Source organism: [Clostridium] citroniae WAL-17108, from assembly GCF_000233455.1.
Taxonomy (GTDB): domain Bacteria; phylum Bacillota; class Clostridia; order Lachnospirales; family Lachnospiraceae; genus Enterocloster; species Enterocloster citroniae.
In genome coordinates this window covers 1,119,878-1,177,548 of record NZ_JH376420.1, presented here as the reverse complement: position 1 = coordinate 1,177,548, position 57,671 = coordinate 1,119,878, and the positions used below count along the sequence as shown (strand labels likewise).

Sequence of the window (57,671 nt, the reverse complement as noted above, 5' to 3'; positions counted from 1 at the left end):
AGCTGCGTCCCCTTGTCATAACCGCGGACAAGATCCCCCAGATCCTGGTGGCAGAGGCTGTGGGAGTGCTTTTAAACCCCATGGGAGTGCGGATGCCGCTGCAGATCAAGAAACAGGCTGAATAAAGATAAGAAAACAGGCAGACCCCCCTGCCTGTTTTTTGTATTTTCAGGTATTAGGAGCCCTTGGGACGCCCATTTTTCTTGCTATTTGAGTTCAAATATATTATGATTAAACCAATTTAGAAATCAGGACAACACCGGATGGGAGCACTCCCGACCAGGGGGTTCTGAAGAAAAAGGCCGGGGTATATGAGATGAGTACGACAGATGGAAAAACGCACAGGCTAATGGACACGGTCCTTCCCTTACTGCTGTGCCTGTGTTTTATTGCCAGCAGCTTATTGTTCCTGGTGCAGATGATCATAAAGAACCAGGTGGAGAATATTGAGTATCTGTACAATGCATCTGACCAGAAAAAGACTACGATTGTAAAGCAGGTCCAGGGCGATCTTCAGACATTGGAGGGGCTTGGGATTATGCTGGGAGGGATGGACGAGAGTGAGCGTGAACGTCTCCTGCCCATTCTCCGTGATATTAATAATGAAAATGCATTCATACGCATGGGGTTTGCCAGGCTGGATGGAGACGCGTGGTTTGTGGATTTAAACGGTAAGGTCTATGAACGCAATCTGAAGGACATGGAGTTTTTCCAAAAAGCCCTGCAGGGGAAGAATAATATATCGGACGTGTTTTCGGATGACCTTCAGGAGGGACAGTACATCAATTATTACGGCGTGGGGATCAAGACGCCGGCAGGAGAGACCATAGGCGTTCTCTGCGCGGTGCACACAGCCGATGTTTTAAGGAGCATCCTGGACGCTCCGGTACTCAGCGGTCAGGGATTTTCCAATATAATCAGCAGCAGCGGGGATTACATCATGCGCTCCATTCATGCGTTCCCCGGGGATATATTGCCGGAGAACAAGGAGGCGCTGCGAAAGGCCATAGAGGAGGGCGGTACCGGGTCCTTTGAAATGACCGACAAGTATGGAAGAGAACAGGTGTCTGTTATCGTGCCCCTCTTAGAAGGCAGATGGTACCTTCACAGCATGGTGCCCCAGAACGTGCTGCGGGCCAGATATATAGAGACCACCATGGGGATCATGGCCATTATCGTGGTGGCATGCTGCCTGTTTGCCCTGTTTATCAGCAGGCAGAGGAGCATGGCGGCCCGGGCCCAGAAGATGCTCATGGATCTGGCCTACAATGATAGGCTTACAGGCCTGCGCAATTATGACGGATTTAAGGTGGATGCCAGGCAATTCCTTGGAAGGGATGACCTGCCCTCCTGTATTTTGTGGTACGGAGACTTAAAGAAGTTCAAATTCATCAATGATATTCTGGGGTATGAGGAAGGGGATAAGATCCTGAGGATCATATCTGAGTACCTGGTGGACAAGGAGTCAAAGGACTGCATCTCCTGCCGTGTGTCGGCTGATAATTTTGCGGGGATCTGCAGGTGCGAAAGCCAGGAACTTTTTATGGAGCAGGTCTTGTCCCTGAATCAGTACATAAAGGATTCCGGTGTTGAGGGGCAGGATTTTATCGAACTGTCCATCGGCGTTTACCGGCTTGCTCCCGGTGACAGTGAGACATCCATTGACGTGCTGGTGAATTACGCCAACATGGCTCATAAGATTGCAAAGGAGAGGTCCGGAAGCAGCTGCGCGCTGTATGATGACGAGATCAGACAGCAGCAGATCGAGGATTCCTTAATGGAGGCGGAAGCTGAAAAAGCCTTAAGGGCAGGGGAATTCAAGGTCTACATGCAGCCCAAGGTGAACATTCAGAACCACAACCGGATCGCGGGGGCGGAAGCCCTGGTGCGCTGGCTCAGTCCATCCAAGGGCCTGATCCCGCCTGCCAGTTTTATCCCTCTGTTTGAAAAGAGCGACCGGATCGTCCTGCTGGACCGGTACATGTTTGAACAGACATGCGGATGGTTCAGGCGCTACCTGGATGAGGGCGGCAGTCCCATCAGCCTGGCTGTCAATGTGTCAAAGGTGGGGCTGCTCCAGAAGGATTTTATAGAGTATTATGCAAAGACCAAACAGAAGTACCGGCTGCCGGACGGCTATCTGGAGCTGGAGTTTACCGAGGGAGTCCTGTTAAATGATACGGATCTGTTCTCCGACATTGTGAGGAAGCTTCAGTCCAAGGGTTTTATCTGTTCCCTGGATGATTTCGGTTCCGGCTACAGTTCCCTTAACCTGCTGAAAAACCTGCCCATTGACGTGCTGAAGCTGGACATCATGTTCTTTCACAAGAGTGAGGACAGTGAAAAGGAACGGATCGTGGTCTCCAATTTCATACACATGGCCAAGGAGCTGAGGATCAAGACCATTGCAGAGGGTGTGGAGTCTGTGGAAAATGTGGATTTCCTCAGAAGCTGCGGCTGTGACGTGGTCCAGGGATATGCCTTTTTCAAACCCATGCCCCTGGAAGACTTTGAACATTTGGTGAACGAGCTGGGAGACCGGCAGCTGGAACCGGAGAACGTGTGACATGGTTGGAAAAGGTGTGACACGGATAAAAGGGGGAATAGGCAGTGAATCAGGAGATGGTCGAACGCCTGAGTGTGATCACCCGGGAGGAGCAGGACATCCTTAGGGGGAACCGCGAGATAGACAGGACCCTTTATATGGACCGTGGTGATATGGTCATAGACAGCAGGAAGCTGCTTCACGCAGGTAAGATGATAACGATCCGGCCCCATACGCGGTTTGTCCATTTCCCTGCCCATACCCACAACTATGTGGAGGTCATCTACATGTGCCAGGGGCATACCACCCATATAGTGGATGGCAACCGGGTGGAATTAAAGGCCGGGGAGCTGTTGTTTTTAAACCAGCACGCCACCCAGGAAATACTTCCGGCAGGACGGGATGACATAGGGGTGAATTTTATTATCCTGCCTGAGTTTTTTGACACTGCCTTCCGGATGATGGGGGAGGAAGAGAATCTGCTGCGGGAATTTCTGGTGGGCTGTCTCTGTGATGATACCAGGTATGACAGATATCTGCATTTCCAGGTGTCGGATGTACTGCCCATTCAGAACCTGATGGAAAATATGGTGTGGTCCCTGCTCAATGAACAGCCGGGCAAGCGCAGCATCAACCAGGCCACCATGGGCCTTGTGCTCCTCCATCTCATGCACTATACAGGCAGATTGAGGATGAGCCCTGATTCAGGACAATCCCTGGAACAGAAACTGACCTTCCAGGTGCTCCGGTATATTGAAGAGCATTACCGCGAGGGCACCCTGGCGGAGCTGGCCGGCATCATGGGATATGACGTATACTGTTTGAGCCGCATGATCAAGCAGGTCCTGGGGCGCAACTATAAGGAACTGCTCCAGGTAAAGCGCTTAAACCAGGCCGCATTCCTGCTGCAGAATACAGGGATGAACATTGTGGATATCAGCGTGGCTGTGGGGTATGACAATACCAGCTACTTCCACCGCATATTCAAGGGATATTACGGTCAGTCCCCCAGGGAATACCGGTTGAGCCAAACGCTTTCCGATTGAGGGATACACTGCAAATAAGGACGCAAAATCTCCACAAGTTGCGTTCTTATTTTTTTGCCCTTTTTGCGGTATGATTTTTATATGGTTTCCGGGGCAGAGACCGCGGGAGGGCATGCAATATACAAGGAGGGGTGACGGGAATGTGCAATTATTATCTGGCAGTGGATATCGGAGCGTCCAGCGGGCGCCACATCATTGGCTGGGTTCAGGATCATGTGATGAAGATCCGGGAAATATACCGTTTTTCCAATGGGATGGAGTCTGTAAACGGCCGGCTTTGCTGGAATACGGACAGGTTGTTTGAGGAAATCACAGCCGGAATGAGGGAGTGCAAAAAGCAGGGGATCATTCCCCGCACCATGGGCATCGACACCTGGGCCGTGGACTATGTGCTTTTGGACAAACAGGGACGCAGGCTGGGAGAAAGCGTGGGGTATAGGGACGGACGCACCAAGGGGATGGACACCAGGGTGTACGGGATTATTTCTCCGGAAGACCTGTATGCCCGTACCGGCATCCAAAGGCAGACATTCAACACAATTTACCAGCTGATGGCCGACCGGTGCCAACAGGGGAAGCGGCTGGAACAGGCGGACGGTCTGCTGATGATCCCGGATTATTTTCACTATCTGCTCACCGGAAAGAAGCGGCAGGAGTATACCAATGCCACAACCACCCAGTTGGTGGATGCCCGTACCGGAACATGGGATGAGGAGCTGATCGGGATGCTGGGATATCCGAAGCATTTGTTTGGCGCCCTCTCCATGCCGGGAACCGTGGTGGGCAGCCTCAGGGGGGAGATACGCCGGCAGGTGGGATTTGACTGCAAGGTGGTGCTTCCGGCAACCCACGATACCGCCTCCGCCGTGATGGCTGTGCCGTCCAATCAGGAACATGTGCTCTATATCAGTTCCGGGACATGGTCCTTGATGGGCACTGAGCGGCCATATGCCGACTGCAGGCCAGAAAGCCGCGGGGCCAATTTCACAAATGAGGGCGGATATGAACACAGATACCGTTACCTGAAAAATATCATGGGCCTTTGGATGATCCAGTCCGTGAAAAAGGAGTGGGAAGCGGAGGGGGAGTGTTATTCCTTTGGGGAAATATGCGAACGAGCGTCCAGGGAAAGGATTGCCTCCATTGTGGACTGCAATGACAGCTGTTTCCTGGCGCCGGACAGCATGTGCAGGGCTGTGGCGGACTTCTGCAATGCCGGCGGACAGCAGGTCCCAAGGACCAGGTGGGAGATGGCTGCCGTGATCTATAACAGCCTGGCAGCCTGCTATGGGGCGTGTGTAAAGGAACTGGAGCAGCTGACAGGGATTTCCTATGACAGGATCCATATTGTGGGGGGCGGGGCCAATGCCGATTATCTCAACCGCCTGACGGCAAATGCAACCGGCAGGACCGTGTACGCAGGACCCGCGGAGGCCACGGCCATCGGCAACCTGGCGGCGCAGATGATAAAGGGCGGTGAATACGCAAGCCTTGCGGACGCAAGGGAGAGTATTTTCAGGTCCTTTGAAATAAAGACATATCACAGCAAAAACAACCATTGAAAGGGGTAAAGTCAGGATGAATGCAAAGGAAAGATATGAATCAGCAAGAGAAATATATGGAGCCATTGGCGTGGATACCGAGGCGGCCATGGAGCAGTTAAGGAACATTCCCATCTCAATGCATTGCTGGCAGGGCGATGACGTTATGGGATTTGAGGGCGCGAAGGCCCTGTCGGGGGGGATCCAGGCAACCGGCAATTATCCGGGCCGTGCAAGAGATCCCCGGGAACTTATGAGCGACATCAAAAAGGCGTTGAGCCTGATCCCGGGAAAGCACAGGCTGAATCTTCATGCAAGCTATGCCATATTTGAAGAGGGAGAGAAGGTGGACAGGGACCGGCTGGAGCCCAAGCATTTTGCCAAATGGGTGGAATTTGCCAAGGAAATGGGACTGGGGCTGGATTTTAACCCCACCATGTTCTCCCATCCCAAGGCGGAGAATGCAACCTTATCCAGCGAGGATCCCAAAATCCGGAAATTCTGGATCGACCACTGCAGGGCCTGCATCCGCATCGGCCAGTATTTTGCGGAGGAGCTGGGCACTCCCTGTTCCCTTAACATATGGATACCCGATGGATTTAAGGATATTCCGGCTGACCGCACCTCGCCCAGGGCAAGGCTTAAGGATTCCCTGGACCGGATCCTGGATATGGATTACCGTAAGGAAAAGGTCCTGGTGGCCGTGGAGTCAAAGGTATTCGGCATTGGAATGGAGAGCTGTACGGTGGGCTCCCATGAGTTTTACATGAACTATGCTGCCTCCAGGGGAATCATGTGTCTTCTGGACAGCGGACATTTTCACCCCACAGAGGTGATCTCTGACAAGATATCTTCCATGCTCCTGTTCTCACCCCAGGTGGCGCTTCACGTAAGCCGCCCGGTGCGCTGGGACAGCGACCACGTGGTGCTGTTTGATGATGAGACAAGGGAAATCGCCAAGGAGATCGTGCGCAATGATCCAAAAAGGGTACTGCTGGCCCTGGATTTCTTTGACGCCAGCATCAACCGAATTGCCGCCTGGGTGGTGGGCATGAGAAACATGCAGAAAGCCTTGTTATATGCCCTTCTGATGCCCGGAAAGTCCCTTGCGGCACTCCAGGAAGAGCGCAGGTTTACGGAGCTGATGATGCTCCAGGAGGAACTTAAAACATATCCATTTGGCGATGTGTGGGATCATTTCTGCGAAGAGAACCAGGTTCCGGTAAAGGAGCAGTGGTTTGAGGATGTAAAGGCCTATGAGCAGGAAGTGCTGTCAAGGCGGAGCTGACAGGGTGTTGTGGAACTGGCAGGGATTTATATACATAGTTACGAAAAAATAAAAAGTGAGGAACATGGAAATGAACGTATTAGATGCATCTTTTGTACAGGGATTTATCCGTATGTGTGACGATGGCTTTAAGCAGAACTGGCACGAGCGAAACGGCGGGAATTTAAGCTACCGCATCACCCCCGGGGAAGTTGAGGAGATCAGGGAATGCCTGAGCGCAGCGCAGCCGTGGCAGCCCATAGGGACCAGCGTGCCCGGGCTGGCCGGCGAATATTTTATGGTGTCGGGAAGCGGAAAATATATGCGCAATATGATCCTTGAACCTGAGGCAAATGCCTGTATCATAGAGCTGGATGGGACCGGGGAAAATTACCGCATCTGCTGGGGGCTGGTAAAGGGCGGCAGGCCCACCAGTGAACTGCCGTCCCATCTCATGAACCATGAGGTAAAAAAGCAGGCCACGGGCGGAAAGCACAGGGTGATCTACCATGCCCATCCCGCCAATGTGATCGCCCTTACCTTTGTGCTTCCTTTAAAGGACGAGGTGTTTACAAGGGAGCTGTGGGAGATGGCCACCGAGTGCCCGGTTGTTTTTCCTGACGGTATCGGGGTTGTGGAGTGGATGGTTCCCGGCGGAAGGGACATTGCAGTGTCGACCAGCGAGCTGATGAAGCAGTATGACGTGGCGATCTGGGCTCATCACGGCATGTTCTGCTCCGGAGAGGATTTTGACCTGACCTTTGGGCTTATGCACACGGTGGAGAAGTCCGCGCAGATCCTGGTAAAAATGCTGTCCATGCGCCCTGATAAGCTTCAGACCATTACGGCTCAGAATTTCCGGGATCTGGCCAGGGATTTTAAGGTGACCCTTCCCGAAAAATTTTTATATGAGAAATAGGAGGATCGGTATGGCGGGGAAAAGGGCGGTTTGAAACAGTATCATAAAGATAGTTACATACGTTTAGGTGCCTATCTTCCCGCCGGGTGCCTATCCCTCCGCCGGGTGCCTATCCCTCCGCCGGGGGCCTATCCCACTTTAAAGTGCGTACTTACCGGATGAATACTGATTAAGCTATAATCATGAATGTAACCAGTACAGATATACTCTGTAACGAATGCTTAGAAGAAAAGGAGACATTTTCATGAAAAAAGTAGTGGAATTTTTACAGGCTAATCCGGTACAGTACCTGGCAACCGTGGGCAGGGACCACAAGGCCAAATGCCGCCCCTTTATGTTTTGCTTTGAAAAGGATGGGAAGCTGTGGTTCTGCACCAATAACCGGAAGGATGTCTATAAGGACATGCAGGCGAATCCGGAGATTGAGGTGAGTGTTTCTGATCCCGGTTATGCATGGATCCGCCTTCATGGCCGGGTGGTGTTTGAGAACAATATGGAGGTGAAGGAAGGGTGTATGGCCAATCCCATTGTAAAGGGCCAGTATAACAGGGCCGACAACCCGATCTTTGAGGTGTTTTATCTGGATGAGCCCCATGGGGTTATTGCCGACTTTTCCGGCAATCCGCCCTATGAATTCTGATGCAGGTCTGCATGGTGAACATAGATCCTTGTTTTGAGATTGCTCCCGGGTCCTGCAGCTAAATCCTGCTTTTGTACTCGCTGCCCCAGGCGAACATGGAATCCAATATAGGTTTCAGGCTGTATCCTGTTTCTGTGAGCGTGTACTCCACTTTGGGAGGCACTTCGGGATAAACGGTCCGTGTCAAGAGCCCATCCTGTTCCATGGCGCGCAGATGGCTTGTGAGGACCTTTTGTGTGATGCCGCCCACGGAGCGCATCAGTTCATTGAACCGTTTGGTCCCGGTGAGCAGGTCCCGCAGGATCAGGACTTTCCATTTGTCGCCAATGAGCTGCAGGGTCATTTCCACAGGACAATCAGGTATGTTTTTTGTATGTTCCATAAGGGTACCTCCAGGTATATTTTAGATGATACAGTCATATTTGGCTGTATCATATTTATCAGCTGTACAGCCATGCCGGACCGCCTGGGCTTATTATAAACCGCGGCCGTTATTTTTTCAATATGGGCCAGGAAATTTCTGCAGGCAGCCGGAAGGTCTTGGTAAGGTTTCATGGGAGAGACAGCTTGGAAAGAGGGATGAAAATGGATTGGCTTAGGTTTTTAAGCGGCACTTCTGCCGGAGATTACGTGTACCAGGATCTGCCCTATGATCAACTGATCCAAAGGGCGGCATCCATGATCAGCAAGGCGGATGCCGTGTTGGTCGGGGCAGGAGCCGGTCTGTCGGCCGCAGCGGGACTGACCTACACGGGCCGGCGGTTTAAGGAAAATTTCAGTGAGTTTATCGGGAGATACGGGCCTGCTGCCATGAGGGATATGTATGCGGCTGGCTTTTATCCCTTTCCCACGGAGGAGGAGCGGTGGGGCTACTGGTCCAAACACGTCTGGGTGAACAGGATTGAACCGGGGGCTTTGCCTCTGTACAGGAAACTGTGTGATATGGTGACCACACGGAAGCATTTTGTGTTGACCACCAATGTGGACCACCAATTCTGGAAAGCAGGCTTTGAAGATAAAAATATATTCGCCACCCAGGGGGATTATGGGAAGATCCAGTGTGCCGGGGCATGCCATGACGTGACCTATGATGCCACGGATCTGTTTGCGCGCATGAATGAGGCCCGCAAAGGCTGCGTTATCCCCTCTTGCATGGTTCCCGTGTGCCCTGTGTGCGGCGGTCCCATGGCCATGAATTTACGGTGCGACCAATATTTTGTGGAGGATGACCATTGGCATCAGGCAGCAAAACGTTACAGCGCGTTCCTGGAGCAGGCGGCTTTGAAGGAGACGGTGGTACTGGAGCTGGGTGTCGGCTTTAACACCCCGGCCATCATACGGTTCCCCTTTGAAAAAATGGTGCGGCAGAATGGGCGGTGGTCCTTTATACGCCTGAATACGGATGGGGCCGCGGTTCCTGCAGATGTGGAAAAACGGGCCGCCGGTATCAATGGCGACATGACTGAAAGTTTGGAGGGCATATGCAGGGCCCTTGAAGGTAAAACTTTGGAAGGCAGGGCTTCAGATAACGGAACGGACAGGGAGAGGAGGCATGACACATGACGCCGGAAGAACAGCGGATCTATCTGATCCGGACATTGGCAGGGGAGATGCCTCAATACAGGAAGGTTGAGATCCCTGAGGATGAGGCGGGGCAAAAACAACTGATCCGGGCACTGATGAACGTGCGTCCGCCCCTTCCGCCGGGCCGTGAGTTCTTAGAGATCCAGGATACATATCTGCGGGACGAGATAATGAAACGCGGAATTGTGGATGCCTCCTCCCTGGCCCCGGTAAAGGAGGGGAGCCGCATCTTTCTTTGGCAGGGGGATATAACCAGGCTGAGGGCGGATGCCATTGTAAATGCAGCCAACAGCGCGCTTTTGGGATGCTTTCATCCGCTGCACTCATGCATTGATAATGCGATCCATTCATTTTCCGGGATCCAGCTGCGCCTTGCGTGCAATGAGATCATGAGAGCCCAGGGGCATGAGGAACCCACCGGCACCGCGAAGATCACTCCCGGATATAATCTGCCCAGCCGGTATGTGCTGCACACGGTGGGGCCGGTTATTTCCGGCCCCCTGCGGGAGAAGGACTGTTGTCTCCTGGCGGATTGTTACCGGTCCTGCCTGGAGCTGGCGGTAAAAAGCGGGATCAGGTCCATTGCCTTTTGCTGCATTTCCACCGGAGTATTTCAATTTCCGCGTGAACGGGCGGCTGAGACGGCCATAGAAACAGTGGCCGGTTTTCTGGAAGGGGATAAGTCCTTAAAACAGGTGATATTTAATGTGTTTGCAGATTTGGACCTGGCTGTTTACAGACGGCTTTTGGAACTGTCCGGAAGGGCCGTATAGAACAAGACGATATAAAATCCAGAGAATATAAAAATCGGAAAAACGTTTCCGGCCCCCATTGATCAGGAGCCGGGGACGTTTTTTTGATTCATGGATCCCGGCATGCACGATCCGGGCATAGATCCGGGAATAAAACCAAAAATCAGGATTGACAGAGCGGACCGTCACCATTATAATAGTTAGATATCTAATAATTAGAATACTAATATATATAAAAGGGGGAGGTGCACATGACATTTCACTATCTGCTGATGGCAAGCCATGCGATCTACAACAAAAAACTGATGGAAATGCTTAGTGATACCGGACTTACCGCTGGCCAGCCCAAGGTTCTTGATTATCTGGGGGACTATGACGGGGCCAGTCAGAAGGAGATTGCGGCCCACTGTTATATTGAGGCCGCAACTCTTACCTCGGTGCTGAACGGTATGGAGACAAAGGGGCTGATCCAGCGCAGGCGGATGAACGGGAACAGACGTACCTTCCATATTTTCCTCACGGACAAGGGATGGGAACAGCAAAAACGGGTCCAGGAGGCTTTCCTGAAAATTGAAGCCGAAACCTTTGAACAGATGGAGCGGGAGGAATGGGAGAAATTTATCCATCAGTTTGCCAGGATACACGAACATTTTGAAAAATAGACGAAAAGAGGAGAAGATATCATGCCGTACGGAGTTATCATCAATTGCATTGCAGTGTTTATAGGAGGGCTGCTGGGAGCTGTTTTAAAAGATTATTTCCCGGACAAATTAAAAGAGGCCCTTCCGGGGATCTTTGGCCTCTCTGCCATTACCATGGGTGTCACATTGATCATCAAGCTGGAAAGCCTTTCCGCAGTCATCCTTGCCGTGATCCTGGGAACTGTGATCGGGGAACTGATGAACCTGGAGACAAGTCTGATGCGGGGGCTTCACAGCCTGGAATCCAGGCTCCCCCTGAGCCTGGACGACAAACAGCTGGACGTGCTGATCAGTATGATCATCCTGTTCTGCTTTAGCGGCACCGGTATTTTCGGGGCCATGAACTCCGCAATGACCGGCGACCATTCCATTCTGATCGCCAAAGCCATTATGGATTTTTTTACTGCTGTGATATTCGGCACCACGGCAGGGTATCTGGTTGGGTTTGTGGCAATTCCCCAGTTTGTGGTCGGGGTCCTGCTGTTTGGGTGCGCCGGATGCGTACTCCCCTACATAACAGGGACCATGCTTGCCAACTTCAAGGCCTGCGGCGGCATCATAACCCTGGCGGTGGGACTTAAGATCGCGGATATTAAGAAATCCAGGGTGTTAAACATACTGCCGGCCATTGTGCTGGTGTTCCCTTTTTCCACGTTCCTCTAAGGAATTTTAAACATGCTCCGGGTCTTCCATGTCAGGCAGCTCATGTCCCTCCGTGATATGGGCTTTGATGGCTTTAAAACTTTTGGCGCTGACCACATGCTCGATTCGGCAGGCATCCTCCACGGCTGTCTGTTCATCCACCCCGAGATAGATCAGCCACTGGGACAGCATGGCGTGGCGTTCGTACATGGTCTCGGCAATCTCCCTCCCCGGTCCGGTGAGGGAGATATGCCCTTCGGAATTGATCTCAATGTATCCGTTCTCCCGAAGGTTTTTCATGGCAACGCTGACGCTTGGCTTGGAAAAGGACAGCTCGTTTGCAATGTCGATGGAGCGGACATAAGGGTTGCGGTGGCCTAACATCAGAATGGTTTCCAGATAATTCTCAGCAGATTCCTGTATTTTCATATAAATCAATCCTTTCAAAACGGTGATATGTTTCCCCCTGCGATCCTGTGTTTTTTGTGCACTGAGGTATGGTTTGATTTTAGCATATTTCAATATTCTGTGCAAAGATTGAATTTCTCATCAAGGTTTTTGAAAAAAATTATTGACATTTGAGTTAATTGGTGCTAACTTAGACTTGCAGTTAGGATACCATAACTTTCCAGGACTGCATCTGTACCTATTACTGTGATCACATCAAAAAGAAGAGGAGTGATTGTATGCCTTTAACAATGGCAAAAGAGGGTGAAGTAGCATCCATTAAGCGTGTAGGCGGTAAAGATGAAGTGCGCCGGCACCTGGAGAATATGGGATTTGTACCTGGAACGGATGTAACGGTCGTGTCCATTAACAATGGCAATGTGATTGTTAATGTAAAGGACGCCCGCGTTGCGATCAGCAGGGAAATGGCCAACAAGATCATGATCTAACTGGGAATCAGGGCATGAGGAAGAAAGGAGCGTTTGATTATGCACACATTAAAAGAGGTTAAATGCGGAGATACGGTTTCAGTGGTAAAGCTTCACGGTGAGGGAGCGGTAAAGCGCCGTATCATGGATATGGGAATCACAAAGGGGACTGAAGTATATGTCCGCAAGGTTGCTCCCCTGGGAGATCCGGTGGAAGTCAATGTAAGAGGTTATGAGCTGTCTCTGAGAAAAGCGGATGCAGAGATGATCGAAGTGCAGTAGGGGCTGCTTTTTTTTAGATAATGAGTTAGCTTGAACTAATTTATTGATAAATTTTCTCAATAAGAGGAATAGGAGGATATGAAAATGTCAATCAAAATTGCTTTGGCCGGTAATCCAAACTGTGGTAAAACTACCCTGTTTAACGGACTCACCGGATCCAACCAGTTTGTAGGAAACTGGCCGGGTGTAACGGTGGAAAAAAAGGAAGGTAAGCTAAAGGGGAACAAGGATGTGATCATCATGGACCTTCCCGGGATCTATTCCCTGTCACCCTATACGCTGGAGGAAGTGGTTGCAAGGAATTATCTGATCACGGAACGCCCTGATGCGATCCTTAACATTGTGGACGGAACCAATCTGGAGCGCAACCTGTATCTGACCACCCAGCTGATGGAACTGGGGATCCCGGTTCTCATGGCTGTGAACATGATGGATATTGTGCAGAAAAACGGAGACCAGATCAATATAAATGCCCTGAGCAAAAAGCTGGGCTGCCCGGTTGTTGAGATTTCGGCCCTTAAAGGCAGCGGCATCATGGAAGCGGCCAACAAGGCGGTGGAACTGGCCAGGGGAGGACAGAAAGTATCCTCCGTGCACCGGTTTGGGTCTGATGTGGAGTCTGTGCTGGAAGAGATCGCAGGCTGCCTCGGCAATGAGATCCCGGAGGAGCAGAAGCGTTTTTATGCCATCAAGCTGTTTGAGCGGGATGATAAGATTGCTGCCCGGATGTCCACGGTGCCCAATGTTGAGAGCCTGATCAAGCGCACAGAGGATGCCATGGATGACGATGCGGAAAGCATTATCACAAATGAACGCTATACATACATTACCTCCATCATCAGCGGCTGCTATGTGAAAAAGAATAAGCAGAAGCTGAGCACCTCGGACAGGATCGACCATATTGTGACAAACCGCTGGCTGGCCCTTCCTATCTTTGCGGTTGTTATGTGGGTAGTGTATTATGTGTCGGTTACCACAGTGGGTACCTGGGCAACGGACTGGGCCAATGACGGCGTGTTTGGAGACGGATGGAGCCTGTTTGGCATGGAAGTTCCCGGTATTCCGGTCCTGGTGGAAGGCTTCCTGACTTCCGTGGGCTGCGCTGACTGGCTGTCCAGCCTGATCCTGGATGGTATTGTTGCCGGTGTGGGCGCCGTGCTGGGATTTGTTCCCCAGATGCTGGTGCTGTTCATCTTCCTGGCATTCCTGGAGGCCTGCGGATACATGGCCAGGGTTGCGTTTATCATGGATAGGATCTTCCGTAAATTCGGTCTGTCCGGCAAGTCCTTTATCCCCATGCTGATCGGCACGGGCTGCGGCGTTCCCGGAATCATGGCATCACGTACCATTGAAAATGACAGGGACCGCAAGATGACCATTATGACCACCACCTTTATTCCCTGCGGTGCGAAACTCCCCATCATTGCCCTGTTTGCAGGCGCACTGTTCGGAGGCGCTTCCTGGGTTGCACCCAGCGCTTACTTTGTGGGTATTGCAGCCATTATCTGCTCTGGTATTATTTTGAAAAAAACAAAGATGTTTGCAGGCGACCCGGCGCCCTTTGTTATGGAGCTTCCTGCTTACCATATGCCCACTGTGATCAATGTACTGCGCAGCATGTGGGAGAGGGGATGGTCCTTTATCAAGAAGGCCGGAACCGTGATCCTGTTATCCACCATCTTTGTATGGTTTACATCCAGCTTTGGGTTTGTGGACGGTCACTTCGGAATGGTGGAGGACCTGTCTGACGGCCTTCTGGCCAGCATTGGCCAGGCGATTGCCTGGATCTTTGCTCCTCTTGGATGGGGCAACTGGCAGGCGGCTGTTGCAGCCATCACAGGACTGGTTGCAAAGGAGAACGTGGTTGGTACCTTTGGTATCCTTTACGGCTTTGCGGAAGTGGCAGAGGACGGCGAGGAGATCTGGGGAACCCTTGCACAGAGCTTTACCACTGTGAGCGCATATTCCTTCCTTGTATTTAACCTGCTTTGCGCTCCCTGCTTTGCAGCCATCGGAGCGATCAAGCGTGAGATGAACAATGCAAAATGGACCTGGTTTGCAATCGGTTACCAGACACTCCTGGCCTACGGCGTATCACTCTGCATCTACCAGCTGGGAACATGGTTCACTTCCGGAAGCTTTGGCATCGGAGCAATTGTTGCGCTCCTTCTGGTAGCGCTGTTCATTTACCTGATGGTAAGACCGTACAAGGAAAGCAAGTCCCTGAAGGTTGGCGCAAAAGCCGGCGCAGCATCCTGATAACAGATGAACGTGCACGCGAGCGTGGAAAGACAATCCCCGCTCCGTGCGCGTTCTGACGTACCTGCGGCCATTAAGTGCCTGAAATCACGTAAGGAGGAGAACTGATATGTGGCAAAAAGAGCAGGTGATCGAAGAATTTCAAAAAAGAGGAAAACGGATGACCCAGCAGAGACGGATGCTTTTGGAAGTGATCCTGGAAAGCGACTGGACAAACTGCAAGGATATCTACTATGAAGCACGCAAGCGCGATCCCAACCTGGGGATGGCCACTGTGTACAGGACGGTCAGTGCACTGGAAGAGATGGGGGTGCTGGCGCGCACGTACCAGTACTCCTCACCGGATTCGCCAAAGGAGGAAGAGGATTGTCAACAGCAATCATTTGTGTCTTATTGATCATTATTTCCGTGTTTGGCATCAGAAGCTATATGAAGCGTCTGGCTTCCGGCTGCTGCGGATCGTCCGGGGAAAAGTCCCCCAAACGGATTAAGGTAAAGGATAAGGACCTGTCCCATTACCCGCACCAGTGCACCGTGAAGGTGGACGGAATGTCCTGCGGCAACTGCGCGGTCCGTGTGGAGAATGCCCTGAACGCCATGGAGGGCGTGTGGGCAAGGGTGGATCTGGAAGCAGGAGAAGCGCAGGTTTATATGAAACAGAAGTATGAAGACAAGGCCCTGAAGGATGCGGTGAAGGCAGCCGGATACACGATTTTTAAAATCAATCACACTAAATGACTTTATTTCTCAATAAGAAGCGTTGGAATTGACTAACCAGCATTTTCCAGTTTAGGATAAATGTGTAAACGATATGTAAAGTTCCCGCAAAGGAAGTGACACAAGATGAAATATCACAAATTCTGGGCTTGGGCCATGGTGTTTTGTTTCGCGATGACCCTATACACCGGGTACAAGCATAAGTAGGAGGATAAAGAGATGATTGATTGTTTTAAGTGTAAGAGGATTGGTTTGTTTTTGGGCGGCGTCCTGTTTGGTACGGCAGGCGTTAAGGTGCTGGCAAGCACGGACGCAAAGAAGTTTTATATCAACTGCCTGGCAGCCGGTTTACGGGCTAAGGACTGTGTGATGACCACGGCCACCAACATCCAGGAAAATGCGGAGGATATCCTGGCAGAAGCCAAGGAGATCAATGTAAAGCGCAAACAGGAAGAAGTGTTTGAGGATGAGAGCGGAGCAGAAGACCAGGCTGTTTCTGAGGAGATGGCTGAGGAGCCGGTAAACGTGGTTACAGAGTAATGTGGATTCCGCCCGGGGATAGATGGTTCCCTGGGCGGTACTTTTTTCGTCACAGTAAGTCAGATAGGAGCTGCAGGCAGATGAAATTTGTTATAAGACATGAGATACGGGGCAGGGTGAGGATCCACCTTTACCAGAAGGAGATGAGCATCCGCCAGGCGGACCTGCTGCAGTATTATCTCTGCGCCTTGCCGGGTGTGAAGGATGCAAAGGTGTATGAGAGGACTGCGGACGCGGTTGTGGTCTTCGAGGGCGACCGGGGAGAGATCCTTAACGGTGTGCGGAAATTTTCTTATGAAAATGAACGGCTTCAGGAACTGGTTCCCAAGAACAGCGGAAGGGCCCTGAACAGGGAGTATAAGGAAAAGCTGATCCAAAAGGTGGCGGTACGGGCGGTGACAAAGGCATTGTTTCCCCTGCCCTTCCGGGCAGTCTACACCGTGTACCACGGGATCCGGTATCTGATCAAGGGGATCCGCTGCCTGTTAAAGGGCGCTTTGGAGGTGGAGGTCCTGGATGCCACGGCAATTATGGTTTCCATTGTAAGGAGGGATTTTGACACGGCCGGTTCCGTGATGTTCCTTTTGGGGATCGGCGAGCTTTTGGAGGAGTGGACCCACAAGAAATCAGTGGGCGACCTTGCCAGGAGTATGTCCCTTAATATCACTAAGGTATGGCAGAGCGTGGAAGGGACCGAGGTGCTGGTGCCCCTTTCCAAGATCCGGGAAAATGATATGGTTACCGTACATATGGGAAATGTGATCCCGCTGGACGGCGTGGTGGTGTCCGGGGAAGCCATGGTGAACCAGGCAAGCCTTACAGGGGAGTCCGTGCCCGTGAAAAAGGAAGAGGGCATGTATGTGTATGCCGGAACCGCCATAGAGGAAGGGGAGATCACGCTGTGCGTGAAAAAGGCAGCGGGAGCCACCCGGTTTGAGCGGATCGTGACTATGATCGAGGAGTCGGAGCAGCTTAAGTCCACGGCAGAGGGAAAGGCGGCCACCCTGGCCGATGCCCTGGTCCCCTGGAGCCTGGGAGGCACGGTCCTGACATGGCTGCTCACCCGCAATCCCACCAAGGCCCTGTCCATCCTGATGGTAGACTTCTCCTGCGCCCTGAAGCTGGCCATGCCGTTATCCGTGCTGTCGGCCATGCGCGAGGCCAGCAGCTACCACATCACGGTAAAGGGCGGCAAGTATATGGAGGCGGTGGCGGCAGCGGACACCATTGTATTTGACAAGACAGGCACCCTGACAAAGGCAAGGCCCCAGGTGGCTGATGTGGTGGCGTTTAACGGGCAGGATAAGAATGAACTGCTGCGGATCGCCGCCTGCCTGGAAGAACATTTCCCCCACTCCATGGCCAATGCCGTGGTCCAGGAGGCGGTTAAACGAGGCCTGGTGCACCAGGAGATGCACTCCAGGGTGGATTACATCGTAGCCCATGGAATCGCCACCTATGTGGGGGAGGAGCGGGTGGTGATCGGAAGCTATCACTTTGTGTTTGAGGATGAGGGCTGCAAGGTGCCGGAAGACGGCAGGGATGCATTTGACAGCCTTCCTTCGGAATACTCCCATCTGTTTTTGGCCATTGGAGGAAGGCTGGCAGCCGTCATCTGCATCGAGGACCCCCTGCGGGAGGAGGCGGATGCGGTGATCAGCGCCCTTCACAGACAGGGGATCAAAAAGATCGTGATGATGACAGGGGACAGCGAGCGCACGGCCCGGGCCATTGCGGCCAGGATAGGCGTGGATGAGTATTATTCCGAGGTTCTGCCCGAAGATAAGGCGGGATTTGTGGAGCGGGAAAAGAAGCTGGGCCACAAGGTGATCATGATCGGAGACGGAATCAATGACTCGCCGGCCCTTTCCGCTGCGGATGCAGGCATTGCCATCAGCGAGGGAGCGGAGATCGCCAGGGAGATTGCGGATATCACCATATCCGAGGACAACCTGTTCCAGCTTGTGACCCTGAGGGCGATCAGCAGAGGGCTGATGGACCGGATTGACCGGAATTACCGGTGCGTGATCGGGTTTAACCTGGGACTGATCCTGTTGGGCGTAGGGGGCGTGATCGCGCCTGCCACCTCAGCCCTGCTCCATAATACATCCACTCTGGCAATCAGCATTAAGAGCATGACCAACCTCCTTGACTGAATGGGAGGATATGAGAAAAAGATTATCAGTTGGCACACTTGCCTTTTTCAAGGAACTTTGGTATACTGAGGATGGTTAGCTAAAGCTAACTATGTGGATCAATCATGTGATACCATCCTGCCCCGGATCAAGTGATCAGGTGCCCATTTTCAGCTGTTTTCCATTATCCCGGGGCAGGGGATATCCATGGGAAAGGATGTGGAATGAACTATTTAGAGATTGAGAAAGTAATCGGACGGGAAATCATTGATTCCAGAGGGAATCCCACGGTAGAGGCGGAGGTTGTCCTCGCAGACGGTACGGTTGGAAGGGGAGCTGCCCCCAGCGGTGCGTCCACCGGAGAATTTGAGGCCCTGGAATTAAGGGATCATGAGAATCCGCGCTTTGGAGGAAAAGGCGTCTTAAAGGCGGTCAGGAATATCAATACAGTGATTTCAGATACCCTGAAGGGGATGAATGCAGCGGATATCTACGCAGTGGACCGCGCCATGATCCGGGCGGACGGGACAAAGGACAAGTCTAATCTTGGGGCTAACGCGATCCTGGCAGTTTCCATTGCCTGCGTGCGCGCGGCCGCCAATGGCCTGGATCTTCCCCTGTACCGTTTCCTGGGCGGCGTAAACGGCAACAGGCTGCCGGTTCCCATGATGAATATATTAAACGGCGGCGCCCATGCTGCCAATACAGTGGATGTGCAGGAGTTTATGATCATGCCTGTGGGCGCAAAAAGCTTTAAGGAGGGCCTGCGCTGGTGCGCGGAAGTGTTCCATGCCCTGGCAGCCCTTTTAAAGGAAAAGAAGCTGGCCACCTCAGTGGGGGACGAGGGCGGATTTGCCCCTGACCTGGGAAGTGATGAGGAAGCGATCCAATACATACTGGCAGCGGTGACCAGGGCCGGATATGAGCCGGGAACGGATTTTGTTCTTGCCATGGATGCTGCTTCCAGCGAGTGGAAGAGCAAAACCAAGGGAGAATACCTTCTTCCCAAGAGCGGGAAGAAGTTTACATCAAAGGAGCTGGTGGATCACTGGGAGAAGCTGATCGGCAAATACCCCATTTATTCCATTGAAGATGGTTTGGATGAGGAGGACTGGGAAGGCTGGAGGATGATGACGGACAGACTGGGAAACAGGGTGCAGCTGGTGGGTGACGACCTGTTTGTGACCAACACGGAGCGCCTTGCAAAGGGGATCAGCCAGGGCTGCGGGAATTCCATCCTTATTAAGCTGAACCAGATCGGAACCGTGTCAGAAACGCTGGAAGCCATTAAGATGGCCCACAATGCAGGGTATACGGCCATTGCCTCCCACCGCTCCGGCGAGACGGAGGATACCACCATCGCCGACCTGGCGGTGGCATTAAACACCTGCCAGATCAAGACAGGCGCCCCCAGCAGAAGCGAACGGGTGGCAAAGTACAACCAGCTGCTGCGGATCGAGGAGGAACTGGGGGAAAGCGGAGCGTATCCCGGGATGGACGCTTTCCATATTTCAAGATAAGCGGTTTCAGGATTAGATAATAAATGATTACAGGAAAGGGATCGGTGCAGAGACGTTGAACAGGAACGTCCCTGTGCCGATCCCTGTTTTTTATTGGGTATCCTGTTCCGCTGAGCCCCCCGGCCGTAACACGGAGATCGGTAAAAAACAATATTAATAATTATTATCAATACTAAATGTTGACAAAAGCGGGATGTTCTGATAAACTTGCATTAAGTTAGTCGAAACTAACATAAAATATCATTTTTAATGCAAACTATAAAATATCAGTGAAAACAGGAGGAAATAATATGTCATTAATCGGAAAAGAAATCAGTGATTTTACAGTGCAGGCTTACGTGGACGGATCGTTTAAGGAAGTGAAAAAATCGGATGTACTGGGGAAGTGGGCGGTATTCTTCTTTTATCCGGCTGATTTTACCTTTGTGTGCCCCACGGAGCTGGAGGATCTGGCCAACAAGTATGAGGAATTTAAGGCTGCGGGCTGCGAAATCTACAGTGTGTCCTGCGACAGCCATTTTGTACACAAGGCATGGCATGATGCGTCCAAGACCATCCAGAAGATCCACTACCCCATGCTGGCGGATCCCACAGGAAAGCTGGCAAGGGATTTTGAGGTAATGATCGAGGAGGACGGAATGGCGGAGAGGGGCAGCTTTATCGTAAACCCGGAGGGAAAAATCGTTGCCTATGAAGTGATCGCCGGAAATGTGGGCAGGAATGCGGACGAGCTGTACAGACGTGTCCAGGCTTCCCAGTTTGTGGCAGAGCACGGGGACCAGGTTTGCCCGGCCAAGTGGCAGCCGGGGGCCGACACCCTGAAGCCAAGCCTGGATCTGGTGGGGCTGATCTAAATGGAACAGGAGAGGGAAAAAAATTATTTGTATGATGTGGTGATCGTAGGAGGCGGACCGGCCGGATTGTCGGCCGCCATCTACATGGCCAGGGCCAGATATAGGGTCCTTTTGATGGAGAAAGAGAAGATCGGCGGGCAGATCACCATCACCTCGGAAATCGTCAACTACCCGGGCGTGGAGAGGACCAGCGGAAAAGAACTGACCCATTCCATGAAGGAGCAGGCCCAGGCGTTCGGGGCAGAGTTTGTGATGGCCGAGGTGCTGGATATGGACCTGGATCAGGACATCAAGGTGCTTCACACAACAGCCGGCGAGTATAAGGCCCTGGGAGTGGTGCTGGCAACGGGAGCTAACCCCAGAAAGCTTGGGTTTAAAGGGGAAAAGGAATTTCAGGGCAGAGGCGTGGCTTACTGCGCCACCTGCGATGGGGAATTCTTTACAGGCATGGAGGTCTTTGTAATCGGCGGAGGGTTTGCCGCTGTGGAGGAAGGCATTTTCCTGACCAGATATGCAAGGAAGGTAACACTGGTGGTCCGGGGGGATGACTTTACATGTGCCAGAACCGTGGCGGACCAAGTAAAAAAGGAAGATAAGATTGAGGTGAAGTTTAACACGGAGATCCTGGAAGCAGGCGGGGAACATATGGTTTCCTATGCGCGATTCAGAAACAACCGCACCGGCGAGGAGTGGACCCATGAGGCCGGTGAGAACGGCGGTTTCGGTATCTTTGTCTTTGCGGGCTATGTGCCTAACACTGCATGGATCAGCGGAAAGCTGGTGTGTGATGAGCAGGGTTACCTGGTTACGGACAGCAGCCAGAAGACCAGCGCTGAAGGAGTGTACGGCGCAGGGGATGTGTGCATCAAGAATCTGCGCCAGGTGGTGACAGCGGTATCGGACGGCGCGGTGGCGGCCACCTCCCTGGAAAAGCATGTTTCCTCCATCCATGAAAAGCTGGGCATTCCCGCCCTTGAGCAAGGGGAGGCGGACACAAAACGCCTGGAAGGGGAAATGACCGGCGGTGGCAGAACCCTGGGAGAAGGCAGCCGGGGAGATGGAGCCCGGGGAGAAGATACCCGGGGAGAAGATACCCGGGCGGAGGACGGCAATGGCTTCCTGTCGGCACAGATCCGGCAGCAGCTGTCAGGTCTGTTTCCAAAATTCCAGGAAAAGGCAGTCATAACCGCGGAGCTGGACGACAGCCCCCTTGCCGGGGAGATGAGCGGTTTCCTGGGCGAACTGGAGGGATTGACAGACAGGATCATCTGTAAGAGAGAATATATCAGCAGGGAAGAAAAGGAGAGGCGGGAGGCCGGCGGCGAATTGTTCCCCGCCTTCCGGCTGGGCCGCCAGGATGGAAGGGAAGGAAATATCCTGTTCCACGGCGTTCCGGGAGGGCATGAATTTAACTCCTTTATCGTGGCCCTGTATAATATGGCGGGTCCGGGGCAGCCGCTGGACGAGGGTCTGAGACAGCGCCTTTCCTCCATCAGCAAGGATATCAATGTGAAGGTGATGGTGTCCCTGTCCTGCACCATGTGCCCTGAGGTGGTGATGGCTGCCCAAAGGGCGGCCTCCCTTTCGGGACATGTGACTGCCGAGATGGTCGACCTGATGCATTACCCGGACCTGAAGAAAAAATATAATATCATGAGTGTTCCGTGCATGGTGATCAACGGCTCCCAGATTTATTTCGGGAAGAAGAGCCTGGAAGAAGTGACAGGGCTGCTGGAGGGGAATTAAAGGGTCAGGCGGTCCTGGCAGCGGGAACGAGGCTTTAATGAGAAAAGGAATCAGTTAGACATATTGACTGATTCCTTTTTTTGTTACATAATAACAGTGTTATATAACAACGTTATATTTTACGGAAAGGCAGGAAAGGGGAAGATGGGAAACCGGAGGAACAAGACGGCGGAGGCCATACTGGAAGCGGGAAAAAGGGAATTTTTAAAATACGGATATGAACAGGCATCCCTTAGAAGGATCGCAGGGGAGGCATCGGTGACCACCGGAGCCATCTATGGATATTTTCCAGGCAAGGAGGCGCTGTTTGAGGCGCTTACCAGGGATGCGGCCGAGGAACTGGTGAACATGTATGTGAAGACCCATGAGGATTTTGCAGCTCTTGCGCCGGATGAACAGCCGGGTATGCTGTCTGATATCACGGAGGAATATGTTCCCCGGATGGTCAATTTCATATATGACCATTTTGACGCATTCAAACTGCTGATGTGCTGCGGCGCTCCCGGGGCCAGGGACGGTTTCTTTGACAGGCTGGCAGCGGTGGAGGAAAAGTCGTGCTGGGATTTTGTGGGCGCGGTAAAGACCTTGGGACATCCGGTGCCTGAGATGAGCGATACGCTGATCCATATTTTGTGCCGGTCCTTTTTTCAGCAGCTTCATGAGTTTGTATCCCATGATGTACCAAGGGAACAGGCTGTCTCATGTTCAGTCACACTGAGCCGTTTCCAGCATGCGGGATGGATCAGGATTTTGGGGCTTTAAAAAGCCCTGGTTTTATGACTGATGGTTAGTTTTAACTAATTTAAAGATTATTTGATAAGGAGGATGAGAAAGTGGATGGAAACAGTAAATTGATCATGACACAACTTCCGGATCAGGAAAAAGTCACACTCATGACCTTTGCAGGGAGGCATTGTTTTCTCACAGGGGCAGGCTGTGTCCTTTCGGGGATCAGCGCAGTGATCGGACTGGTACCTTACCTGTGTATGTGGAATGTGGTGAAACTGGCAGTGACGGGCTGGCCGGACCGGATGGACGGAAATGCCCTGGTGTATTGGGGGTGGATGGCGGTCATATCATCCCTGATTAGTATGCTGATCTATTTTGGGGCACTGATGTGCACCCATCTTTCAGCATTCCGCACGGCCAGGAATATGAAGACAGTGGCGCTCCACCACCTGACCAGACTCCCCGTGGGATATTTTAAACAGAGGGGCAGCGGTAAGTTAAGGCGTATCATTGATGACGGGGCAGGGCAGACGGAAACCTACCTGGCCCACCAGCTGCCGGACCTGGCAGGCGCCCTGGTCACCCCGGCGGCGGTCCTTGTGCTGCTCCTGGTTTTTGACTGGAGGTTTGGGCTGATCAGCCTGATCCCCATGGCGGTGGGAGCTTTTTTCCTGAGCCGCATGATGGGGACGGGAATGGCCGAGTGTATGAGGCAGTACCAGAATGCCCTGGAGGACATGAACAATGAAGCTGTGGAATATGTGAGGGGAATACCCGTGGTCAAGACATTCCAGCAAAGTATATTTTCCTTTAAAAGTTTCCACGACTCCATTTTGCGCTACCGGGACTGGGCGGTGAATTATACCGTGTCCCTGCGCATTCCCATGTGCGCCTATACGGTCAGCATCAACGGCATATTTGCCCTTCTGATCCCGGCCGGTATCCTGCTTGCAGGGGATATCTCCAGGGGCGCGGTCTATGAGACCATTGCCCTGGATCTGCTGTTCTATATTCTTTTCACACCGATCTGTGTTTCCATGATGGATAAGATCATGTGGACCAGCGAGAATACGATGGCAGCCAGGGATGCCATGAACCGGATCCTGGATATCATAAAGGAAAAGCCGCTGCCTGAGCCGGCTGCTGCCACAACCCCCTCGGGTTACACCGTTGAGTTCAGGGACGTATCATTTTCCTATGACAACACAGGAACGGACGCGCTGAGCCATGTGTCCCTCACCGTCCCCCAGGGCGCTACGGCCGCCATGGTAGGGGCTTCGGGAAGCGGAAAGACCACTCTGGTAAGCCTGATTCCCAGGTTCTTTGACGTGGACAGGGGAAGTATCTGCATCGGCGGCGTGGATGTGAGGGAAATCGGCAGTGAGGAGCTGATGAAGCTGGTGAGCTTTGTGTTTCAGGACTGCCATCTGTTCAAGGACAGCCTGTTAAACAATATCAGGGCCGCCAGGCCGCAGGCCACAAAGGAGGAAGTGATGCGGGCAGTGGCTGCTGCCCGGTGTGAGGACATTATTGAAAAAATGCCCCAGGGCCTGGATACTGTGGTGGGGACCAAGGGCACCTACCTGTCCGGTGGAGAGGTGCAGCGGATCGCCCTGGCCAGGGCAATCCTTAAGGATGCGCCCATTGTGCTTTTGGATGAGGCAACTGCATTTGCAGACCCCGACAACGAGTATCTGATCCAGCAGGCGTTTGAGACGCTTGTTAAGGGAAAGACAGTGATCATGATCGCCCACAGGCTTTCCACCGTGTGCCGCTCGGACCGGATTTTTGTCCTGGAGCAGGGCCGGATCGCAGAACAGGGACGCCATGAAGAACTTCTCCGGTCAGGGGGGCTGTATGCCAAAATGTGGAAGGATTACCAGACGTCAGTGGAGTGGAAGGTAGGTGGAGAGGTATGAGCAGATATCTTCAGAGAAAATTTGCACTAAGTGAGCAGGGCGGAAAGGATTTGACCAAGGCGATTTTTTCCTGCGCCCTGACCAATATCGGATTGATGTTTCCCATGGGCATCCTGCTGGTTTTCCTGGAACGGCTTCTGGGGCCGCTGGTGGGAATAGAAGCCCCTGTTATGGGGATGGCCGGGTACATGGGCATCAGTGTCCTGCTTTTAGCCGTTATCTTTGCGGTGGAGCGCCTTCAGTATAATACAACCTTTCTGGCCTCCTACAAAGAGAGCGCCCAGATGCGCATCCGCCTGGCGGAGCGGCTGAGGACCCTGCCCCTTTCCTTTTTCGGGAAAAGGGACCTGGCGGACCTGACAACCACCATTATGGCGGATTGCGCTTTTGTGGAAAAGGCATTTTCCCACTTTATACCCGAGCTTATAGGCGCCCTGATTTCCACCATGCTCATAGGCATAGGTCTTTTGGCAGCGGACTGGAGGATGGGGCTGGCAGTGCTGTGGGTAGCGCCGGTGTCATTTCTCCTGGCAGCGGGGACCAGGCCCATGGTGGACCGGATGGAGCGCAGGCAGAAGGGAAGGAAGATTGCTGCCTCGGACGGGATCCAGGAATGCATTGAAAACATCCAGGACATCAAGGCCAACAACCAGAGGGAGGAGTACCTTAAGGGGCTGGACCAGAAGCTTTTGAACGTGGAATCCATTACCATCAGGCTGGAACTGTTAAACGGAACCCTGGTGACGGCTTCCCAGATGTTCCTTAAGATCGGCATGGCCACCACTGTGCTGGCAGGCGCATCCCTTCTGGTGTCACGGTCCATTGATTTTATGATCTTCCTCATGTTCATGCTGGCTGCAACCAGACTGTACCTGCCGCTGGCAGGCTGCCTGCAGAACCTGTCCGCCGTGTACTCCACCCTTTTGGTGGTGGAACGCATGAAGGGGATTGAGGAGCAGCCTGTCCAGCAGGGAAATAAAAGCGTTTCCTATAAAGGGTATGACATTGTGTTTGACCATGTGGGCTTTTCCTATAAGGACGGGGAACAGGTTTTAAAGGATGTGTCCTTTACAGCCAGACAGGGACAGGTCACCGCACTTGTGGGTCCGTCCGGCGGAGGAAAGTCCACCAGTGCAAAACTGGCGGCCAGGTTCTGGGACATTGACAAGGGCAAGATCACCCTGGGTGGCATGGATATCAGCAGTGTGGACCCTGAGACATTGCTGGGAAGTTTCTCCATTGTGTTCCAGGATGTGGTCCTCTTTAACAACACGATTATGGAAAATATCCGCTTGGGGCGCAAGGGGGCCACGGACCAGGAGGTAATCAATGCCGCCGGGGCCGCCCAGTGCGAGGAATTTATCCGGCGTCTCCCTGACGGCTATCATACCAGGATCGGGGAAAACGGCTCCACCCTGTCGGGGGGTGAGCGGCAGCGGCTTTCCATTGCCAGGGCATTGTTAAAGGACGCTCCGGTCATACTCATGGATGAGGCCACGGCCTCCCTGGATGTGGAGAATGAGACACTGGTGCAGGAGGCCATTTCCAACCTGGTAAAGGATAAAACAGTCCTGATCATTGCGCACCGGATGCGCACCGTGGCAGGAGCGGACCGGATCGTGGTGCTGAAAGACGGTCTGGTGGCGGAGCAGGGGACTCCCAGGGAGCTGATGGACAGGAACGGGGTCTACCGCCATATGGCGGAGCTTCAGGGCAGGAGCCTGACGTGGAGCCTTTAGTATACAGGGACGGGCAGTGCGCGGTTGAAACAGCTGCGCACTGCCTGTTGGTCTGCGGGATTTCTTGACAGCCGGGATAAACATGTTATAATTGATAACATTGATAACCCACAGAAAAAGGATCGGATCCAATGACGGGCAGGAGGGGCTTACGTGCCAAAAGACAAACATGCCAGCCGCGCAAGGATCGTAATGGCTGCCAGGAAAGAGTTCCTGGAAAAGGGCTTTGAGAAAGCCTCCATGCGCACCATTGCACAGGCTGCGGGGATGACATCCGCCGGACTTTACCGGCATTTTGCAGATAAGGAAGCTATGTTTTCCGCTTTGGTGGAACCGCTGATGGAGGAACTCCAGGAAATGTGCAGCGCCATGGAAGCCAGGAATTATGGGTTTCTTGAAAAGGGAACGCTGGATGAAATGTGGGACGGTGAGGCGGAACTTGTATATCTGCTGCCTTTGGTCTACCGCTATTTTGAAGAATTCAGATTACTGCTGTGCTGCTCATCCGGTACCAGGTACGGGAACTTCATCCATGACTTTGTGACGCTGGAGCAGGAAAAGACCATGGAGTTTCTGGCCGCTGCCAGACAAAAGGGATGGGAGACAAAGGAGATAGATCCCAGGGAACTGCATCTGCTGCTGAGCGCCTATACATCGGCATTTTTTGAGATTGTCATTCATAAATTTACAAAAGAGGAGGCGGAGCATTATCTGTCCACGTTCCGGAAATTCTTTTATCCCGGCTGGAGGGCCATTTTCAAATGCACTCCGGGATCTTAGGATAAAATCATCCCAAACATGAAGAAGGAGTATTATAATATATGAACAGGTTGGTACATATGAACAAATTAGGAAGAAATGATCTGTGCTGGTGTAAAAGCGGCAGGAAATATAAGAAATGCCACAGTGATTTTGACGCCCGCTTGGAGGAATTCATGCACAGGGGAGCAATCGTGCCTCCCCGCAGCATCATCAAGAACCAGGAGCAGATCCAGGGGATCAGGGAGAGCGGGAAGATCAACATAGCGATCCTGGATTATGTCAGTGGGAACATAAAAGAAGGAATCACAACGGAGCAGATCGACCAGTGGGTCTATGAGCAGACTGTAAAAAACCATGCCGTACCGGCGCCCCTGAATTTTGAGGGATTTCCTAAAAGTGTGTGTACTTCCGTCAATGACCAGGTGTGTCACGGCATACCGTCACCGGATGTGGTGCTGCGCCAGGGGGATATCGTAAACGTGGATGTGTCCACCATTTACAACGGCTACTTTTCCGACTCTTCCAGAATGTTCTGTATCGGCCAGGTGCCTGAGGAAAAGAAGCGCCTGGTGGAGGTGACGAGAAAGAGCCTGGATGTGGGGCTTAAACAGGTGAAGCCATGGGGATTCCTGGGGGATATGGGCCAGGCGATCCATGACTTTGCAAAGGAGAACGGATACACGGTGGTAAAGGAGATCGGCGGTCACGGTGTGGGGTTGGAATTTCATGAGGAGCCCTGGGTGAGCTACGTGTCAAAACGGGGCACGGAAATGCTCATGGTTCCCGGCATGGTCTTTACCATTGAGCCAATGATCAATATGGGATCAGACGAGATTTTCACGGACGAGGAGGATGGATGGACCGTATACACGGAGGATGGTCAGCCGTCCGCCCAGTGGGAGATCCAGGTCCTGGTCACAGAGGAGGGCTATGAGATATTGGCCTATTGATAAGATTTCTCCACAGGCTTCATTGGGTTGACAAACAGGGGGCTGTAAGCTATATTGGACTTAATGTTAGTTAACAGTGATAACAAGAATAAAGGATCGTATCCCAGAGAGGGGGCTGGGCCGGTTATGCAAAACCGGAGGCCCCTCTTTTTTGACAGATGGTTAGATGAAACTAACTTTTTTGCCTTATTCATTTTGTCGGCCCGCTGATGGGTTGGATCCCGCGGTCAAGCCGGACTCCGGACCTGCTTTGGGGCTTTGAAAGGGGAACTAATGGAAGGATCATACGGGACAGCGCTTATAAAGGCGGAGCAGATCAACAAGAACTATGTGCTGGGGGAGATCACCGTGCACGCCCTGAGGGATATTTCCTTTGAACTGTATAGGGGGGAACTGATTGTGATCCTGGGGCCCAGCGGGTCGGGAAAGAGCACGCTGTTAAATATACTGGGCGGAATAGAGACAGCCACCAGCGGAAGGCTTTTGTACGGGGGAAAGGAACTTGACTGGAAAGATAAAAAGGCACTCACTGCCTACCGTAGGGCCCATGTGGGATTTGTGTTCCAGTTCTATAATCTGATGCCGGGGCTGACGGCCCTGGAGAATGTGGAACTGGCAGCGGAACTGGGGGAACATCCCCTGGATGCAGGTGGGCTGATGGAGCAGGTGGGGCTTGCTGACCGGGCGGACCATTTTCCCAGCAAGCTTTCAGGAGGACAGCAGCAGCGGGTGGCCATTGCCAGGGCCCTGTGCAAGAATCCGGACATCCTGCTGTGCGATGAGCCCACCGGAGCCCTGGACAGCAGGACCGGGGTGCAGATTCTGAAGCTGCTGGCTGATTTTAACCGCGCATACCAAAAGGCAGTAGTATTGATCACCCATAACCAGAAGATCGCACAGATCGCCCACCGGGTATTTTATTTTAAGGACGGGTGCCTGGAACGCATTGGGCAAAATGAAAGCCCCTTAAGGCCGGAGGAGGTGGACTGGTAGTGAGGCATTTTCGCAGAAATGTGTTTCGGCTGGCCGGGCAGAACAAAGGCTCCTTTGTGGGAGCGGTTCTCATTATTGCCATTGGAATCTTTATCTATGTGGCCATGATGGATACGTTGAGAAATCTGAGGGACCAGGTGGAGGAGTACTACCGGACCAGCTCCATGGCGGACGTGTTCGCCCAGGTATCCGCAATCTCACACGCGGAGCTGGAGCGGATGAAGGAGATTCCGGGAATTGCCCAGGTATCCGGGAAAATGGCGGAGGATGTGAGGATCCTTGCAAAGGGACAGCAGGAGATCGTGACCGTCCGCCTTCTGTCCTATGATGCAGGGGACGCCCTGAACCGTCTGATCCTGTCGGAAGGTTTTAAGGCGCATGACAGCCTGTACCTGGGAGGAAGGATGGCTGGAATTTATGGATATGATAAGGGGGAGCCGCTGAAGCTTTTGTGGGGAGGCAGAGGTGTGGATTTTTCCTTTGCAGGCATCTGCCACGCACCGGATTACATCTACTCCATTCCCCCAGGCGGGGCCATGATACCGGATGGAGAGATATATGATGTTGCATGCATTGAAAAAAAGCGGATGGAGGAGCTGACAGGGAGGCAGGATTCCCTGAATGAACTGGGATTTTCCCTGAAACCAGGCTACACCTATGAAGATGTGCGGTTCCAGCTGGCCCAGGGCCTCCAGCCTTACGGCCTTGTATCCCTTGCTTCCAAAGAGGACCAGGGCAGCTTTAACATGGTGGACGGGGAAATGCATGAACTGATCTCCACGGGTACGGTGCTTCCCGCCATGTTCATGTGTATCTCCGTGTTTATGCTGTATGTGGTTTTAAAGAAAATGACCGACAGGGATCAGACCCTGATCGGTACCATGAAAGCCTTTGGCATGACGGACCGGGAACTTATGGGAGCCTATCTCCTGGAGGGCGCCTTGGTGGGCGCCGGAGGAGCCGTCCTGGGCAGCGTTCTGGCAGCTCCCTTTGGCAAGTATATGTTTGATATGTATGTGGATTTTTTTAACCTGCCGGATACGGTTTACCACAACTACATGGACAGCCGGATCAACGGGCTTTTGATCGCCCTGGGAACCGGGCTGGCGGCAGTGTTCCTTGGGGTCAGGGATATCCTTTCCATCACCCCGGCGCAGGCCATGCGTGCCAGAACCCCGTCAGGGGCGGGAAACCTTCCTGTTCCCGGCTTCCTGTTAAAACGGCTGGGGGCCATGGAAAAGATGGGATGCCGTTCCATTGCAAGAAATCCATTCAGGGGATTCCTGCTCATATTGGCCATCGGGTTCCCGTTTTCCATGGCCTCCGTGCTTTTCTCCTTTAACGGTGTGGCGGACCAGATGTACATGGACCAGTTTGATAAAGTACAGGTTTACGATCTGCAGCTTTCCCTGGACCGGTATGTAAGCCCGGTGAAGGCTGCCCAGAGTGGGGGAGTCCTGGAAGGGGTGGAGGAGTCAGAGGCCGTGTGTACGGTGCAGGCAGAGATTAAAAATGAAAACCTTTCGGAATTTGTAATGCTGTACGGGCTGAACCCCAGGTCCGGTCTGTGGAGGATCATGGACAATGAGAACAATTTCTATGAGCCGCCGGACCGGGGGCTTATCATAAACAGCCGGATAGCAGATAAACTTCATGTAAAAAAGGGGGATATGGTCAGGATCAACTGTCCGGGGATGACCGTGGAAGCGGTGCCTGTGCTGGTGGTCCAGGTGATCGAAGAGAGCCTTGGAAGCGGCTGCTACATGAGTCTTGGCAGCTTTGAGCAGGTATTCCACACAGAGCCGGCAGCCAACACAGTGCTTTTAAAGACAAAAGCCGGAAAAACGGAGAGTCTGAAGGCTGAAATGCTGAAGACCAGCCGTGTGACCTGGCTGGTGGACACGAAAAAGATCACAGACAGCTACAGGGATATGATGGGGAGCATGATGGCCATGATCCATATGTTTGCCATTCTGGCCGTGGCATCGGGAGGGATCCTGATCTACAACATTTCTATGATCAATATCCGGGAGCGGGTGACGGAATTCGGCACGCTGATGGTTCTGGGAGAATCCAACCGGGAGATAAGCCGGCTTCTCCTCTTTGAGCAGATGGCATATTTTGCAGTGGGGATCCTGGCCGGGATTCCGGGGAGTATGGCCATACGGAGGATGATCCAGCAGATGGTCATGTCGGACAGTTACACCATCCGTATAAAGATCAGTCCCGGTTCTTATATGGCCGCATTTTTTATCTGCATGGGGATCACCCTGCTGGCCTGCGCGGCCGAGATGCGGTTTATTGACAGGATCCGGCTGACAGAGATCTTAAAGGAAAGGGAGTAAGAAGCAATGGAAAAGCGCAGAAAAATGTTACTGGCCTGTGTGGCGGGCGGGCTGGCGGTGATTGCCGCGGTTTCCTGTGCTGCTGCAGGCGGCCGCGGACAGAAGGTGGAGACAGCGGCAGCAAAAAGAGGTCTGGTGGAGGACCGGTATACAGAGGAGGGCATCATCAGTTTTGGAGGGGAATACCGGGTGATCGCCCAGGCGTCAGGACCGGTGAGCAGCCTGCTGGTGGAAGAAAATTCGCGGGTTAAAAAAGGGGATGTTCTGTTTACCATAGACAGTACGGATTATGAGTATGAAAAGGCCCTGGCGGCAAGTGCTCTGGCCGGGTATGAAGCCCAGCTGGAACAAAGCAGGATCAACCAGGTTATGACCACATCACCCCAGGAATATCTGGAAGCGGTAAAACAGGAGCTGGAGGCCGGAAAAGCCAGGTACCAGTCTGCGAAATCCGTGTATGAAGGAGATCAGGTGCTCTATGCTTCAGGCGCCATTTCCAGGGTGCAGATGGAGACGGACAAAGCGGCTTATGAGGCGGCACTGTCCTCCTGGCAGCAGGCCAGGGGACGTTACGAGGAGAGCAGCCGGTTCCTGGAAAGCCTGAGAGAGGAGGGGATTGACCAGAGCACGATCAACTCCCGCTTTTATAACAGTGAGTTAAACCAGCTGACAGCTCAGATCCAGTCCCGGAAGACAGCAGTGTCCCAGATGGAGGAACAGATCGCCAGATGCCGGGTGAAAGCGGAGCGGGACGGCATCGTCACCTCGCTGCCGGTAAAGGAAATGTCCGTGATCCAGGCGGGGGAGACGGCCGCGGTCATCAACAGCCGGGAAGGGATGAAAGCAGAGGCGGATGTGCTGACCAATATTGCGCCATACATAAAGGAGGGGGAACCGGTGGAGGTTACCCTGCAGCTGCGCGGCAGGGATGAGACCTTTACAGGTACGGTGGAAAAGGTATATGACTATGCTGACAGAGGAACCTCCGCCCTGGGGCTGGATGAGTACCGGGTCCATGTCAGGGCCGCGTTGGATGATGGGGAAGCCCTGGCCGGCAGGGAAGGCTACGGGGTCAATATCAGATTTCTGCTTTATCATGAACAGGACTGCCTGACCGTTCCATCCGGCGCTGTGTTCCAAGCAGATGAAACGTATTTCGTGTATCAGATCGAGGATGGGAGGGCTGTGAGAAAAGCGGTGGAGGTGGAATACCAGACAGGCATACGCACAGTGATCACCTCAGGCCTGGAGGAGGGGGACCTGGTGATCGACCAGGTGGACTCAGAAGGCATCTATGAGGGGGCCAGGGTGAGGCCATGATGTTGTAATGCTTTAGCAGAATTGGCGGAAGGATGCGGTACGGAGAAGAAATGAAAAGGAAAGGAAGATCAGAATATGAAGGGAGATAAGATGAAGGTAAAACTGGGAACCGTGCAGGAGACAATGCTGATCCCTCTGGTCATAAAGGCCAGTGAGACACAGCGGCCTAAGGCCAGGATCCGCGACAAAAAGGCGGTGGAGATACTGGAACAGCTGGAACTTGAAACAGATAAGTATGATAAATTCATGAGCCACGAGGGAGTGGTGGCCAGGACCATCATGTTTGACCGGGCTCTTAAATCATACTTGCAGCAATATCCTGACGCAGTGTGCGTCAATCTGGGCTGCGGCCTGGACAGCCGCTTTTCCCGGGTGGACAATGGAAGCATACTGTGGTATGACATTGACCTTCCGGATGCCATTGCGGTCAGGAAACAGTTCTTTCAGGAGGAGGAACGGGTCCGGCTGATCGAGGGATCCATCCTGGAGCCGGATTGGACCAGACTGGTTAAAAAGGGGAAAAAGGTTATTTTTATTGCGGAGGGAATCCTTATGTACTTTACCAGGGAACAGGTGAAAGCCCTGCTGGGTGTCATCAGCCAGGAGTTTACGGATTATATCTTACTGGCGGAATTGATGCCTTTGGCCGCGGCCAGGATGAGCAAACATCACGATACGGTAAAGAATACCGGAGCTGTCTTCTCATGGGGGACGGATTCGGGAAAAGAGCTGGAACAGCTGTGCCCGGGCCTGAAGCTTATAAAGGAGAACAGTTTTAATGACGTGATGAAGGGATTTACTTTCCGGGGATGGCTCATGGGAACCCTGCCCAAGATCAAGGATATGAATGACAGACTGGCTGTTTTCCAGTATGGGCAGTAGGGGGTGGTTCCCATGTACAGGAATGGCGCGGGGGAATATATAAGCCGGCTTTTGGAGGAATCTGAAGCAGGTTCTGCGGGTGAAGTATTTAACCGCATTCCACCTGAGATCGGAAGGTGTAAGATATGGGAAAGGCGTACAAAACAGGGAGTCTCCGCCATGGACTGGGAAATGTACTATGAGCAGGATATCTGGGTACAGAAAAACAGACGGCTTCCCATGGACGCGGTCCAGATGATCTTTTTCCTTAACCAGGGACTGGCCTGGGAGATGGGGGAGCCCGCACACCGGGTCAGGGTGGAGAGGGGGGAAGCCTGCATGTACCGGGACACCTCGCTGCCCAGCTCAGCCTGGTATCAGGGCGGGGTCGGATTCAGGTTTAAAAGCATTCAAATACCCAGGGAGTATTTCCAATACATTGCGCAAGGACATCTGGGTATGAAGGAGATGAACCTGGCGGATCGTATGTTACGGTCATTTACAAAAATAACGATTACACCTTACATGTACCGTCTGCTGCAGGAACTGGAACATGCGGATCAGTTTTGCGGCGGTATCGGCGCCATCTATTTGGAGGGTAAGATACTGGAAATGATCGCCGCCTGTCTGGATTCCTGTTTGGATATGGGCGGGGGTTCCGGCGGGGTGACTGGCAGCAGGACAGACAGGGAAGTAATCCTGGAGATCAGGCACAGGATCGACCGGGACAGTGCCAATGTACCGGACTGCGGGACCCTTGCCAGGGAGGCCGGCATCAGTGTATCCAAGCTTACAAAGGGCTTTAGGGAATTGTCGGGAAAACCCCTTCACGCTTATGTAATCGACCGGAGGCTTGAGTATGCTGCCTTTCTTTTGACGGAAAACAGGCTCAATGTGAGCCAGGCAGCCATGTATGCAGGATACTCCAATATGAGCCATTTCTCAGCCGCTTTCCGAAAAAAATACGGAGTGCTTCCTAAGGACTATATAAAAGGCCATTGGGAAGGATAAAAAGTGTTAAAATGAAATTGGATTTTGGTAGAAAACATAAGAGGACGGCGGTAAAATAAAATGCGTCAGGTTAGCAAAAACTAACTTGACGCATTTTAGCTTGATCTGTTTTGGATATGAACCATAATATGGTTCGGAAGGAGATGAGATCCAATGTTCAAAAAAATGTTAGAGTATGCAGGTCCCTACAAAAGGCTGACCATTCAGTCGGGACTGGTCATACTGGCCGCCGTGCTTGTGAGCATTCTACCCTTTGTGTTCGTGTACCAGATCATCACGCCGCTGATCATGGGCAGCCCTGTCAGTCCGGCCTACATCAGCCTGAGGATCCTGGCAGTGGCGGTCTGCCTGGTCAGCCATGCCTGCCTTTATGTCAAAGGGCTGTCCATGTCCCATGAAGCGGCCTTTCACATTCTGATGCGCCTTCGAGTTCATTTGCAGAAAAAAATGGAGATGCTGCCCCTGGGTGAGATACAGGGAAAGGGGACGGGAAGCCTGAAGCGTATGTTTGTGGATGATGTGGACAGCATTGAGATACTGCTGGCCCATGCCCTTCCCGAGGGATTTGGCAACCTTGCGATTCCTGCGGCCGTCTACCTGTGCCTGTTTGCCGTGGACTGGAAACTGGCTCTTATGTCCCTGGCATCCCTGCCTGTGGGCCTGTTTTCCATGTGTGTGATGTTCGCCATCGGCTCCAGGGACATGAACAATTACTATACAGCCGGAAAGGTGATGAACAATACTATTATTGAGTACATCAACGGCATGGAGGTGGTCAAGGTTTTTAACAAGGATGGGGAGTCCTACCGCAGATATGAGAAGGATATTGATGCCTACAGGGATTTTACACTTGGCTGGTACCGGGCCTGCTGGCCGTGGATGGCAATGTACAACAGTATCCTTCCCTGCACCCTGATATTGACCCTGCCTTTGGGCTCCTGGTTTGTGCTGAAGGGATATTCCACCCTGCCGGACCTGATCCTTGTGATGTGTCTTTCCCTGAGCCTGGGTCTTCCCATGCTAAAGGCCCTTGGATTCCTGCCCTCCCTGCCCCAGATCAATTATAAGATTGAGAACCTGGAAAAGGTCATAAGCGCGGCCCCATTGGAGCAGGGAAAGGAAGGATTTGAGGGAAGGGACCACACGGTGGAATTTCAGGATGTAAGTTTTGCATATGAACAGGAAATGGCCGCGGACCATGTCAGCTTTACCATTTGCCAGGGATGGAAGACCGCGTTGGTGGGAGAGTCCGGTTCGGGAAAAAGCACGCTGGCAAAACTGCTGGTCCATTACTATGATATCAATGAGGGCAGTATTTCCATAGGGGGACAGGATATACGCCGCATGAGCCTGGAAGCCCTCAATGATCAGATTTCCTATGTGGCCCAGGAACAATACCTGTTTAACACATCCCTGCTGGAAAATATCAGGCTGGGAAAACCGGAGGCCACGGACGAGGAGGTGATGGAGGCTGCCGGGAAAGCCCAGTGTATGGAATTCATAGAGCATTTGCCGGATGGCATCCATACCCTGGCCGGAGACAGCGGAAAGCAGCTGTCAGGAGGACAGCGCCAAAGGATCGCCCTGGCCAGGGCGCTTTTAAAGGATGCTCCCGTGGTGGTGCTGGACGAGGCCATGGCTTTCACCGATCCGGAAAATGAGGAGAAAATGGAGGCGGCCATTGCAGAGGTGGTAAAGGCAAAGACACTTTTGGTGATTGCCCACCGGCTGCCCTCCGTAAAAAATGCGGACCGGATATGTGTCATGTCCAAAGGAAGGATGACTGGCGTGGGAACCCATGAGGAGTTGATGGCGTCAAGCCGGGAGTACAGAAAGCTCTGGCAGGCATCTGTTGACAGCGCTAAGTGGAATGTAAAAAACAGCAGAGAGGAGGAACAGAGATGATCCGTTTGATCCAGAGGATACTGTGTCTTTCCGGGAAATACAGGGCAAGGATCCAGACAGCATTTGTATTTTCCTTCCTGAAATCCATGCTTTCAAAGATGCCGATCTGCCTGGCATTCCTGGTACTGTCCGGATTTTATGAACAAACGCTGACCCCTTCCCACTGCCTGAACACGGGAATCGCTATGGTTGTAATCGTGGCTTTGGAGGCCCTGTGCCAGTTTACATCCGACCGGCTGCAAAGCGGGGCCGGTTATATGATGTTTGCTGAAAAGAGACTGGAGTTGGGAGCCCATCTGAGAAGAATGCCCATGGGGTATTTTACATCAGGCAACATAGGAAAAGTGAGTTCCGTGCTGAGTACAGATATGGTATTTGTGGAAGAGGTCGCCATGAGCACCCTGGCCAATATGATGAACTATTTGTTTTCCTCTGTGATCATGGCGGTTTTTATGGTATTCCTGGACTGGCGTCTGGGGATCATTGCCGTGGGTACCAGCCTGGCAGCCGTTATGCTGGCCGGAAGGATGAACCGGGTATCCCTGTCCCAGTCCGTTATCAAACAGGAGCAGAGCGAAAAGCTGACCGATGCGGTCCTCTCTTTCATTGAGGGGATCGGGATCATAAAAAGCTATAATCTTCTGGGTGAGAAATCCGGGGAGCTGTCCGGAAACTTCCGGCGTTCCATGGAAACATCCCTGGGGTTTGAGGCGGCGCTGACGCCGTGGCACAGAAGACTGAATGTGCTCTATGCCCTGGGAATGTCCGCTGTGTTTGCCCTGGCTGTATATCTTCAGCAGACAGGGGCGCTGTCCCTGCCATATCTGTGCGGAGTGCTTTTGCTTGTATTTGATCTGTTTGGCCCATTAAAGGCACTGTATGCAGAAGCCACCAGGCTCACGGTGATGAACAGCTGCCTGGACCGGATCGAAGCCGTGTTTGACGAGCCGGAGCTTCCTGATGCAGGGATGCCAGGTACAGGGATGCCGGGTACAGGGATGCCGGGTACAGGGATGCCAAGCACAGGGATGTCAGGTACAGGGGAGGACCAGAGCCTGCCGGAGGTGGAATTTAGGGATGTATCCTTTGCCTATGAGGAGAAGATCGTACTTAGCCATGTCAGCTTTGCAGTCCGCCCTAATTCCATGACGGCTCTGGTAGGCCCCTCCGGGAGCGGGAAATCTACCATTGCAAACCTGTTGGCCCGCTTTTGGGACGTGAACAGCGGAACAATCTGTTTCAGGGGAAGGGATATAAGGGAGATCCCACTGGCGGAACTGATGGATCAGATCAGCATGGTGTTCCAGCGGGTGTATCTGTTCCGGGATACCGTATATAACAATATCTCCATGGGAAAGCCGGATGCTTCCAGAGAGGAAGTCTATGAGGCGGCTAGAAAGGCCAGGTGCTATGAATTCATCATGGCGCTGCCGGAAGGATTTGAGACCGTGATCGGGGAAGGGGGAACCACCTTATCCGGAGGGGAGAGGCAGCGCATCTCCATTGCCCGCTGTATCCTAAAGGACGCGCCGGTGGTGGTGCTGGATGAAGCCACAGCCAGCGTGGACGCAGATAATGAGAGATACATCCAGGAAGCCATATCCGAGCTGGTGAAGGGCAAGACGCTTCTGGTGATCGCCCACCGGCTGAATACCATTAAGGCGGCAGATAACATTCTGGTTGTCTCAGAGGGGCGGATCGTACAGCGGGGAATCCACCATGATCTGATGGATCAGGAGGGCATATACAGGGATTATGTGGATATCCGTGAGCGGTCGGCGGGCTGGAGCCTGACATAGTGAGGAGGTCTGTACCTGTTGTATCCTGATCCATACCCTTGTTATGGGTGGGAAAGCTAAAAATAGCCTTCCCGCCTATTTTGATGTCTGGAAAGCTATTTTTTATTTAAACAGTCCCCTGCTGTCTGCGGAATTCTCTGGGCGTCATCCCGGTGTGCTCCTTGAATGTCCGGTTAAAGTAGGAGATAGTGGTAAAGCCCACATAATAAGAAATTTTATTAATACTTAAGTTAGAGGTGACCAGCATCCGTTTGGCATGTTCAATACGAATGCCTGTCAAAGCTTTGTTTGGGGTGATTCCGTATTGTCTCTTAAGGCAGCGGATAATATAAGCAGGATGAAAATTAAAATAGTCGGCAATATCTTTTAGAGAGATCGGGTCTGGATAGTGCCGGGAAATATACTCAATGATACTGGCGGCTAATAGCTCCGAGGGAGAGAACTGAGATGGCATTACCTGAAGAAAGTTTAACAGTCGAAGAAATGTTTCCTGGCATTCTAAGGGAGATAAATAGGTTTGTCCCTGCTGTTCCTTTTGCTGATACTTATCAATATTAGAAGACATCAGGCTGGAAAAGCAGACAGAGAACTCAACCGCTTCCTGAGGGGAAAGCCGCTTGTACAGAGGAAGGATCAAGAGGCTTGTTCTGTCCTCGTAGGAGTAGATGGAGCTGTGGTTTGGTGAGGGAAGCTGAATCTCTTCCGAGTAGTAGTAAGTACCGGACGTCCGAAAATGGCACCACATAAATTTAGTCTTAACGGAACAAGGCTTGTGGCCATAGTGTATGGTGTCCGGGCGTATAATCAGCACATCATTTTCTTTCAGGTGATAGGCATGGTCACCATCTGTTATGAATAATTCACCATATTCCACATAAACCAGATCAAAAATACCAATGCAGGCCCTTTTGCGGTGGATATCTCCCGGGCGGTAGAGCGCATCTCCGGCAATGATAAAATGGGGATAGGGAGGAGAAGGAAAATTAGCATACTCCATTTCGCGAAAAACCTCCTATAATCATCTTCTCAATTATTATACCAGCTGTGTTCCGTGCAATCAAGGTAAAATAGGTTCATATTGTACAAGTTTTAATCAATTATATTCCTTTTTTATTCAAAAGCAGTAATATATAATATGTATAAATAAATAAGCAAATAAAGCAAAAAAACAAACAAAAACACAGTGGAGGGAAGATATGAACAGAAAAATAATGACAAATATACTGATAGTGGGGGCGGGTATCGCCCTTTTGAGTGGATGCGGACAAAAGACTGGAGGAGAAAAAATAGAGTCACAAAATAATAAGAAAACCCTTACAGTATGGACCAGGGATTCTACGGCTGCCGCGGCTATTTCAGCGGCAGAGAAATATAATAAGCTCCAAGATAAGGTGGCAGTGGAGGTTGTCCAGCAGGTAAATACAGAGATTGCCAACCAGTTTACCCTGTCCCTGTCTGCCAATGAGGCTCCGGACATCATTTCACTAGATTGTACCAAAGTGCCATATTTTGCGGCAAACGGCGCATTTACAGATATTTCTGACCGTTTTGAAGCCCTGGATTATAAGGATCAGTTCAGCGAGGGAATGATAAAGAGCGGCCAGGTGGACGGTAAAACATATGCGGTTCCATTCTCACCGGATGTATCGGTCCTTTTGTACAATAAGGAGCATTACCGGGATGCGGGGCTGGATCCCGAGAATCCTCCGAAAACCTGGGAAGAACTGATTGAGTATTCACAGAAGCTGACAAAGGACGGCCACTATGGTTACGTATATGCGGGAGCCCACTCGGGAGCTTACATGTTTACTTTTATGCCTTATGTGTGGAATAACGGAGGAGAGTTCCTGTCAGAGGATGGGAAAACATGTCTGTTGAATGAAGAACATGCAATTGAAGCCATCGGACTGCTGTCCGATATGATCAACCAGTATAAAGTGACTCCGCCCAGCACCATTACGTATTCATGGAGCGAGGCACAGGATGCTTTCCTTACAGGCCAGGCCAGCCAGATCGTTCTGGGAAGCGCAGCGGTATATAATTTTGTAAATGGATCCTCCGATATGGAGTGGGGAGCCTGCCTGGTTCCCAGAGGACCAAAGGGAAGCGGATATGCTTCTTTCTCAGGAGGAGATTCCATTGGCATCACTTCCCAGTGCAGTGATGTGGAGGCGGCTTGGGACTTTATCGAGTATGCATTATCTGAAGAAGTACAGGTGGAGGAATTGGCTAAGGGCGGCTGTCTACCGGCCAGAAAGGACTTTTTTGACAATGAGTATTTTGCCGCAACTCCTCAGTATGGCGTTTTAAAGGAGGCGCTGGAAGTGTCTAAAACTCCATATTCCCTGAAGTATGATGAGATGTATACACCTATGCTCGAAGATATGCAGAGATGTCTGAACCAGGAGATGACACCTCAGGAAGCGGCAACGGATATTGCGGCAAGGATTGACGCCATTATGGCGGATTAAGAAAAACGGCAGATTGGATTGCCGGGAAACAGAAAGCGAGGAGAAGGTTTATGGATAAGAACAGAAAGGGACGGGGTCATCTGCAGTTGGGGTATCTCTTTGTGCTGCCCGCCATGGTGCTGAACGTTGTGTTTTTTATTTACCCCTTTATACAGACCCTTCGTATTTCCTTTTATGACTGGTCCATATTGGGGGAAAAGAAATTTATTTTTATAGAGAATTATGTGACGCTTCTGCAGGATAAGCAGTTTTGGACCTCCCTTATCTTTACGCTGAAATACGCCCTGTTTGTAACGCCATGCCTGTTTATCCTCGCTTTTATACTGGCTCTCCTGGTGAATGGAGCCTTTCGGGGAGTCAATCTATTCCGGACGCTGTATTTTGCTCCCGTGGTCATATCCATGACCTGCTGCAGTATGGTATGGCTGTGGATCTATAACGACTTATATGGTGTTATGAATTATATTTTACAGGCGGGCGGACTGATCGACAGTCCTATATTATGGATGAATTCGGCGAAAACATCCCTTCCGGCAGTTATCTTTATGGTTACCTGGAAGATGTCAGGATTTTCCATGCTTATTATTTTAGCTGCCTTTCAGGGAGTGGACGACCAGGTATATGAGGCGGCGCGGGTGGACGGAGCCGGATGGATCGCGCAGTTTTTCAAAATCACTTTGCCGATCATAAAGCCCCAGGTGGCTCTGGCGCTGATCATGTCTGTTACTGGCTCTGTTTTGGCATTTGAGCAATTTTCCATCATGACAAAGGGCGGCCCCAGTCAGCTTACCACCACCAGTGTCCATTATATTTATAATACTTCTTTTAACTATTTCAAGTTGGGATATGGTTCAGCTATGACAGCTGTTATTCTGCTGATCCTGGGCGCTCTTAGCTTGTTCCAGTATCAGGTAATGAAAGATTCAACAAATTAATGGGAGATGAAGCATGAGACAAACAACGAAAAAAACCTGGGCTAATATTATACTAAGTATACTCTTTATGCTTCCCTTGTACTGGGCGGCCGCCACCTCATTAAAGGGAAAGGGTGAGATTTATCAAATGCCTCCCACATTGGTTCCTCATATTCCGTCCCTGGAGAACTATGTTAAGATATTTACGCTGGAAAATGGAATCTACCTGAGATATTTTATGAATTCTGTTATGATCACCATTTGTTCCATCCTATGTACAGCAGTTGTCAGCATAGCGGCGGGCTACGGTCTGTCAAAGCTGAAGCTGAGGGGTGGGAAGATCATGCTGGCCTGTATTCTTGCCGCCATTATGATCCCATTTCAAACGCTGCTGACACCCCTTTATACGATTATGGCAAAATTGGGATTGCTGAATACACGGGCAAGTTTGGTTTTGATCTACACGACCTTCCACACGCCCTTTTGCATTTATATGATGAAAAATGCGTTTGACACAATTCCCGATGGACTTTTGGAATCAGCGAAATTGGACGGAGCCGGAAATCTTCGGATATTTTTGCGGATATGCCTTCCCTTGACCTGGTCTTCCGTTGCCACGATTGCTGTTTACTCAGCTTACACGACCTGGAATGATTACCTTATCGCACTTGTATTTGCTAACAGCAATACCATCAAAACATTTAATGTAGGGCTTACAAACCTGGCAATCGGTTATTACGGTACGGATTGGGGCGTTTTAACCGCAGGATCTCTTATGGGGATGCTTCCTATTATGCTGATGTTCTTATTCCTGCAGAAATATTTCATCCGGGGAATGATGAGCGGTGCTTTAAAGTAAAAATAACCGGGCCTGAACCGTCAGGCAGAGAGGACTGAACATGTGTACAAAGAATATCAAACGTTTAAAATGCTGCCGTATACCTGAAATCCGGCCGGAAGGCTGGTTAAAGCGGCAGATGGAAATACAGATGGAGGGATTGACAGGAAAGCTTTATCAGGTGTGGGATTGTGTGGGAAGCTATTCCGGATGGCTGGGAGGAACCGGAGAAAACTGGGAGAGAGGACCCTACTATTTGGATGGCCTTTTGCCGTTGGCCTGGTATTTGAAGGATGAGGAACATTGGGAACTGGCCTGCCGTTTTGTGGAATGGACCCTGGAGAGTGCGGATGCGAGCGGAAATTTCGGCCCCGTGGCCAGCAGGCAGGATTATTGGTCCCGTTTTGTTATGCTGAAAGTACTGATTCAATACTATGAGATCAAAGAGGACGAACGGGTGTTAAAACTGTTTAGCGGTTACTTTTCCTATCTGCAGGAAGAAATCCTTAAACGGCCCATGACTCAATGGTCCAAGGCGAGGATCGGAGATCTGCTCTATTGTATCAACTGGTATTGTCAACAGACCGGAGAAGTTTTAAAGGAGCTGGCAGCGGAGCTAAAAAGCCAGGCTTTGGACTGGAATGAGGTATTTGAGGACTTTCCCTTTGTACGGCCTGCTGAGTATTATTACAGTTGGGACCGTTTACTGGCTCATTATCAGAAGAGCTCTATGGATGAGGTAATGAAATACCATACGAACCATATTGTTAATCTGACCATGGGATTTAAATACCCGGCCATGCTGTCTTATTTTTTTGATGATAGGGATTATGAAGAAATTACAGACAGGGGCTTGGAGGCGGCGGAACATTTTCATGGGGTAGCCACCGGAGCATTGAACGGAGATGAGCATCTGGCCGGAAACAATCCTTCCCGCGGCGCGGAACTGTGTTCCGTTGTAGAGTATATGTTCAGCCTGCAGACTATGATCGAGGCATTTGGCAGAGGCGACTATGGGGACAAGATAGAAAAGCTGGCGTATAACGCCCTGCCTGCCACTATAACAGAGGATTTTATGGCTCATCAGTATCTTCAGCAGGCTAATCAGGTACTTGCCAACCGGGCCGAACGGGACTGGTTCAATACAAATGAAGAATCCAATATGTTCGGTCTTGAGCCGAATTTCGGCTGCTGTACTGCCAATATGCACCAGGGCTGGCCTAAGCTGCTGAAGTCTCTGTGGTTTAAGGAAAATGAACATACGCTGGTTTCCATGGTCCATGCGCCTAGCAGCATCGTCACTCAACTAGCCGGAGAAAAGGTACATATCATTGAGGAGACAGAATATCCTTTTAAAAACAGGATCTGCTATCGCGTGGCGGAAGGCGAGGCGCCTGAGGCTGTTCTCCGCATATGGATTCCGGGCTGGTGTTCCCATATACGGGTTGGCCAGGAGGGAAAGCAGCGCCGTCTTGGGAGGAGTGAAGATTATGTGACGGTCCGGGGACTTAAAGCAGGGGATGAGATTACGGTTGAATTTGAGATGGATATCCGCCAAAGCCATTGGTTTAAGGACAGTCTGGCTGTGGAGCGCGGACCTTTGGTATATGCCCTGAATATAAAGGAACAGTGGAAGGCGGTCCGCAAAGTTGCAGGGGTCAGCGATTATGAAGTTTATCCAATCAGTCCGTGGAACTACGCTATATCAAAGAATGCTCCCCTGGCTGTAGCGGAAAATACGATAGGCCGCGTTCCATTTTCCAAACAGAATCCGCCGGTTGTCCTTACAGGAACCGGAAAGCGCCTGGAAGGCTGGTGTCTTGAGCATAATAGCGCGGGCCTTATTCCGAAAAGCCCGGTGGAGATCCAGGGGGAACCGGAGAAAATCGAACTGATTCCCTATGGGTGTACAAAGCTTAGGATTACACAGTTTCCGTATTATGTTGAGTGACCGGAATTGTGTGAACTTGTTTGTGTAAGTGTATAATATTATTTTACAGGATGCGGCATGGCCTTTTGGGCGTGCCGTTTTCTGTTTGGAACGCCTTATATTGGAAAACTTATTTGCTCTGGACACGGAATGGGGTATCTGCTAAAATATAAGAATATTTCCAATGAGATCTCAGGGGACTGACCAGGGACGAGGCGATCATACAGGCCATGTCAGACTGCTATGAGAAGGGAGATATATGGAGAAATTTCTGAGAGAGCATGGAAGGATTCCAGAACAGAGGATTTATTGAGAGCAACAGAGGATAAGGCGTTCCATGAAGTTTTATATAAGGAGTACGGCATTAAAAACGTGTGACTTCCTTGTTGATATATACCATAAAAATACAGATAAACGGAGGTATCCATTGTGAAAGCACTATTTATTGGAGGTACGGGAACGATCAGCATGTCGGTGACATTGCTGGCATTAAAGAGAGGATGGGATGTAACCCTGCTTAACCGCGGGAGCAAGCCTGTACCGGATGGGATGGATTCCATTGTGGCGGACATCCATGACGAGGAGGCTGTGGCAGCGGCCTTAGAGGGAAAGCACTATGATGTGGTGGCCCAGTTCATTGGTTTTACAGCCGAGGATGTTATGAGGGATATCCGTCTTTTTAAGGGTAAGACCAAACAGTATATTTATATCAGCAGTGCTTCCGCTTATCAGAAGCCGATGACCGATCACCGGATCACGGAGAGTACGCCCTTAATCAATCCGTACTGGGAGTACTCAAGAAACAAGATTGCGGCTGAGGATGTGCTGCTGGCAGCCGGCCGAAGGGAGGGATTCCCGGTTACCATTGTCCGCCCCAGCCATACCTATAATGGAACCAAGCCGCCGGTATGCGTACATGGCGCAAAGGGAAACTGGCAGATCTTAAAGCGGATCATGGAGGATAAGCCGGTGATCATACCGGGTGATGGCTCATCCCTGTGGACCTTGACCCACTCCGATGATTTTGCCAGGGGATATGTGGGGCTGATGGGCAATCCCCACGCCATCGGACATGCCTATCATATTACAAGCGATGAGAGCATGACGTGGAATCAGATTTATGAAACCATAGCCGAAGCCCTGGGAAAACCGCTGAATGCCCTTCATGTGGCATCTGATTTTCTTGCAAGGCACAGTGGGCCCTATGATTTCAGGGGGGAACTTCTGGGTGATAAATCCAGCAGTGTTGTATTTGACAATACAAAGATCAAACGGGCGGTCCCTGATTTTGTATGTACGGTTTCCATGGCAGAGGGACTGAGACAATCCGTGGTTTATATGCTGGATCACCCTGAGACACAGGTGGAAGACCCGGAGTTTGACCGGTGGTGTGAACGGATCGTAATGGCGCAGAGGGCTGCGGACCAGGCGTTTGAGAAGGGTGTGTAAGTAAAGTGTACTCGGAGTACCAGGGGACTGCCAGAGTACACTAAAGGATAAGAGAGGAAAAAGGGCCTTTGTGGAAGGATTTTCACAAGGGTCCTTTTATAGCTGTTCGCGGTCTCTGGATATAGTTTTCCAGTGAACTTTGTAAGTGGTTGCGGATCGTCTGGGCAGCTCCCTTTAGATCACTGTTCAGTATACCGTCCACAATGCGCTGGTGTCCGTCTCTTGTACCGGCATACCGCGAGGGTGTAAGGAGGGGCAGCCAGCGAAGCCGTTGGCTTTGAAGGGTAATACGGCCTGAAAGTCCCAGGTCAACTAGGTGTTGTAGGGCCTCATTTTCCGATTATCTCAATCCATTTATTCCATCTCAGTACTGTTTACTGTGAGCACAATGTGTTAAGATAGAGACAGGCAAGAAACATCGCGCGGATTTGAGTACCAGGAGATTCCGAGAGTACACGTAGATGAAAAGGAGAAGCCGGATATGAATAAACCCAAACTGTTGTTTTCCATACTGACCATCTTTTTTGCAGCCCTGGGGCTGACAGGAATCCTGCCTTATAATATATCCTTGCCGGTTATGTTTATATTTCTGGGATTGGCGCTGCTTGTCAATGCAAAGGAATCCCTTGATAAAGGCCGGAAAGGTGACGCGGCCATGTTTGCCGGCATGGCCGTATTGATCTATGGGATCACGGCCTACAATCTGTTGAGCAGATTATAGACATCATATTTATTGGAATAATTCCCCTGCCCTGACCATGCGCTCAGAAACAGGAACACCAAAAGGACATCGCTCCTCGCAGCCCCTGCACCCGATGCAGTCACTGCCATTGGAGGAAAGGCTGTCATAATGCGCTTTTATGGTGGCCGGAACCGTATCCTGCATCAGGGCCAGGTCATAGAGCTTGTTGACCATGGCAATATCGATCCCCACAGGACAGGGTGCGCAGTGGCCGCAGTAGGTACACTGTCCGTAGTAGGCATGGGCAGGGGCCTGGGACAAGGTGGTGGCATAATCCTTTTCCTCCTCAGAGGCTGTCTCATAGGCCACGGCTGCATCCACATGTTCCGGTGTATCATATCCCACCAGGACGCTGGCCACAGCGGGCCTGGTAAGGGCATAATGAAGGCACTGCACCGGTGTCAGGGCCACTCCAAAGGGGGATGCCTCAGCTGAGAACAGGCGCCCGCCCGCGTACCCCTTCATCACAGTGATGCCGATATTGTTCTGTTCACATATCCTGTATAATTCTGCACGCTCCGGAGCAATTCCACCCAGGCATTCATCATAAGTTTCCTTAAAATAGTCATCAATATTCTCGCTGGCCGGGAGCATATCAAAGGCCGGATTGATGCTGAACAGGATCATCTCTATCTTTCCGCATTCCGCTGCCAGCTTTGCAACAGCAGGATTGTGGGTGCTCATGCCAATGTGACGGATGATGCCCCTTTCTTTCAGTTCTTCTGCGTATGCGTAGAACTCGCCCTCCATGATCTGCTTAAATTCCGCTTCCTCGTCCACAAAGTGGATCATTCCCAGGTCAATATAATCAGTGTCCAGCCGTTCCAGCAGATCGGCAAATGCCGCCTGCGCCTTGTCCAGGTCCCGTGTCCTCACATACTGCCCGTTCTGCCATGTGGATCCAATATGACCCTGAATGATCCAGCGGTCCCGGCGGCCCTGTATGGCGGCGCCGATATTGGATCGCACATTTGGTTCAGACATCCAGCAGTCCAGGATGTTGATGCCCGCGGATTCGCAGTGCAGGATTACCTCTTTTATTTCCTCTCCGTTGTGGCGTTCCAGCCATTCCGCTCCTAATCCGATTTCGCTTACCTTAAGTCCTGTTTTTCCTAATTCCCTGTATTTCATATCATGGCTCCTTCCCTTTATGTTCATTGAGGGTATCATACCAAATATACGGCCGGAAAGGAAGATGTTTTCTTGTATCATGATATCCTCAGTGGACAAGCGTGTCCCCTTGTCCACTGAGGGTACCGGTGTTTGATTCTCTTTGGCGGAATGATGCGGCGTCTGTCCTGTTTCCATGGCATCATTGTGCCGGGGAGACATGCACATCTGCCCAAGGCCGCTGAAGGATGAAAAATACCTCCTGTTTCCGCCCAATCGTTACAATATGAGCACAATGCCTGTCTTTTAGCATATATCATACAAGCGGAATATGCAACCGGGTACATTTACGCAAGTTATTTTGTAGTGGATACAACTGCTGTTTCGTAGTACAATACCCTTATATACTGCGGTGGCAGCGGTAAAATTATATACAGCAGGGAGGTCCCCGGATGGAGGGGCTTTCCATAATGAAAGAATCATAAATCTACAAGGAGAGGTATGGATATGATATACATAGGTACGATTCCCTCGCCCGCGGGCATTCTCACCCTTTCGGGCAATGAAAAAAGTATAACAGGACTTTGGATCCAGGGACAGAAGTATTTTGGGAGCACATTGGAGCGCGGCATGCTGGAGCCTGATGGGCGGGGAGGTTTGAGGATTAGACCGCAGAAGGAGGTTCCTGAACTCTATGAGGAGAATGGGAGCCTGGAGATCTTCCGGGAGGCAGGAGCATGGCTGGAGGAATATTTTGGAGGCAGGGAGCCTGATTTTATGCCTTCCCTGGCACCGTCCGGGAGTGAATTCCGACAGCAGGTATGGAAGATCCTGTGCCGTATCCCATACGGCGGCAGCACGACTTACGGCCATATAGCGAAGGAGATGGCCGCACAGATGGGAAGGACCACCATGTCGGCCCAGGCAGTGGGAGGGGCCGTGGGGCATAACCCTATTTCGATCATGATCCCATGCCACCGTGTCATGGGCTCTGACGGAAGCCTTACCGGCTATGCTGCGGGCACGGATGTGAAGAAAATGCTCCTGAGACTGGAAACGGGGAGCCTTGTGAAATGATATACACAATACCCCACTATTATAAGAAATTCCACTGCATTGCATCGGAGTGTCCGGATACCTGCTGTGCGGGGTGGGAGATCATGATCGACAAAAAAACTCTGGAACATTACCGGCGCATGGAGGGGCCGTTCGGCAACCGGCTCCATAATTCCATTCATTGGAACAGAGCCTGTTTCAAGCAGTATGAAGGCAGGTGTGCCTTTTTGAATGAAAATGATCTCTGTGACATCTATGGGGAGACAGGGGCCGCAAATCTGTGCAGGACCTGCCGCACCTATCCCAGGCATATAGAGGAGTTTGAGGGATGCAGGGAGATATCTTTGTGCATGTCCTGCATTGAAGCGGCAAAGCTGATCCTGGGATGTGAAGAACCGGTGCGTTTTATCACAAAGGAAGATGAGAGACAGGAATCCTATGAGGATTTCGACTTTTTCCTATACACAAAGCTTATGGATGCCAGGGAACTGGCAATCTCCATCCTGCAGGAGCGGACACTGGACATAAATGTCCGCATGGCCATGTGCCTTGCCCTTGCCCATGATATGCAGAGGAGGATCGGCCGGAACAGACTCTTTGAAACAGATGCCCTGTTGGAGCGATACCGCGGTAAGAACAGGAATCCGTGGTTTGTAAGGAAGATGAAAGATTTCAGCGTACTGCCGGATGAGCGGTGGGAACTTATGCAAAACATGTATGGGATCATTGGGCGTTTTGAGGTATTGAAACAGGATTGGCCCGGCTTTGCAAAGCAGGCCGGCAGGACACTGTACGGTGAAGGGGGAATTGCATATGGGCGGCAGCGCGCAGCGTTCAGGCATGGGCCCTTAGAGGCAAAGCTTCCTCTGTGGGAGGAGCAGCTCATGGTTTATTTTGTGTTCACCTATTTTTGCGGGGCTGTCTATCATGGGAATCCTTACGGTAAAATGAAACTGGCTGTTGTAAGTACCCTTCTCATAGGGGAACTGGCCCAGGCTGTCTGGAAGGAGAAGGGAGGGACCCTGGATTTCCTGGATTTTGTGGATGTGGCCCACCGGTATTCCAGAGAGGTGGAGCACTCGGATCTTAATAAAAGACGTCTGGAACAGGGCGTACTGGAAAAACCGGAATTCAGCCTGGATAAACTGATGAGAGCAATGGCAGGGGACTGAGGTACTTTCCGGTTATGCCCCGTAGGATGCGGCTTATCGCAGGATCACATTCTCCAGCCCGTCCTCGGACGGCTGTGCCACAAGACTGCCGCTGGAATCGTAAAAGTAAAGCCGGGCAGTCTCTTTCCGGCCCAGTATGTTATAGGAATGGCACTTTTCATTCATGGCATCGGCAAGCTGGGTACAGTAATCGGATTTCTCAGATTCCGTCAAACCATACCAAACCGAATCATCCAGATAAACATAGTAGCTGCTGTAATTCATCATTTGTACCTGTGTGATGGCGCTGTCCTTTTTCAGCATCTCATCTACCGAGGAGGAAAATGCACTTCGGTTGGCCGGGGAACGGGTGATGGTGCGAAAGCCGATGCCTGAAAGGACCACAAGGGAAACCACCAGAAGAAGTCCGGCTGCAGCAATCACGATCCAGGAGGTACGCTTATAAAAATCCATCATGCCGTTTATCCGTGTAAAGTTTTCCGCGGCCTTGATCCTGGTCAGTTCAGGGTTCTTTTCAGTATATTGCTCATAGGGGGAAGGTCCATGGCGAAGTGTCTTTGCTGTGGTAAGTTTCATATTGGCAGCACCTCCTGAATCATAGATATGTTCACAGAATCTTCACATACTCTTATTATTATATTAGCATTTAAGCACAAAAAAGTAAATAAAGAAGGGGATGACTTGTGAAGATTTCACAATTTTGTAAAATATTTACAGTCTAGGAAAGAGAATTGTCTATTAATATTTATTTTATTGTTTAAAGAATGGACAATAGATGAAAATGGTTTTATAATGGACATGATGTTAGGGCGTGTTTGGATCAATGATTCTATATGGTGGATTTCCTTTAAAGCGCGGGACGCGGCGGGCAGAAGACAGTGTGACGGCCGGCGTGCAGGCGCAATTTCCGGACACGCCCTGAGGAAAATTGGAAGGAGAACGAAAAATGAGTGAATGTAACCATGACTGTGGCTCCTGCAGTGCAAGCTGTGAGAGCCGTACCGTTGATAAAAGTGAGTTTCTGGAGGCACTGAATCCGGCCAGCTCCGTAAAAAAGGTGATCGGCGTAGTCAGCGGAAAGGGGGGCGTTGGAAAATCACTGGTGACCTCCATGATGGCTGTGAGTATGAACCGAAAGGGAAAGAAGACCGCTGTTCTGGATGCGGATATTACCGGACCGTCCATCCCCATGGCATTTGGTCTTCCTAATGATGGTGTAATGACCTCACCGGACGGCAAGCTGATGCTTCCTGCCAGATCCATGGAGGGAGTGGAGATCATGTCCGCCAACCTGCTTTTAGACAAGGATACGGATCCTGTGATCTGGAGAGGCCCTGTGATCGCCGGTGCAGTCAAGCAGTTCTGGTCTGAGACATTGTGGCAGGATATTGATTACATGTTTGTGGACATGCCTCCGGGCACAGGAGATGTGCCGCTGACCGTATTCCAGTCCCTGCCCGTGGATGGAATCATTATTGTAACCTCTCCCCAGGAACTGGTGAGTATGATCGTGGCCAAGGCAGTGAATATGGCTAAAAAAATGGATATCCCCATTGTGGGAATCGTGGAAAATATGAGTTACCTGGAATGTCCGGACTGCGGTAAGCGTATCAGTGTATTTGGAGAAGGACATGTGGAGGAGGTTGCGAAGGAGCACGGCATTCAGGTGCTTGCCCAGATCCCTATTGATCCAAAGATTGCCCAGATGGTGGATGCCGGACGTGTGGAATATATGGAGATGCCATGGTTTGAACATGCGGCTGAGGTAGTGGAAGCCCTGTGATACGGCGGGGTGGAGCAAATGTAAGAATATTACACGATTGATAATGAGGTGAACCGATGAACATGAATATTAACATGAATCCAAACAGCGAACTTCATCAGTCCATCGTCAATGTGCCGGATCTGGTACAGGTGCCTGAAGTCTGGATGAACCAGGCGCGGCAGTTTCAGCAGGCCATGATGCGTTATACCTGTGCGATCCGGGAAGTGAAGACAAAGCTGGAAGTGCTCAATGATGAATTGTCGGTTAAGAATCAGCGCAATCCAATTGAGATGATCAAGTCCAGGGTAAAGAAGCCCATGAGCATTGTGGAAAAGCTTCAGCGAAGAGGAATGGAGATCTCCCTGGAATCCATGGAGAAGAATCTGGATGATGTGGCAGGTATCCGCATCATATGTTCCTTTGTAGATGATATTTATGAGGTGGCGGATATGCTGGTACGTCAGGATGATGTCACGGTCATTGCCGTAAAGGATTATATTAAGAATCCCAAGCCCAATGGATACCGCAGCTATCACATGATTATTGAGATACCCGTCTTCTTTTCCGACAGCAAGAAACCGATCAGGGTGGAGGTACAGATCCGGACCATTGCCATGGATTTCTGGGCCAGCCTGGACCACCAGTTAAAGTATAAAAAATCCTTGATCGATGATGATGGAGAAATCAGTGAAGAGTTAAGAAAATGCGCCCATGTGATCGCTGAGACAGATCAGAAGATGCTTGCCATACGCAAAAAGATCGAGGCGCAGGGGGTTACGGTGCGCAGGGATTAGCAGACGCGCTCTAATACAAATAATAGGACAGGGTTTCCGTTATGCGGAACCCTGTTTTTCTGTAAAGCCTGAGAGCCGGTTCATTGGTGCCGGATACCTGCAGCCGCAGTTGTCTGCAGCCGTCCTTCTTTAACATGCCCATGATCCCCTGGACAAACATGGAACCCACGCCCTGACCGCGCAGATGGGGAGCGATCTCCAGGCTGTAGAGATAGGCGCTGTCCCCATGGATGGAGAGGCGGCAGGTGCCTGCCGGCGGCGCTGCAGACCCATCTTTTGCAATACGCAGGGTCATGCCCCATTCCGGTCCCTCATCCTCCACGGTCATGGCAAGATCCAGGTCAAAGCCTGATGCTGAATCCAGGTCAAGGCCTGATGCTGAATCCAGTTTGCATTCCATCATATATTCATCATACCAGAACTCTGCTTCCAGATGTTTAAGGATCTCCTGTGCATCCCCGCAGCGGTTGTCCGTGACAAAGCACAGGTCCGGATCGCCTGCCTCCTGTCCCGCCGTGAGTACAGCCTCTAACAGTGCGGAAAAATATCCCCTACCGCGGGAGTCGGGCCTGGTAAAGGCATAACATTCCCAGCAGGAAGCGTCTGTTTTAAATACTGCAAAAAATGCTCTGATGGAGCTGGTTTCCGGATCACCTTCATACAAAAGCCAGAAATCATCCCCGTCATTTGGGCAGGAAAGGGAAATGCCATCCTGCTTCCGGCATAGGTTGGTGATATCATGTATTTCTTTTATCTGTTCACGGGATAATGATAAGGCGTTTACAATGTTCATAACAGGATTCCCTCCGGGCAGGTGTGTTTTTTTATCCATTTCATTTTCCTATTGTAGGACAGCAGGCAATATAATGCAATGGCGAAAGATTGTATTTCTTGTGTATTTATACATCTTCGGGTTGAATCTGCAAAAACAGGGTGGTAGAATAATAGCCGTGTTTGAAAAAACAAGCCAGTTATTACTCACCACCTGAAGATGTGTGAGTCTCAATCGGAGGAAAAGATGAAATACGTAAAACAGATAGGGATTATTCTGGGCATCACCATGGTGGGAGAGATCTTATACCAGGTGCTGCCCCTGCCTGTTCCGGCAGGCGTATACGGACTGTTTATCATGCTTGCAGCCCTTATGAGCAAAGCTGTGAAACTGGAAAGCGTGGAAGGGACCGGTAATTTCCTTATGGATACCATGACCATGATGTTCATACCCGCCACTGTGGGGATCGTGGAATGTATCGGGGAGGTAAAGGCGGTTCTGGTACCCTTTCTGCTGATCATAGCAGTGTCCACCATACTGGTGATGATCGTCACCGGGCGCATGGCCCAGTGGGTCATGCAGTCCAAGGAAGCAAAGGAGGAAAAGTAAGATGAGGGACAGTATCCGCGTGGTTTTAGAGCAGTCCCAATATTTTGGACTGGCGCTGAGCATTGGTGCATACCTGTTTGCCTGCTGGCTGAGGAATAAGACAGGTCTTGCCATCCTGAATCCTCTCCTGGTATCGGCCGCATTGATCATTGGCTGCATATTTGGAGTAGGAATGGATTATGAAACATATAATAAAGGTGCGTCATATCTGGGATGGCTTCTGACACCGGCCACCGTCTGTCTGGCAATCCCTCTGTATAAGCAGCTGCATTTGCTGAAAAAACACGGGGATGCGGTTGCCCTGGGCATTACTGCGGGTGTGGCCACAAGCGCGGTGAGCATTTTCCTCATGTGCAAGGTGCTGGGCCTGGCCCATACGCATTATGTGACCCTTCTTCCAAAGTCCATTACCACGGCCATTGGCATGGGGGTCAGCGAGGAGGCGGGGGGCATCGTCACCCTGACCGTTATGAGCATAGTACTTACCGGCGTCCTGGGAAATATGGCGGGGGAGGCGATTCTCAGGCTGGCCAGGGTACACCATCCCGTGGCCAAAGGACTGGCCCTTGGAACCAGCGCCCATGCGGTGGGAACTGCAAAGGCATTGGAACTGGGGGAGATAGAGGGAGCGATGAGCAGCCTTTCCATTGCAGTGGCAGGGCTTATGACCGTGATCGTAGTGCCGTTGATGGCAAACCTGATTTGACAAAAATGAGAATGGCGCCAGGCTTTTAAAGGATGGCCGGTGCCGGATATGAAAGGAGCTGGTTCATATGAAGAAGCGCGGTGAGGTAGATGTTAAGGATACGTGGAAATTGGAGGACATGGTGCCCGGTGACAGCCAATGGGAAAAGCTGTTTGAGGAGGCGTCCCTGGAAGTAAAGCAGTATGCGGATTTTCGGGGAAAACTGGCAGAGTCCCCGGACAGCCTGTACCAGTGCCTGAAATTTGATGATGAGATGTCCAGGAAAATAGAACTTCTTTATGTATATGCCAGGATGCGCTCAGACCAGGACACGGCGCAGCAAGGGTATCAGGATATGTTTGCCAGGGCCCAGTCCCTCTCTTACAAGGCTTCGGAATATTCCTCTTTTATTGTTCCTGAGATCCTTTCCATACCGGAAGAAACACTGGACGATTTTATGAAGGCGGATAACGGCATCAGCCACTTTAAGCGTGCGCTGGAGATGATCCTTGATAAACGCTGGCACACCCTGTCCGGTGAGATGGAGGAGCTTCTGGCCCAGTCCTATGACGCCACCCAGGGAGCCAGCCAGATATTTACCATGTTCAACAATGCGGATGTAAAGTTTCCTGTGATCACAGGAGAAAACGGCGAAGGGATCCAGATCACCCACGGCAACTATATTTCCCTGATGGAGAACAAGGACCGGAGGATCAGAAAGGACGCCTTTGAAGGGCTTTACAGCGTGTATGCACAGTATAGCAACACCCTGGCGGCCGCATTTTCTTCCAATGTAAAGCAGGCTGTATTTTACGCAAAGGCAAAAAAATATGAGTCCAGCAGACAATATTACCTGGCGGAGAACGAAGTGCCGGAGCTGGTCTATGACAATCTGGTGCAGGCCGTGAGAAAAAACCTTCCAAAGCTTCACCGTTACACGGCCTTGAGAAAGACGCGTTTGGGAGTGGATGAACTTCACATGTATGACCTTTACGTGCCCATGGTGTCGGAAGTGGACCGCCATTATACCTATGAGGAGGCAAAGGCCATTGTGAAGGAAGGTCTGGCGCCTCTGGGGGAGGAGTATCTGTCCGTGCTTCAGGAGGGCTTTGACAACCGCTGGATCGATGTCTATGAAAACGAGGGAAAAAGAAGCGGTGCCTATTCCTGGGGAACCTACGGCAGCCATCCCTATGTGCTTTTGAATTTCCACGGCACCTTAAATGATGTGTTTACCCTGGCCCATGAGATGGGGCATTCCATCCACAGCTGGTATTCCGATAAGAACCAGCCCTTCACCTATGCGGGGTATAAGATATTTGTGGCAGAAGTGGCGTCCACCTGCAATGAAGCGCTTCTGATCCGCCATCTGCTGGGAAAGACGGAGGACAAAAAGGAAAAGGCATATCTTCTGAACCATTTTCTGGAAAGCTTCCGGGGAACCTTGTTCCGTCAGACCATGTTTGCGGAGTTTGAGAACATGGCCCACAAAAAGGGAGCTGCAGGGGAAAGCCTGACCGCCCAGAACCTGTGCAGGGAATACCATCAGCTGAATGCGGATTATTTTGGCGGGGAAATGACGGTGGACCCCCAGATCGACTATGAGTGGGAGAGGATCCCTCATTTCTACACACCGTTTTACGTGTACCAGTACGCAACCGGTTTTTCCGCGGCAGTGGCCATCAGCAGCAGGATCATGAAAGGTGAGTCCGGTGCGCTGGAGGGTTATAAGAAGTTTTTAAGCGGCGGCTGTTCCATGACGCCCATCGACCTTTTGAAACTCTGCGGCGTGGATATGTCCACCACCAAACCGGTGGACGAGGCATTAAATTTCTTTGGGGAGCTGCTGGAGGAATTTGAGGAAATGGACCATAACTGATCGTAACTATAGGAACGATGATATCACAAGGGAATGATGATATCTGGGGATAATGATGATATTTGAGGGAAAACAATGAGTGGGGATACGGTGAGAGAAAATGCCGCAGGACGGCGGATAAAGAAACAGATTGACCTGACAGAGGGGAGCCCTGGAAAAAGCCTGCTTGTTTTTGCCCTGCCTCTGATCCTGGGAAACCTGTTCCAGCAGTTTTATAATATGGCTGATTCCATGATCGTGGGGAATTTTGTGGGCGAGGATGCATTGGCGGCAGTGGGGGCGTCCTATGCCCTGACCAATGTGTTTATCATGATCGCCATTGGAGGAGGAAACGGGGCTTCCGTGCTTACATCCCAATATCTGGGGGCTAAGCAGCATGGAAGGATGAAGACATCCATTTCCACGTCCCTGATCACCTTCCTGGCTGTAAGCCTGGTGCTGGGGGGCGTGGGATTTGCCATGAACGGGCGGATCCTTGAGGGCCTGAACACGCCGGAAAATATTATGGGCCAGGCCAGGCTGTATCTGGGAATCTATTTCCTGGGGCTGCCCTTCCTGTTCATGTATAATGTGCTGGCTGCCATATT

General features: G+C 51.4%; 54 protein-coding genes (2 of these 54 running past the window's edge). 47 read left to right on the top strand and 7 right to left on the bottom strand.

Annotated elements, in window-relative coordinates:
• The 7 genes from HMPREF9469_RS05295 to HMPREF9469_RS05265 all read left to right on the top strand — a co-directional run.
• A protein-coding gene (locus HMPREF9469_RS05295) for an SseB family protein (protein ID WP_007859927.1) crosses the window boundary here: on the top strand, positions 1-125 show its end. 628 nt of this gene lie to the left of the window's left edge; 125 of the gene's 753 nt are visible here — the last part of the coding sequence; its start codon lies off the left edge, out of view; its stop codon occupies positions 123-125.
• Between the two features lie 191 nt (positions 126-316).
• Positions 317-2,566, top strand: a complete 2,250-nt coding sequence (locus HMPREF9469_RS05290) for a bifunctional diguanylate cyclase/phosphodiesterase (protein ID WP_040415003.1) — start codon at positions 317-319, stop codon at positions 2,564-2,566.
• Positions 2,567-2,610: 44 nt separating this feature from the next.
• Entirely contained in the window at positions 2,611-3,591 is a 981-nt protein-coding gene (locus HMPREF9469_RS05285) for an AraC family transcriptional regulator (protein WP_007859923.1), read from the top strand.
• Positions 3,592-3,731: 140 nt separating this feature from the next.
• The gene (locus HMPREF9469_RS05280; RefSeq protein ID WP_007859922.1) at positions 3,732-5,153 is read left to right on the top strand and encodes a rhamnulokinase; all 1,422 of its coding nucleotides are present in this window, start codon (positions 3,732-3,734) and stop codon (positions 5,151-5,153) included.
• Between the two features lie 16 nt (positions 5,154-5,169).
• Positions 5,170-6,420, top strand: coding sequence for an L-rhamnose isomerase (locus HMPREF9469_RS05275; RefSeq protein ID WP_007859920.1), 1,251 nt, complete (start codon positions 5,170-5,172; stop codon positions 6,418-6,420).
• A gap of 70 nt (positions 6,421-6,490) precedes the next feature.
• A complete protein-coding gene (gene rhaD / locus HMPREF9469_RS05270) occupies positions 6,491-7,318 on the top strand; it encodes a rhamnulose-1-phosphate aldolase (protein WP_007859918.1) in 828 nt (275 codons plus the stop codon).
• Positions 7,319-7,562: 244 nt separating this feature from the next.
• Complete coding sequence (locus HMPREF9469_RS05265) at positions 7,563-7,958, top strand: pyridoxamine 5'-phosphate oxidase family protein (RefSeq protein WP_007859917.1); 396 nt, start codon at positions 7,563-7,565, stop codon at positions 7,956-7,958.
• Positions 7,959-8,016: 58 nt separating this feature from the next.
• Here HMPREF9469_RS05265 and HMPREF9469_RS05260 read toward each other — a convergent pair whose 3' ends face one another.
• Positions 8,017-8,340 carry a winged helix-turn-helix transcriptional regulator gene (locus tag HMPREF9469_RS05260; RefSeq protein ID WP_007859916.1) on the bottom strand — a complete coding sequence of 108 codons (324 nt, stop codon included), beginning with the start codon at positions 8,338-8,340 and terminating at the stop codon, positions 8,017-8,019.
• A 203-nt stretch (positions 8,341-8,543) separates the two neighbouring features.
• Here HMPREF9469_RS05260 and HMPREF9469_RS05255 point away from each other — a divergent pair, with 203 nt between their 5' ends.
• The 4 genes from HMPREF9469_RS05255 to HMPREF9469_RS05240 all read left to right on the top strand — a co-directional run bounded on the left by HMPREF9469_RS05255 (position 8,544) and on the right by HMPREF9469_RS05240 (position 11,658).
• Entirely contained in the window at positions 8,544-9,521 is a 978-nt protein-coding gene (locus HMPREF9469_RS05255; protein WP_007859915.1) for an SIR2 family NAD-dependent protein deacylase, read from the top strand.
• The gene (locus tag HMPREF9469_RS05250) at positions 9,518-10,315 is read left to right on the top strand and encodes a protein-ADP-ribose hydrolase (protein ID WP_007859914.1); all 798 of its coding nucleotides are present in this window, start codon (positions 9,518-9,520) and stop codon (positions 10,313-10,315) included. Before HMPREF9469_RS05255 ends, HMPREF9469_RS05250 begins: the two co-directional genes overlap by 4 nt.
• Before the next feature lie 230 nt (positions 10,316-10,545).
• On the top strand, positions 10,546-10,956 hold the full coding sequence (locus HMPREF9469_RS05245; protein WP_007859913.1) for a MarR family winged helix-turn-helix transcriptional regulator: 411 nt from the start codon (positions 10,546-10,548) through the stop codon (positions 10,954-10,956).
• Positions 10,957-10,977: 21 nt separating this feature from the next.
• Positions 10,978-11,658, top strand: a complete 681-nt coding sequence (locus tag HMPREF9469_RS05240) for a DUF554 domain-containing protein (RefSeq protein ID WP_007859912.1) — start codon at positions 10,978-10,980, stop codon at positions 11,656-11,658.
• A gap of 6 nt (positions 11,659-11,664) precedes the next feature.
• Here HMPREF9469_RS05240 and HMPREF9469_RS05235 read toward each other — a convergent pair whose 3' ends face one another.
• Positions 11,665-12,066, bottom strand: a complete 402-nt coding sequence (locus tag HMPREF9469_RS05235) for a metal-dependent transcriptional regulator (protein ID WP_007859910.1) — start codon at positions 12,064-12,066, stop codon at positions 11,665-11,667.
• Between the two features lie 257 nt (positions 12,067-12,323).
• Between HMPREF9469_RS05235 and HMPREF9469_RS05230 the strand changes: the two genes are divergently transcribed.
• The 22 genes from HMPREF9469_RS05230 (at position 12,324) to HMPREF9469_RS05125 (ending at position 38,898) form a co-directional block, all read left to right on the top strand.
• Positions 12,324-12,533, top strand: a complete 210-nt coding sequence (locus tag HMPREF9469_RS05230) for a FeoA family protein (protein WP_007859908.1) — start codon at positions 12,324-12,326, stop codon at positions 12,531-12,533.
• Between the two features lie 39 nt (positions 12,534-12,572).
• A complete protein-coding gene (locus HMPREF9469_RS05225; RefSeq protein WP_007859906.1) occupies positions 12,573-12,794 on the top strand; it encodes a FeoA family protein in 222 nt (73 codons plus the stop codon).
• 84 nt (positions 12,795-12,878) lie between these two features.
• Positions 12,879-15,053: a ferrous iron transport protein B gene (gene feoB, locus HMPREF9469_RS05220; protein ID WP_007859904.1), complete on the top strand. Its 2,175-nt coding sequence runs from the start codon at positions 12,879-12,881 to the stop codon at positions 15,051-15,053.
• A 109-nt stretch (positions 15,054-15,162) separates the two neighbouring features.
• Complete coding sequence (locus HMPREF9469_RS05215; RefSeq protein WP_007859901.1) at positions 15,163-15,450, top strand: Fur family transcriptional regulator; 288 nt, start codon at positions 15,163-15,165, stop codon at positions 15,448-15,450.
• Positions 15,420-15,791, top strand: coding sequence for a heavy-metal-associated domain-containing protein (locus tag HMPREF9469_RS05210; RefSeq protein WP_007859900.1), 372 nt, complete (start codon positions 15,420-15,422; stop codon positions 15,789-15,791). Before HMPREF9469_RS05215 ends, HMPREF9469_RS05210 begins: the two co-directional genes overlap by 31 nt.
• 198 nt (positions 15,792-15,989) lie before the next feature.
• The gene (locus tag HMPREF9469_RS05205; RefSeq protein WP_007859898.1) at positions 15,990-16,310 is read left to right on the top strand and encodes a DUF6110 family protein; all 321 of its coding nucleotides are present in this window, start codon (positions 15,990-15,992) and stop codon (positions 16,308-16,310) included.
• Positions 16,311-16,390: 80 nt separating this feature from the next.
• On the top strand, positions 16,391-18,466 hold the full coding sequence (locus tag HMPREF9469_RS05200) for a heavy metal translocating P-type ATPase (protein WP_007859891.1): 2,076 nt from the start codon (positions 16,391-16,393) through the stop codon (positions 18,464-18,466).
• A gap of 203 nt (positions 18,467-18,669) precedes the next feature.
• Positions 18,670-19,965: a phosphopyruvate hydratase gene (eno, locus tag HMPREF9469_RS05195; protein WP_007859890.1), complete on the top strand. Its 1,296-nt coding sequence runs from the start codon at positions 18,670-18,672 to the stop codon at positions 19,963-19,965.
• Between the two features lie 290 nt (positions 19,966-20,255).
• Positions 20,256-20,819 carry an alkyl hydroperoxide reductase subunit C gene (ahpC, locus tag HMPREF9469_RS05190; RefSeq protein ID WP_007859889.1) on the top strand — a complete coding sequence of 188 codons (564 nt, stop codon included), beginning with the start codon at positions 20,256-20,258 and terminating at the stop codon, positions 20,817-20,819.
• Positions 20,820-22,565, top strand: a complete 1,746-nt coding sequence (locus HMPREF9469_RS05185; protein ID WP_007859888.1) for an FAD-dependent oxidoreductase — start codon at positions 20,820-20,822, stop codon at positions 22,563-22,565.
• Positions 22,566-22,709: 144 nt separating this feature from the next.
• A complete protein-coding gene (locus tag HMPREF9469_RS05180) occupies positions 22,710-23,327 on the top strand; it encodes a TetR/AcrR family transcriptional regulator (protein WP_007859887.1) in 618 nt (205 codons plus the stop codon).
• A 71-nt stretch (positions 23,328-23,398) separates the two neighbouring features.
• A complete protein-coding gene (locus HMPREF9469_RS05175; protein WP_007859885.1) occupies positions 23,399-25,213 on the top strand; it encodes an ABC transporter ATP-binding protein in 1,815 nt (604 codons plus the stop codon).
• Complete coding sequence (locus HMPREF9469_RS05170) at positions 25,210-26,952, top strand: ABC transporter ATP-binding protein (RefSeq protein WP_007859884.1); 1,743 nt, start codon at positions 25,210-25,212, stop codon at positions 26,950-26,952. The genes HMPREF9469_RS05175 and HMPREF9469_RS05170 overlap by 4 nt, the downstream gene beginning before the upstream one ends.
• 153 nt (positions 26,953-27,105) lie before the next feature.
• On the top strand, positions 27,106-27,732 hold the full coding sequence (locus HMPREF9469_RS05165; protein WP_007859883.1) for a TetR/AcrR family transcriptional regulator: 627 nt from the start codon (positions 27,106-27,108) through the stop codon (positions 27,730-27,732).
• 59 nt (positions 27,733-27,791) lie between these two features.
• Complete coding sequence (locus tag HMPREF9469_RS05160; protein WP_040415563.1) at positions 27,792-28,664, top strand: methionyl aminopeptidase; 873 nt, start codon at positions 27,792-27,794, stop codon at positions 28,662-28,664.
• Positions 28,665-28,937: 273 nt separating this feature from the next.
• Positions 28,938-29,657: an ABC transporter ATP-binding protein gene (locus HMPREF9469_RS05155; RefSeq protein ID WP_007859880.1), complete on the top strand. Its 720-nt coding sequence runs from the start codon at positions 28,938-28,940 to the stop codon at positions 29,655-29,657.
• Positions 29,657-32,002, top strand: a complete 2,346-nt coding sequence (locus tag HMPREF9469_RS05150; protein WP_007859878.1) for an ABC transporter permease — start codon at positions 29,657-29,659, stop codon at positions 32,000-32,002. Before HMPREF9469_RS05155 ends, HMPREF9469_RS05150 begins: the two co-directional genes overlap by 1 nt.
• Before the next feature lie 6 nt (positions 32,003-32,008).
• Positions 32,009-33,322, top strand: coding sequence for an efflux RND transporter periplasmic adaptor subunit (locus tag HMPREF9469_RS05145; RefSeq protein WP_007859876.1), 1,314 nt, complete (start codon positions 32,009-32,011; stop codon positions 33,320-33,322).
• A gap of 75 nt (positions 33,323-33,397) precedes the next feature.
• Complete coding sequence (locus tag HMPREF9469_RS05140; RefSeq protein ID WP_227884060.1) at positions 33,398-34,204, top strand: class I SAM-dependent methyltransferase; 807 nt, start codon at positions 33,398-33,400, stop codon at positions 34,202-34,204.
• 12 nt (positions 34,205-34,216) lie between these two features.
• Positions 34,217-35,194 carry a helix-turn-helix domain-containing protein gene (locus HMPREF9469_RS05135; protein ID WP_007859874.1) on the top strand — a complete coding sequence of 326 codons (978 nt, stop codon included), beginning with the start codon at positions 34,217-34,219 and terminating at the stop codon, positions 35,192-35,194.
• A 153-nt stretch (positions 35,195-35,347) separates the two neighbouring features.
• The gene (locus HMPREF9469_RS05130; RefSeq protein WP_007859873.1) at positions 35,348-37,099 is read left to right on the top strand and encodes an ABC transporter ATP-binding protein; all 1,752 of its coding nucleotides are present in this window, start codon (positions 35,348-35,350) and stop codon (positions 37,097-37,099) included.
• The gene (locus tag HMPREF9469_RS05125) at positions 37,096-38,898 is read left to right on the top strand and encodes an ABC transporter ATP-binding protein (RefSeq protein ID WP_007859872.1); all 1,803 of its coding nucleotides are present in this window, start codon (positions 37,096-37,098) and stop codon (positions 38,896-38,898) included. Before HMPREF9469_RS05130 ends, HMPREF9469_RS05125 begins: the two co-directional genes overlap by 4 nt.
• Positions 38,899-39,004: 106 nt before the next feature.
• On the opposite strand, the gene HMPREF9469_RS05120 is transcribed toward HMPREF9469_RS05125, so the two are convergent.
• On the bottom strand, positions 39,005-39,895 hold the full coding sequence (locus tag HMPREF9469_RS05120; RefSeq protein WP_007859871.1) for a helix-turn-helix transcriptional regulator: 891 nt from the start codon (positions 39,893-39,895) through the stop codon (positions 39,005-39,007).
• A 199-nt stretch (positions 39,896-40,094) separates the two neighbouring features.
• On the opposite strand from HMPREF9469_RS05120, the gene HMPREF9469_RS05115 reads away from it, so the two are divergent.
• The 5 genes from HMPREF9469_RS05115 (at position 40,095) to HMPREF9469_RS05095 (ending at position 46,500) form a co-directional block, all read left to right on the top strand.
• Positions 40,095-41,369: an ABC transporter substrate-binding protein gene (locus HMPREF9469_RS05115; protein ID WP_007859870.1), complete on the top strand. Its 1,275-nt coding sequence runs from the start codon at positions 40,095-40,097 to the stop codon at positions 41,367-41,369.
• 50 nt (positions 41,370-41,419) lie between these two features.
• A complete protein-coding gene (locus tag HMPREF9469_RS05110) occupies positions 41,420-42,304 on the top strand; it encodes a carbohydrate ABC transporter permease (RefSeq protein WP_007859869.1) in 885 nt (294 codons plus the stop codon).
• 13 nt (positions 42,305-42,317) lie between these two features.
• On the top strand, positions 42,318-43,142 hold the full coding sequence (locus HMPREF9469_RS05105; protein ID WP_007859868.1) for a carbohydrate ABC transporter permease: 825 nt from the start codon (positions 42,318-42,320) through the stop codon (positions 43,140-43,142).
• Positions 43,143-43,182: 40 nt separating this feature from the next.
• Positions 43,183-45,072: a beta-L-arabinofuranosidase domain-containing protein gene (locus tag HMPREF9469_RS05100; RefSeq protein WP_007859867.1), complete on the top strand. Its 1,890-nt coding sequence runs from the start codon at positions 43,183-43,185 to the stop codon at positions 45,070-45,072.
• Between the two features lie 408 nt (positions 45,073-45,480).
• Positions 45,481-46,500, top strand: coding sequence for an SDR family oxidoreductase (locus HMPREF9469_RS05095; RefSeq protein WP_007859860.1), 1,020 nt, complete (start codon positions 45,481-45,483; stop codon positions 46,498-46,500).
• An 82-nt stretch (positions 46,501-46,582) separates the two neighbouring features.
• Here HMPREF9469_RS05095 and HMPREF9469_RS34025 read toward each other — a convergent pair whose 3' ends face one another.
• A complete protein-coding gene (locus tag HMPREF9469_RS34025) occupies positions 46,583-46,789 on the bottom strand; it encodes an FCD domain-containing protein (RefSeq protein WP_227161655.1) in 207 nt (68 codons plus the stop codon).
• A 192-nt stretch (positions 46,790-46,981) separates the two neighbouring features.
• On the opposite strand from HMPREF9469_RS34025, the gene HMPREF9469_RS05090 reads away from it, so the two are divergent.
• Positions 46,982-47,221, top strand: coding sequence for a hypothetical protein (locus HMPREF9469_RS05090; RefSeq protein ID WP_007859859.1), 240 nt, complete (start codon positions 46,982-46,984; stop codon positions 47,219-47,221).
• 9 nt (positions 47,222-47,230) lie between these two features.
• Here HMPREF9469_RS05090 and HMPREF9469_RS05085 read toward each other — a convergent pair whose 3' ends face one another.
• On the bottom strand, positions 47,231-48,373 hold the full coding sequence (locus HMPREF9469_RS05085) for an aldo/keto reductase (protein WP_007859858.1): 1,143 nt from the start codon (positions 48,371-48,373) through the stop codon (positions 47,231-47,233).
• A gap of 486 nt (positions 48,374-48,859) precedes the next feature.
• On the opposite strand from HMPREF9469_RS05085, the gene HMPREF9469_RS05080 reads away from it, so the two are divergent.
• Positions 48,860-49,429: a methylated-DNA--[protein]-cysteine S-methyltransferase gene (locus HMPREF9469_RS05080; RefSeq protein WP_007859857.1), complete on the top strand. Its 570-nt coding sequence runs from the start codon at positions 48,860-48,862 to the stop codon at positions 49,427-49,429.
• Positions 49,426-50,580: a flagellin lysine-N-methylase gene (gene fliB, locus HMPREF9469_RS05075; protein WP_007859856.1), complete on the top strand. Its 1,155-nt coding sequence runs from the start codon at positions 49,426-49,428 to the stop codon at positions 50,578-50,580. The genes HMPREF9469_RS05080 and fliB overlap by 4 nt, the downstream gene beginning before the upstream one ends.
• A 33-nt stretch (positions 50,581-50,613) precedes the next feature.
• Here fliB and HMPREF9469_RS05070 read toward each other — a convergent pair whose 3' ends face one another.
• Positions 50,614-51,156, bottom strand: coding sequence for a hypothetical protein (locus tag HMPREF9469_RS05070; protein ID WP_007859852.1), 543 nt, complete (start codon positions 51,154-51,156; stop codon positions 50,614-50,616).
• A gap of 370 nt (positions 51,157-51,526) precedes the next feature.
• Between HMPREF9469_RS05070 and HMPREF9469_RS05065 the strand changes: the two genes are divergently transcribed.
• Entirely contained in the window at positions 51,527-52,363 is an 837-nt protein-coding gene (locus tag HMPREF9469_RS05065; RefSeq protein ID WP_007859850.1) for an Mrp/NBP35 family ATP-binding protein, read from the top strand.
• Positions 52,364-52,425: 62 nt separating this feature from the next.
• Positions 52,426-53,139, top strand: a complete 714-nt coding sequence (locus tag HMPREF9469_RS05060; RefSeq protein WP_040415560.1) for a GTP pyrophosphokinase — start codon at positions 52,426-52,428, stop codon at positions 53,137-53,139.
• A 10-nt stretch (positions 53,140-53,149) separates the two neighbouring features.
• On the opposite strand, the gene HMPREF9469_RS05055 is transcribed toward HMPREF9469_RS05060, so the two are convergent.
• Positions 53,150-53,971: a GNAT family N-acetyltransferase gene (locus tag HMPREF9469_RS05055; protein WP_048930869.1), complete on the bottom strand. Its 822-nt coding sequence runs from the start codon at positions 53,969-53,971 to the stop codon at positions 53,150-53,152.
• A 186-nt stretch (positions 53,972-54,157) separates the two neighbouring features.
• Between HMPREF9469_RS05055 and HMPREF9469_RS05050 the strand changes: the two genes are divergently transcribed.
• The 4 genes from HMPREF9469_RS05050 to HMPREF9469_RS05035 all read left to right on the top strand — a co-directional run.
• Positions 54,158-54,520, top strand: coding sequence for a CidA/LrgA family protein (locus HMPREF9469_RS05050; protein ID WP_007859844.1), 363 nt, complete (start codon positions 54,158-54,160; stop codon positions 54,518-54,520).
• 1 nt (position 54,521) lies between these two features.
• On the top strand, positions 54,522-55,226 hold the full coding sequence (locus HMPREF9469_RS05045; protein WP_007859840.1) for an LrgB family protein: 705 nt from the start codon (positions 54,522-54,524) through the stop codon (positions 55,224-55,226).
• A 67-nt stretch (positions 55,227-55,293) separates the two neighbouring features.
• Positions 55,294-57,084, top strand: coding sequence for an oligoendopeptidase F (gene pepF / locus HMPREF9469_RS05040; RefSeq protein WP_007859838.1), 1,791 nt, complete (start codon positions 55,294-55,296; stop codon positions 57,082-57,084).
• A 75-nt stretch (positions 57,085-57,159) separates the two neighbouring features.
• On the top strand, positions 57,160-57,671 hold the 5' portion of the coding sequence (locus tag HMPREF9469_RS05035; RefSeq protein WP_007859836.1) for an MATE family efflux transporter. 880 nt of this gene lie beyond the right edge of the window; the window shows 512 of its 1,392 coding nt (coding positions 1-512); the start codon lies at positions 57,160-57,162; its stop codon lies beyond the right edge, outside the window.

Bases quoted from the DNA above. Each gene is read 5' to 3' on its own strand.
- HMPREF9469_RS05290 (WP_040415003.1), top strand. From the start codon at position 317: ATGAGTACGACAGATGGAAAAACGCACAGGCTAATGGACACGGTCCTT.
- HMPREF9469_RS05280 (WP_007859922.1), top strand. From the start codon at position 3,732: ATGTGCAATTATTATCTGGCAGTGGATATCGGAGCGTCCAGCGGGCGC.
- HMPREF9469_RS05275 (WP_007859920.1), top strand. From the start codon at position 5,170: ATGAATGCAAAGGAAAGATATGAATCAGCAAGAGAAATATATGGAGCC.
- rhaD (WP_007859918.1), top strand. From the start codon at position 6,491: ATGAACGTATTAGATGCATCTTTTGTACAGGGATTTATCCGTATGTGT.
- HMPREF9469_RS05265 (WP_007859917.1), top strand. From the start codon at position 7,563: ATGAAAAAAGTAGTGGAATTTTTACAGGCTAATCCGGTACAGTACCTG.
- HMPREF9469_RS05260 (WP_007859916.1), bottom strand. From the start codon at position 8,340: ATGGAACATACAAAAAACATACCTGATTGTCCTGTGGAAATGACCCTG.
- HMPREF9469_RS05255 (WP_007859915.1), top strand. From the start codon at position 8,544: ATGGATTGGCTTAGGTTTTTAAGCGGCACTTCTGCCGGAGATTACGTG.
- HMPREF9469_RS05250 (WP_007859914.1), top strand. From the start codon at position 9,518: ATGACGCCGGAAGAACAGCGGATCTATCTGATCCGGACATTGGCAGGG.
- HMPREF9469_RS05245 (WP_007859913.1), top strand. From the start codon at position 10,546: ATGACATTTCACTATCTGCTGATGGCAAGCCATGCGATCTACAACAAA.
- HMPREF9469_RS05240 (WP_007859912.1), top strand. From the start codon at position 10,978: ATGCCGTACGGAGTTATCATCAATTGCATTGCAGTGTTTATAGGAGGG.
- HMPREF9469_RS05235 (WP_007859910.1), bottom strand. From the start codon at position 12,066: ATGAAAATACAGGAATCTGCTGAGAATTATCTGGAAACCATTCTGATG.
- HMPREF9469_RS05230 (WP_007859908.1), top strand. From the start codon at position 12,324: ATGCCTTTAACAATGGCAAAAGAGGGTGAAGTAGCATCCATTAAGCGT.
- HMPREF9469_RS05225 (WP_007859906.1), top strand. From the start codon at position 12,573: ATGCACACATTAAAAGAGGTTAAATGCGGAGATACGGTTTCAGTGGTA.
- feoB (WP_007859904.1), top strand. From the start codon at position 12,879: ATGTCAATCAAAATTGCTTTGGCCGGTAATCCAAACTGTGGTAAAACT.
- HMPREF9469_RS05215 (WP_007859901.1), top strand. From the start codon at position 15,163: ATGTGGCAAAAAGAGCAGGTGATCGAAGAATTTCAAAAAAGAGGAAAA.
- HMPREF9469_RS05205 (WP_007859898.1), top strand. From the start codon at position 15,990: ATGATTGATTGTTTTAAGTGTAAGAGGATTGGTTTGTTTTTGGGCGGC.
- HMPREF9469_RS05200 (WP_007859891.1), top strand. From the start codon at position 16,391: ATGAAATTTGTTATAAGACATGAGATACGGGGCAGGGTGAGGATCCAC.
- eno (WP_007859890.1), top strand. From the start codon at position 18,670: ATGAACTATTTAGAGATTGAGAAAGTAATCGGACGGGAAATCATTGAT.
- ahpC (WP_007859889.1), top strand. From the start codon at position 20,256: ATGTCATTAATCGGAAAAGAAATCAGTGATTTTACAGTGCAGGCTTAC.
- HMPREF9469_RS05185 (WP_007859888.1), top strand. From the start codon at position 20,820: ATGGAACAGGAGAGGGAAAAAAATTATTTGTATGATGTGGTGATCGTA.
- HMPREF9469_RS05180 (WP_007859887.1), top strand. From the start codon at position 22,710: ATGGGAAACCGGAGGAACAAGACGGCGGAGGCCATACTGGAAGCGGGA.
- HMPREF9469_RS05170 (WP_007859884.1), top strand. From the start codon at position 25,210: ATGAGCAGATATCTTCAGAGAAAATTTGCACTAAGTGAGCAGGGCGGA.
- HMPREF9469_RS05160 (WP_040415563.1), top strand. From the start codon at position 27,792: ATGAACAAATTAGGAAGAAATGATCTGTGCTGGTGTAAAAGCGGCAGG.
- HMPREF9469_RS05155 (WP_007859880.1), top strand. From the start codon at position 28,938: ATGGAAGGATCATACGGGACAGCGCTTATAAAGGCGGAGCAGATCAAC.
- HMPREF9469_RS05145 (WP_007859876.1), top strand. From the start codon at position 32,009: ATGGAAAAGCGCAGAAAAATGTTACTGGCCTGTGTGGCGGGCGGGCTG.
- HMPREF9469_RS05140 (WP_227884060.1), top strand. From the start codon at position 33,398: ATGAAGGGAGATAAGATGAAGGTAAAACTGGGAACCGTGCAGGAGACA.
- HMPREF9469_RS05135 (WP_007859874.1), top strand. From the start codon at position 34,217: ATGTACAGGAATGGCGCGGGGGAATATATAAGCCGGCTTTTGGAGGAA.
- HMPREF9469_RS05130 (WP_007859873.1), top strand. From the start codon at position 35,348: ATGTTCAAAAAAATGTTAGAGTATGCAGGTCCCTACAAAAGGCTGACC.
- HMPREF9469_RS05125 (WP_007859872.1), top strand. From the start codon at position 37,096: ATGATCCGTTTGATCCAGAGGATACTGTGTCTTTCCGGGAAATACAGG.
- HMPREF9469_RS05120 (WP_007859871.1), bottom strand. From the start codon at position 39,895: ATGGAGTATGCTAATTTTCCTTCTCCTCCCTATCCCCATTTTATCATT.
- HMPREF9469_RS05115 (WP_007859870.1), top strand. From the start codon at position 40,095: ATGAACAGAAAAATAATGACAAATATACTGATAGTGGGGGCGGGTATC.
- HMPREF9469_RS05110 (WP_007859869.1), top strand. From the start codon at position 41,420: ATGGATAAGAACAGAAAGGGACGGGGTCATCTGCAGTTGGGGTATCTC.
- HMPREF9469_RS05105 (WP_007859868.1), top strand. From the start codon at position 42,318: ATGAGACAAACAACGAAAAAAACCTGGGCTAATATTATACTAAGTATA.
- HMPREF9469_RS05100 (WP_007859867.1), top strand. From the start codon at position 43,183: ATGTGTACAAAGAATATCAAACGTTTAAAATGCTGCCGTATACCTGAA.
- HMPREF9469_RS05090 (WP_007859859.1), top strand. From the start codon at position 46,982: ATGAATAAACCCAAACTGTTGTTTTCCATACTGACCATCTTTTTTGCA.
- HMPREF9469_RS05085 (WP_007859858.1), bottom strand. From the start codon at position 48,373: ATGAAATACAGGGAATTAGGAAAAACAGGACTTAAGGTAAGCGAAATC.
- HMPREF9469_RS05080 (WP_007859857.1), top strand. From the start codon at position 48,860: ATGATATACATAGGTACGATTCCCTCGCCCGCGGGCATTCTCACCCTT.
- fliB (WP_007859856.1), top strand. From the start codon at position 49,426: ATGATATACACAATACCCCACTATTATAAGAAATTCCACTGCATTGCA.
- HMPREF9469_RS05070 (WP_007859852.1), bottom strand. From the start codon at position 51,156: ATGAAACTTACCACAGCAAAGACACTTCGCCATGGACCTTCCCCCTAT.
- HMPREF9469_RS05065 (WP_007859850.1), top strand. From the start codon at position 51,527: ATGAGTGAATGTAACCATGACTGTGGCTCCTGCAGTGCAAGCTGTGAG.
- HMPREF9469_RS05060 (WP_040415560.1), top strand. From the start codon at position 52,426: ATGAATATTAACATGAATCCAAACAGCGAACTTCATCAGTCCATCGTC.
- HMPREF9469_RS05055 (WP_048930869.1), bottom strand. From the start codon at position 53,971: ATGGATAAAAAAACACACCTGCCCGGAGGGAATCCTGTTATGAACATT.
- HMPREF9469_RS05050 (WP_007859844.1), top strand. From the start codon at position 54,158: ATGAAATACGTAAAACAGATAGGGATTATTCTGGGCATCACCATGGTG.
- HMPREF9469_RS05045 (WP_007859840.1), top strand. From the start codon at position 54,522: ATGAGGGACAGTATCCGCGTGGTTTTAGAGCAGTCCCAATATTTTGGA.
- pepF (WP_007859838.1), top strand. From the start codon at position 55,294: ATGAAGAAGCGCGGTGAGGTAGATGTTAAGGATACGTGGAAATTGGAG.